At 44.2% G+C, this 57,671-nt stretch carries 53 protein-coding genes and 1 other annotated feature (1 of these 54 running past the window's edge); of the genes, 14 read left to right on the top strand and 39 right to left on the bottom strand.

The features are described from left to right. A protein-coding gene (locus IGK63_RS00265; protein ID WP_016611650.1) for an extracellular solute-binding protein crosses the window boundary here: on the bottom strand, positions 1-815 show its 5' end (the start). 856 nt of this gene lie to the left of the window's left edge; only the first 815 of its 1,671 coding nucleotides appear in the window; it begins with the start codon at positions 813-815; the stop codon falls past the left edge of the window. A gap of 205 nt (positions 816-1,020) precedes the next feature. Between IGK63_RS00265 and IGK63_RS00260 the strand changes: the two genes are divergently transcribed. Both IGK63_RS00260 and IGK63_RS00255 read left to right on the top strand, forming a co-directional pair. Then, positions 1,021-2,526, top strand: coding sequence for a response regulator transcription factor (locus tag IGK63_RS00260; RefSeq protein ID WP_016611651.1), 1,506 nt, complete (start codon positions 1,021-1,023; stop codon positions 2,524-2,526). Then, on the top strand, positions 2,520-4,235 hold the full coding sequence (locus IGK63_RS00255) for a sensor histidine kinase (protein ID WP_016611652.1): 1,716 nt from the start codon (positions 2,520-2,522) through the stop codon (positions 4,233-4,235). The genes IGK63_RS00260 and IGK63_RS00255 overlap by 7 nt, the downstream gene beginning before the upstream one ends. Positions 4,236-4,298: 63 nt before the next feature. On the opposite strand, the gene IGK63_RS00250 is transcribed toward IGK63_RS00255, so the two are convergent. Beyond that, the gene (locus IGK63_RS00250) at positions 4,299-5,000 is read right to left on the bottom strand and encodes a TetR/AcrR family transcriptional regulator (protein WP_016611653.1); all 702 of its coding nucleotides are present in this window, start codon (positions 4,998-5,000) and stop codon (positions 4,299-4,301) included. Positions 5,001-5,225: 225 nt separating this feature from the next. Between IGK63_RS00250 and IGK63_RS00245 the strand changes: the two genes are divergently transcribed. Genes IGK63_RS00245 through IGK63_RS00235 form a run of 3 tightly spaced genes read left to right on the top strand, consistent with a single transcriptional unit; the run spans position 5,226 to position 6,290 of the window. Beyond that, entirely contained in the window at positions 5,226-5,552 is a 327-nt protein-coding gene (locus IGK63_RS00245; RefSeq protein ID WP_005232883.1) for a PadR family transcriptional regulator, read from the top strand. Then, a complete protein-coding gene (locus tag IGK63_RS00240; RefSeq protein WP_005232884.1) occupies positions 5,539-6,129 on the top strand; it encodes a DUF1700 domain-containing protein in 591 nt (196 codons plus the stop codon). The genes IGK63_RS00245 and IGK63_RS00240 overlap by 14 nt, the downstream gene beginning before the upstream one ends. Beyond that, on the top strand, positions 6,126-6,290 hold the full coding sequence (locus tag IGK63_RS00235) for a hypothetical protein (RefSeq protein WP_005232885.1): 165 nt from the start codon (positions 6,126-6,128) through the stop codon (positions 6,288-6,290). The genes IGK63_RS00240 and IGK63_RS00235 overlap by 4 nt, the downstream gene beginning before the upstream one ends. Before the next feature lie 292 nt (positions 6,291-6,582). On the opposite strand, the gene IGK63_RS00230 is transcribed toward IGK63_RS00235, so the two are convergent. Then, positions 6,583-7,068: a hypothetical protein gene (locus tag IGK63_RS00230; protein ID WP_005226468.1), complete on the bottom strand. Its 486-nt coding sequence runs from the start codon at positions 7,066-7,068 to the stop codon at positions 6,583-6,585. A 259-nt stretch (positions 7,069-7,327) separates the two neighbouring features. Between IGK63_RS00230 and IGK63_RS00225 the strand changes: the two genes are divergently transcribed. Then, positions 7,328-8,701 carry an MFS transporter gene (locus IGK63_RS00225; RefSeq protein WP_016611654.1) on the top strand — a complete coding sequence of 458 codons (1,374 nt, stop codon included), beginning with the start codon at positions 7,328-7,330 and terminating at the stop codon, positions 8,699-8,701. A gap of 124 nt (positions 8,702-8,825) precedes the next feature. Here the strand turns inward: IGK63_RS00225 and treP are convergent, their stop codons facing one another. Further along, the gene (treP, locus tag IGK63_RS00220) at positions 8,826-10,805 is read right to left on the bottom strand and encodes a PTS system trehalose-specific EIIBC component (RefSeq protein ID WP_008376729.1); all 1,980 of its coding nucleotides are present in this window, start codon (positions 10,803-10,805) and stop codon (positions 8,826-8,828) included. Positions 10,806-11,141: 336 nt separating this feature from the next. Here treP and IGK63_RS00215 point away from each other — a divergent pair, with 336 nt between their 5' ends. Genes IGK63_RS00215 through treR form a run of 3 tightly spaced genes read left to right on the top strand, consistent with a single transcriptional unit; the run spans position 11,142 to position 15,205 of the window. After that, positions 11,142-13,769, top strand: coding sequence for a glycoside hydrolase family 65 protein (locus IGK63_RS00215; RefSeq protein WP_429972416.1), 2,628 nt, complete (start codon positions 11,142-11,144; stop codon positions 13,767-13,769). A gap of 14 nt (positions 13,770-13,783) precedes the next feature. Continuing rightward, positions 13,784-14,434 (top strand): beta-phosphoglucomutase, encoded by a 651-nt coding sequence (gene pgmB, locus IGK63_RS00210; RefSeq protein ID WP_005232889.1) that lies wholly within the window; start codon positions 13,784-13,786, stop codon positions 14,432-14,434. A gap of 54 nt (positions 14,435-14,488) precedes the next feature. Further along, entirely contained in the window at positions 14,489-15,205 is a 717-nt protein-coding gene (treR, locus tag IGK63_RS00205; RefSeq protein ID WP_005226457.1) for a trehalose operon repressor, read from the top strand. A gap of 302 nt (positions 15,206-15,507) precedes the next feature. On the opposite strand, the gene rny is transcribed toward treR, so the two are convergent. The 7 genes from rny to yfmF all read right to left on the bottom strand — a co-directional run bounded on the left by rny (position 15,508) and on the right by yfmF (position 24,477). Continuing rightward, entirely contained in the window at positions 15,508-17,082 is a 1,575-nt protein-coding gene (rny, locus tag IGK63_RS00200) for a ribonuclease Y (RefSeq protein ID WP_005232891.1), read from the bottom strand. Positions 17,083-17,324: 242 nt separating this feature from the next. Continuing rightward, positions 17,325-18,368, bottom strand: a complete 1,044-nt coding sequence (gene recA / locus IGK63_RS00195; protein WP_008376737.1) for a recombinase RecA — start codon at positions 18,366-18,368, stop codon at positions 17,325-17,327. A 102-nt stretch (positions 18,369-18,470) separates the two neighbouring features. After that, positions 18,471-19,709 carry a competence/damage-inducible protein A gene (locus IGK63_RS00190; RefSeq protein ID WP_016611658.1) on the bottom strand — a complete coding sequence of 413 codons (1,239 nt, stop codon included), beginning with the start codon at positions 19,707-19,709 and terminating at the stop codon, positions 18,471-18,473. A gap of 127 nt (positions 19,710-19,836) precedes the next feature. Next, a complete protein-coding gene (gene pgsA / locus IGK63_RS00185) occupies positions 19,837-20,418 on the bottom strand; it encodes a CDP-diacylglycerol--glycerol-3-phosphate 3-phosphatidyltransferase (RefSeq protein WP_005232894.1) in 582 nt (193 codons plus the stop codon). A 132-nt stretch (positions 20,419-20,550) separates the two neighbouring features. Beyond that, positions 20,551-21,453: a helix-turn-helix domain-containing protein gene (locus tag IGK63_RS00180; RefSeq protein WP_005232895.1), complete on the bottom strand. Its 903-nt coding sequence runs from the start codon at positions 21,451-21,453 to the stop codon at positions 20,551-20,553. 464 nt (positions 21,454-21,917) lie between these two features. Continuing rightward, the gene (gene yfmH, locus IGK63_RS00175) at positions 21,918-23,216 is read right to left on the bottom strand and encodes an EF-P 5-aminopentanol modification-associated protein YfmH (protein WP_005232896.1); all 1,299 of its coding nucleotides are present in this window, start codon (positions 23,214-23,216) and stop codon (positions 21,918-21,920) included. Next, positions 23,209-24,477 carry an EF-P 5-aminopentanol modification-associated protein YfmF gene (yfmF, locus tag IGK63_RS00170; RefSeq protein WP_005232897.1) on the bottom strand — a complete coding sequence of 423 codons (1,269 nt, stop codon included), beginning with the start codon at positions 24,475-24,477 and terminating at the stop codon, positions 23,209-23,211. Before yfmF ends, yfmH begins: the two co-directional genes overlap by 8 nt. 161 nt (positions 24,478-24,638) lie before the next feature. Here yfmF and mscL point away from each other — a divergent pair, with 161 nt between their 5' ends. Then, entirely contained in the window at positions 24,639-25,085 is a 447-nt protein-coding gene (mscL, locus tag IGK63_RS00165) for a large conductance mechanosensitive channel protein MscL (protein WP_005232898.1), read from the top strand. Positions 25,086-25,181: 96 nt separating this feature from the next. On the opposite strand, the gene IGK63_RS00160 is transcribed toward mscL, so the two are convergent. From IGK63_RS00160 to IGK63_RS00105, 12 genes are all read right to left on the bottom strand, one after another. Next, the gene (locus tag IGK63_RS00160) at positions 25,182-25,634 is read right to left on the bottom strand and encodes a GNAT family N-acetyltransferase (RefSeq protein ID WP_016611661.1); all 453 of its coding nucleotides are present in this window, start codon (positions 25,632-25,634) and stop codon (positions 25,182-25,184) included. 61 nt (positions 25,635-25,695) lie between these two features. Beyond that, positions 25,696-25,941 (bottom strand): Veg family protein, encoded by a 246-nt coding sequence (locus tag IGK63_RS00155; protein ID WP_005226417.1) that lies wholly within the window; start codon positions 25,939-25,941, stop codon positions 25,696-25,698. Between the two features lie 87 nt (positions 25,942-26,028). Continuing rightward, positions 26,029-26,592, bottom strand: a complete 564-nt coding sequence (locus IGK63_RS00150) for a sigma-70 family RNA polymerase sigma factor (protein ID WP_005232901.1) — start codon at positions 26,590-26,592, stop codon at positions 26,029-26,031. 95 nt (positions 26,593-26,687) lie between these two features. After that, positions 26,688-27,206, bottom strand: coding sequence for an NYN domain-containing protein (locus IGK63_RS00145; protein WP_005232902.1), 519 nt, complete (start codon positions 27,204-27,206; stop codon positions 26,688-26,690). Beyond that, entirely contained in the window at positions 27,203-28,042 is an 840-nt protein-coding gene (rlmB, locus tag IGK63_RS00140; RefSeq protein ID WP_016611666.1) for a 23S rRNA (guanosine(2251)-2'-O)-methyltransferase RlmB, read from the bottom strand. Before rlmB ends, IGK63_RS00145 begins: the two co-directional genes overlap by 4 nt. Continuing rightward, the gene (locus IGK63_RS00135) at positions 28,008-28,430 is read right to left on the bottom strand and encodes a Mini-ribonuclease 3 (protein WP_005232904.1); all 423 of its coding nucleotides are present in this window, start codon (positions 28,428-28,430) and stop codon (positions 28,008-28,010) included. The genes rlmB and IGK63_RS00135 overlap by 35 nt, the downstream gene beginning before the upstream one ends. After that, positions 28,427-29,839 carry a cysteine--tRNA ligase gene (gene cysS / locus IGK63_RS00130; protein ID WP_005232905.1) on the bottom strand — a complete coding sequence of 471 codons (1,413 nt, stop codon included), beginning with the start codon at positions 29,837-29,839 and terminating at the stop codon, positions 28,427-28,429. Before cysS ends, IGK63_RS00135 begins: the two co-directional genes overlap by 4 nt. Then, positions 29,832-30,368, bottom strand: coding sequence for a serine O-acetyltransferase EpsC (epsC, locus tag IGK63_RS00125; protein ID WP_034872105.1), 537 nt, complete (start codon positions 30,366-30,368; stop codon positions 29,832-29,834). The genes cysS and epsC overlap by 8 nt, the downstream gene beginning before the upstream one ends. Positions 30,369-30,433: 65 nt before the next feature. After that, positions 30,434-30,632, bottom strand: a binding site (T-box leader). Continuing rightward, a complete protein-coding gene (gltX, locus tag IGK63_RS00120; RefSeq protein WP_005226398.1) occupies positions 30,629-32,086 on the bottom strand; it encodes a glutamate--tRNA ligase in 1,458 nt (485 codons plus the stop codon). (Overlaps the previous feature by 4 nt.) Positions 32,087-32,255: 169 nt before the next feature. Further along, positions 32,256-33,395 carry a PIN/TRAM domain-containing protein gene (locus IGK63_RS00115; RefSeq protein ID WP_005232908.1) on the bottom strand — a complete coding sequence of 380 codons (1,140 nt, stop codon included), beginning with the start codon at positions 33,393-33,395 and terminating at the stop codon, positions 32,256-32,258. A 163-nt stretch (positions 33,396-33,558) separates the two neighbouring features. Then, entirely contained in the window at positions 33,559-34,929 is a 1,371-nt protein-coding gene (radA, locus tag IGK63_RS00110; protein ID WP_005226394.1) for a DNA repair protein RadA, read from the bottom strand. A gap of 44 nt (positions 34,930-34,973) precedes the next feature. Continuing rightward, on the bottom strand, positions 34,974-35,483 hold the full coding sequence (locus IGK63_RS00105; RefSeq protein ID WP_005232909.1) for a dUTP diphosphatase: 510 nt from the start codon (positions 35,481-35,483) through the stop codon (positions 34,974-34,976). Between the two features lie 188 nt (positions 35,484-35,671). Here IGK63_RS00105 and proB point away from each other — a divergent pair, with 188 nt between their 5' ends. Beyond that, positions 35,672-36,487, top strand: coding sequence for a glutamate 5-kinase (proB, locus tag IGK63_RS00100; RefSeq protein ID WP_034872095.1), 816 nt, complete (start codon positions 35,672-35,674; stop codon positions 36,485-36,487). Next, the gene (locus IGK63_RS00095) at positions 36,484-37,728 is read left to right on the top strand and encodes a glutamate-5-semialdehyde dehydrogenase (protein ID WP_016611670.1); all 1,245 of its coding nucleotides are present in this window, start codon (positions 36,484-36,486) and stop codon (positions 37,726-37,728) included. Before proB ends, IGK63_RS00095 begins: the two co-directional genes overlap by 4 nt. A gap of 106 nt (positions 37,729-37,834) precedes the next feature. Here IGK63_RS00095 and IGK63_RS00090 read toward each other — a convergent pair whose 3' ends face one another. Continuing rightward, positions 37,835-38,236 (bottom strand): DUF4809 family protein, encoded by a 402-nt coding sequence (locus tag IGK63_RS00090; protein WP_016611671.1) that lies wholly within the window; start codon positions 38,234-38,236, stop codon positions 37,835-37,837. A 151-nt stretch (positions 38,237-38,387) separates the two neighbouring features. Between IGK63_RS00090 and IGK63_RS00085 the strand changes: the two genes are divergently transcribed. Then, positions 38,388-38,591 (top strand): hypothetical protein, encoded by a 204-nt coding sequence (locus IGK63_RS00085; protein ID WP_008376766.1) that lies wholly within the window; start codon positions 38,388-38,390, stop codon positions 38,589-38,591. A 57-nt stretch (positions 38,592-38,648) separates the two neighbouring features. Here IGK63_RS00085 and IGK63_RS00080 read toward each other — a convergent pair whose 3' ends face one another. Next, the gene (locus tag IGK63_RS00080; protein WP_005232914.1) at positions 38,649-39,467 is read right to left on the bottom strand and encodes a ZIP family metal transporter; all 819 of its coding nucleotides are present in this window, start codon (positions 39,465-39,467) and stop codon (positions 38,649-38,651) included. A 208-nt stretch (positions 39,468-39,675) separates the two neighbouring features. On the opposite strand from IGK63_RS00080, the gene IGK63_RS00075 reads away from it, so the two are divergent. Continuing rightward, the gene (locus IGK63_RS00075; RefSeq protein ID WP_005226380.1) at positions 39,676-41,298 is read left to right on the top strand and encodes an ABC-F family ATP-binding cassette domain-containing protein; all 1,623 of its coding nucleotides are present in this window, start codon (positions 39,676-39,678) and stop codon (positions 41,296-41,298) included. A 99-nt stretch (positions 41,299-41,397) separates the two neighbouring features. Here the strand turns inward: IGK63_RS00075 and IGK63_RS00070 are convergent, their stop codons facing one another. The 14 genes from IGK63_RS00070 to dnaA form a co-directional block, all read right to left on the bottom strand. Beyond that, positions 41,398-42,273 carry a DegV family protein gene (locus tag IGK63_RS00070; RefSeq protein ID WP_016611673.1) on the bottom strand — a complete coding sequence of 292 codons (876 nt, stop codon included), beginning with the start codon at positions 42,271-42,273 and terminating at the stop codon, positions 41,398-41,400. Between the two features lie 140 nt (positions 42,274-42,413). Continuing rightward, positions 42,414-43,706: an adenylosuccinate synthase gene (locus tag IGK63_RS00065; protein ID WP_005232916.1), complete on the bottom strand. Its 1,293-nt coding sequence runs from the start codon at positions 43,704-43,706 to the stop codon at positions 42,414-42,416. 247 nt (positions 43,707-43,953) lie between these two features. Next, the gene (gene dnaB / locus IGK63_RS00060) at positions 43,954-45,324 is read right to left on the bottom strand and encodes a replicative DNA helicase (RefSeq protein WP_005226374.1); all 1,371 of its coding nucleotides are present in this window, start codon (positions 45,322-45,324) and stop codon (positions 43,954-43,956) included. Between the two features lie 108 nt (positions 45,325-45,432). Further along, entirely contained in the window at positions 45,433-45,885 is a 453-nt protein-coding gene (gene rplI / locus IGK63_RS00055; RefSeq protein ID WP_005226371.1) for a 50S ribosomal protein L9, read from the bottom strand. A gap of 15 nt (positions 45,886-45,900) precedes the next feature. After that, positions 45,901-47,349 (bottom strand): DHH family phosphoesterase, encoded by a 1,449-nt coding sequence (locus tag IGK63_RS00050; protein ID WP_016611674.1) that lies wholly within the window; start codon positions 47,347-47,349, stop codon positions 45,901-45,903. 239 nt (positions 47,350-47,588) lie between these two features. Beyond that, positions 47,589-47,825 (bottom strand): 30S ribosomal protein S18, encoded by a 237-nt coding sequence (gene rpsR, locus IGK63_RS00045; RefSeq protein ID WP_005226367.1) that lies wholly within the window; start codon positions 47,823-47,825, stop codon positions 47,589-47,591. 23 nt (positions 47,826-47,848) lie between these two features. After that, positions 47,849-48,373 carry a single-stranded DNA-binding protein gene (gene ssb / locus IGK63_RS00040; protein ID WP_005232920.1) on the bottom strand — a complete coding sequence of 175 codons (525 nt, stop codon included), beginning with the start codon at positions 48,371-48,373 and terminating at the stop codon, positions 47,849-47,851. A 43-nt stretch (positions 48,374-48,416) separates the two neighbouring features. Beyond that, positions 48,417-48,716: a 30S ribosomal protein S6 gene (gene rpsF, locus IGK63_RS00035; protein WP_005226363.1), complete on the bottom strand. Its 300-nt coding sequence runs from the start codon at positions 48,714-48,716 to the stop codon at positions 48,417-48,419. A 262-nt stretch (positions 48,717-48,978) separates the two neighbouring features. Continuing rightward, positions 48,979-51,504, bottom strand: coding sequence for a DNA gyrase subunit A (gyrA, locus tag IGK63_RS00030; RefSeq protein WP_008376777.1), 2,526 nt, complete (start codon positions 51,502-51,504; stop codon positions 48,979-48,981). Positions 51,505-51,527: 23 nt separating this feature from the next. Continuing rightward, the gene (gene gyrB, locus IGK63_RS00025) at positions 51,528-53,477 is read right to left on the bottom strand and encodes a DNA topoisomerase (ATP-hydrolyzing) subunit B (RefSeq protein ID WP_005232922.1); all 1,950 of its coding nucleotides are present in this window, start codon (positions 53,475-53,477) and stop codon (positions 51,528-51,530) included. A gap of 5 nt (positions 53,478-53,482) precedes the next feature. Further along, complete coding sequence (gene recF, locus IGK63_RS00020; RefSeq protein WP_005232923.1) at positions 53,483-54,595, bottom strand: DNA replication/repair protein RecF; 1,113 nt, start codon at positions 54,593-54,595, stop codon at positions 53,483-53,485. Beyond that, positions 54,582-54,821, bottom strand: coding sequence for a S4 domain-containing protein YaaA (gene yaaA / locus IGK63_RS00015; RefSeq protein WP_008376781.1), 240 nt, complete (start codon positions 54,819-54,821; stop codon positions 54,582-54,584). The genes recF and yaaA overlap by 14 nt, the downstream gene beginning before the upstream one ends. A 222-nt stretch (positions 54,822-55,043) precedes the next feature. Continuing rightward, positions 55,044-56,174 carry a DNA polymerase III subunit beta gene (gene dnaN / locus IGK63_RS00010; RefSeq protein WP_005226354.1) on the bottom strand — a complete coding sequence of 377 codons (1,131 nt, stop codon included), beginning with the start codon at positions 56,172-56,174 and terminating at the stop codon, positions 55,044-55,046. Positions 56,175-56,333: 159 nt separating this feature from the next. Next, a complete protein-coding gene (gene dnaA / locus IGK63_RS00005) occupies positions 56,334-57,671 on the bottom strand; it encodes a chromosomal replication initiator protein DnaA (RefSeq protein ID WP_005232925.1) in 1,338 nt (445 codons plus the stop codon).

Below are 57,671 nucleotides of genomic sequence, written 5' to 3'. Positions count from 1 at the left end.
AGTAGCGTTAGTGCTTCTTTCATTTCTGGCGTATTGGATCCATAAAACATCTGCCCATTCTCATCTTGGAGATACGATTTTGGGTAGGCTCCAAACGCATTCATGATGGCTGTTCCGGTATATGCCGTGCCGCCATGATTTGGCGAAGACAACCAGAAGGCCAATGGCAAACCAACTGCTTTTCCGGTATTGGCTAAATCATTTTCTTGAAAAGCAATCGCTGTTTCCTTCAACTCATCCAATGTAATTGAGCGATTGCCATCTTTATCCAGTTCAATACCTAGCTCATCTAGCCAGTCCTGGCGCAACCAGACAAGATTGGGCCCGAAGTCATCGCTAGTAGATGGGATCGCCATCAAGCGATCATCAAACGTGGCTGCTTCTAACTGAATCCCATCAAACGAATCATAGATGTCTTTTAGAAAATCGTCGGCATGCTCCTCAAATACTTCGGTTAAGTCTTCCACTAAATCATTGTTAACTAATTCTTCCAATTCATCTCTTGATCCGACGATCATCGTATCCGGTAGTTCCCCTGAAGCGATCGCTAGCGATACTTGACGATCATAGTCTTCCCCATGGGCTTCAAAGGCACTCTCCAGCTCGATGCCCAAGCGTTCTTGAATCAATCGAGTATATGCGTTATTGCTGTAAGAATCCCCCTCAGGCAGTTTCGAGTTCGGTGCGGTCTGGCGTCCGATCGTAATCACGGTATCCCCATTTTCATTGGTCTTTGCTTCTTCTGAACTGCATCCTGTCATAATAAGTGCTGAAGCAACTGCTGTTAACATTGCTGTCCCCCGCCTAAATTTCATTGTTTTCCTCCTCAAACTTTTTTGATATCCTTATTATACGCAATCGCTTCCACAGAAAATATAGCACTTTTTTCAGATTCATAGCACGATATCCAGAAAAATAAAACGTTTACAAATTCGCTCTGTTGCTTTTTTTGTTTATCGCTTACTATAGAAAGAAGAAGCGACTGCGTAATTTTCTCTATACGAAAGGACGGCGAAAACCATGTACCGACTGCTGCTTGCTGATGACAGCTACGATCAAAGAGAAGTGATCAAATACTTCTTGAGTCAGCATGAAAAAGAATGGCTGATCGAAGAAGCCAAAAATGGCCGCGAAGCCTGGCAACTTTTTCAGAAACAGCCCTTTGACTTGATAATTACCGACGTAAAGATGCCCTTTATGGATGGACATGCCCTAGTAGCGAGAATCAAAGAAGCAGTTCCTGAAATTCCTGTGATGTTTATCAGCGGCTTTGAAGATTTTCATTATGTAAAAAAAGCCATACAGTTACAAGCGGTTGACTACCTCTTAAAACCAATCGACCCTGATGATTTTTATGAACAAATAAATAAAATCATTCTTTTTATTGATCAACAAAAGCAGCGCGCTTACACAAAAACAATCGCACAAACCCATTACTTGAAAGAGATTTTGAGTAAACTTTTTTATGGCTATCCTTGGCATTCACTGCCGAAGGAAGAGCAATCGATTGCACAAGATTTTTTTAAGACTCATCCCTCTTTTTTTCTCGTTACTTGGCCGCTGGATTCTTGGAATGCGCCGGATTTTGTCCCATCGCTATCTGCTGCATTTCCTGAAATGTTCAGTTTGTTTTTAGCTCCAGCACAACTGCTCTTTTTTAACGAACCTTTGCCAAAAAGGGAAATCGAAGAGCGAAAAAACAACTTAACTACCTATTTTTCCAAACAGTTTCAGCAAAAAATAACACTTTTTGACAGCGGACCAGTTCCCCACCATTCAGGGGTGTATGGCACCTATCATGACTTACTGAGAACCAGTCAGCGGTCTTTTTATCAGCAAAACAAAGGGAAAATCTGCCAGCTGCTTCCGGGAGATCACTACATCGTCAAGAAAGCGCTTTTCGAAAAAACCGTTTCGTATGTGAATCAATACGAAAGTAAAAAAGCCCACGCGCTTGTGAAAACAGTTTTCGACTGCTTTGAAACAAATGGACGTGAGGAACCAACCAATGCCAAGTTTTATTTTGCGACCTTTTATCAAACAATCCTCGATCAGTGCACGATCACTTTTGATGCGGAGTGTGGCGCTAATCAGATTGGAAAAATACTGGAAGCGCCAAGTCTGCAACTAATTGCGGATATTTTTGATGCCCTCTTCCATTATATCCATGATGCATTGCTTCAAATCAACGGGAGCCAGTCAAATGACTATGTGCGCCAAGTAAAATCCTATATATTCGCTCATTTTCACCAAGAGTTGAGCTTGGATCGGTTAGCAAAGGAAGTCAATATCAATCCTAACTACCTAAGCGAATTATTCAGTACTTCTGAAGGCATGGGTATCACCAAATACATCAAGTCTTACCGTATCAAACAGGCTCAGAAGCGTTTAAAGAACTCGAACTGCAGCATTCGAACTATCTCCAAACAAGTTGGCTTTAATCATTATTCCTATTTTTGCAAAACGTTCCGAGAAATTGTCGGAATGACGCCGGATGCGTATAGAAAGAGAGGTCCCTCTTGTTAAGAAAAGTCCACGATTGTTTTAAAAATTTTCGTTTTCAAAAAAAGATCGCCCTTATTTCAATTCTTTCAAGCATTGTTCCTCTGATCGTTTTGACCTTTGTCGGGGTATCTATCATCCGAGCCTTTATCCAACAGCAGGAAAAAAGTGCTTACTCCGATAATCTCAAAAGTATCAGCTATCAGTTAGAAAGCAAGATCCACACCTATCGGGACAGCCTGCTCTTTTTAGCCAACAATACCGCCTTGACGCAAGAGCTTTCTAGTCAACGCTTCTCAAACTTTGATCAATACAATCTCTTTCAAAATACGATCGTGCCTTTGTTTCACAGTGTTCGTTTTCCGCAAGCAGATATTAAAGGCATCACGCTATACACCACGATCGATCTTTATGATCATGGGCAATACGTCAAAAAAATCACGGCTGATACAGCACTGCCTTTTCTAAAAGAAAAACCTTCGACCGAGATTCGAACGTATTTTGACAAAGAACGGGAGGAACTTTCTTTTTATACCAACCTTTTTTTAAAAGGCCATACCGCAGATTCCTTAAACTACATCGTTTTAACCATCGATCGAGCAGCATTGTTCACGAATCTGGATGCAGTCACTGAGGAGCCTTATGATTTGACCATTCAGTCAGAGACCGGGCAGACGCTTTACCGCATTGATTATTTGACGAAGCAGCAACGTACTCAAAAACAGTGGCTGGTTGGAAACGCAGTTATTGAAGAGGCACCTGTACTGCTGGATAATCATTGGCAAATCGTTTTTGTTAAAACCGCACAGTCATTTTTCAGCAGTTTACTGTATCTAGTTGGTGCGGCACTTATTATCTTTGGTTTTGTATTAATGATATTGGTTTTATCCAGCTGGTGGTTGGCTAAAACCGTGGTACAGCCGATCAACTCTTTGACCCAGCAAATGGCCTCTTTATCAATGGATCAATTCAAAATCGAGCACACATATTCTTCAAAAGATGAAGTCGGGCAGTTATACACCAATTTTCAAAAAATGCTAGATAAAATCGCTGAGCTGATCAATGAAGTATATGAAGCCGAATTGAAACAAAGAGAATACGAATTGCGGGCTCTGCAAGCCCAGATCAATCCGCATTTCTTTTATAATTCCTTAGCACTGATCAGCAATACTGCCACACTAAACGGCAATCACGAGATCCGTGAGATGGCTCAGCTGCTGTCTCGATTCTACCGTCTCAGCCTAAACCAAGGATCCAACCGGCTATCCGTCAGCAAAGAACTCGATCTGACGATCACCTATGCTAAAATCCAGCAAAAAATGCATCACCATTCCTTTGATTTAGTCCTCGAAATTGACTCAGATATCGATGAGTATCCGATGATCAATCTACTCTTGCAGCCGTTTGTCGAAAATGCCGTCTTTCATGGGCTTGATCATATTGAAGATGACCGCAGAGGGGTATTGACGATCCGCTGCCTCAAAGAAGGACAGTGGCTACGGTTTGAGATTCAAGACAATGGTCCCGGGATTGATCCTGAACAGCTAAAACAACTGGAGGAACCTTCTGATCAACATTATGGTATCAACAATGTACGCCAACGGCTAGCATTGTACTATGGCAAGCAAGCTTCCTTATCGATTCAATCAGTAAAAGGTGAAAACACCACAATTGTTCTACTCATACCGCAAGACTTACCTCCTCAAAAAAAACCGTCAGTGAAGAATGTTTAATCACTAACGGTTTTTTGGTGTCAAAATATTCAGATATTTATTTTAATGCTTGATTTCAAGTACCTATTCCTCTACAGCAAACGCACCAACCTCTAATAATCCTTGCCGACCCTGGTCTCGCGTCACGCCTTTTGCTTTCTTTAACATTCGTTCCCAATACTCCACGGTATCTTTTATAAAATCCTTGTTGCCGTCAGTACACCCTTCACGAATAAACAGCAATACCAAACCGCTAAAAAAAATCAAGGCTTCTTCATGGTATTTCCTCAGATCGTTTTCTTGCTCACATTGAAAAACAGCTGATTCAGCGATTGCTTCTTGAAAATATGCAAAAGAACACTCTTTTATGTAGGGACCACAACCAATATCATTTAAAAATAATGCAAAAAAGAGGGCTCGATTGCGACTGGCGAACACGTAATAGTCATGCCAAAAACAGTATAGAGGATCCAGTGTCATCACCGTCTCTTTTTTTGCTTCATGAATGTCATGGAAGACATCATCGACCATTGCCTGTTTATAATTTTGCATGTTTGAAAAATTCAAATAGATTGGTTGGGTCGATGTTCGTGCATATTTAGCAATGTCGCGGACAGTGATTGGCCGATAAAGATATTCCACCAGATATTTTTTTAAACAGTTGATCAAATATTTTTTCGTAATCGTTGCTTTTCTCATAATACCCCTTCCTTTCTTGAGGCGATCAGCTCTCGCTAACGCTCCTCTACTCTCACTTGCTTTCTTCCAGTGAAACACCACCAACACCCAATTTTCTTACTGAAAGTAATCTGCATACTTCTACTTTAACAAAAAAGAGAACGTTAACATATACTTTCTGCCGAATTTCTTAATTTTGTTTTATATTTTTGACCATTTTCCTGAAAAACTTCCCTGTTTTCCTCGGCTAAGTCTTAAGACTGATTTTTTTGATACTACTTGTGAAATGATACTATGTAATGTATAGTATGGATATGAACAGGAGGAGAGCCTTTGGATGCCCAATTAAAAAAAGGATTATTGGAAATTTGTGTTTTAGCCTATTTGCAGCACGGGGACTCTTATGGCTATGAATTAGTCAAAAATATTTCTCCTTTACTACCAATCTCAGAATCCACCCTCTACCCTATCTTGAAGCGCTTAGAAGCCAGCCGAGCGGTTGAGACTTACAACAAGAGTCATCAAGGACGGACCCGAAAATATTACCGCTTGACCAAACTTGGCAAACAGCGGATCGACGATTTTTTAACCAACGACTGGCCCCAATTGACATTGATCCAGCGATTTATTAAAGGAGGAACACTAGATGAACAGAGTTGATTTTATCAAGGCATTGGCTGCAGAATTATCTGAAAAAGTCAGACCTAGCGAGATTCATCAGCTGATCAACTATTATGACGAGATGATCGAAGATTTGATGGAAGAAGGATACACTGAAGAAGAAGCCGTGGCACGCCTTGGCTCCCCAAAAGAACTGATCCAAACAGTCACAGAAACAGAAGAGGTCGTGGTAGAGATTCCCCGCCGCTTTCATCCCTTTTTGCTCTTGATCTTAGTGCTAGGCTTTCCATTGTGGGGCAGCTTATTGTTAAGTGCCGCTTTGCTGATCCTAAGCTTTTTAATAATCATCTGGTGTGTGCCTTTCACCACTGGCATGATTGGTGTCACTACGTTTATCGGTGGGATTGCTAGCGTTGTCTTAAGTCCCATGCTGATGGCGGATGGTTTCTATCTCTTTTTAAGTCAGTTAGGCGTGGGGATTTTCTTATTTGGTTTAGGGCTTCTTTGTCTGATCGCCACTTATAGTATGAGCCGACCTTTTTCACGTCTTACCCACTCCCTTGTCGTTTGGCCAAAATCATTTGTTCAAAACTATCGAAAGAAGGCAGTCCTATGATCAAAATCAATAAGCGCTTTTTCGTTTTTCTCAGTCTGTTGTTTATTATTCTCGGACTGGTCATCACCTTTATCGGTTTTTCAATGTCAGGGTACTCACCTGATGCCTACCATATTGAGCATCGTCGTTGGTATCAACTGATTGGTTTCTACACAGACTAATCGGCAAAAACAATTATAAGTTGCTTTTTTCGTCAGAAAAACAAGTGATTTGCATTAATTTCATGTATTGATGAAAAAATTGAACTTTCCTTTTTGACCTCACCATATTACTATATAGGTACATCCTGTATCCTATTTCATAGGGTAACCAGAAAAACCCATACCATCCTATGGGTTTTTTTGTTGTTTATAAAAGCAAAAAAACGTGCCGCAAGTCCAGGTATCGCCAAGCCAGCTATTTTTAGCTAACCTTGGTAGAGCCTGTCTGCAGTACGTTTTTTCTAATGCTCGATTATTCCCCTAGTACTGGCTGTTCTTGCACAGTGCCAATAGGAAACAAGGCGCGAAACACCCGGCGAACGATGGGGCCTGCAATGAACAATTGCAACGGCAATGCGACAATCACATTTTTCCCAATGTTGCTTAGCCAATTGACGAACACCGAGTGATCAGGGTTTGGGTGCATCAACGCACCAAAGAGTGACATACAGATCACCATGCCGGCGATCATCAATGAAGAAATCAAACCGATTTTTTTCCAAGTAGCTGATTGATGGTCCAAAAATCGAAACGCCAAACCTTTTGCTGGACCCGAAACAATGAACCAATCCAAAATAAAGGCGACACAAAGGGCTAATGGCAATTCATTCCACGCCAATTGGAATGCCAATGCAGACACACCGACTTGGAACATGAGGTTGTAAACACTCATAAAATACACCATGAAAATACACATAAGTGTCGTATAGATCAAACTTTCTTTTTTGTTGATGGGCATGTAACAACTTCCTTTCTCTTTTTCGTACTCGACTATTCTAGCAGAAGAAAATTTTTCGTGTAAGTAAAAGTTTGAAAACTTTCAAAAAAGTTTTTTGCTATTTTTTTATCCACTTCTCTTGACACTTTCTTATGAAGTCAGTAGAATAGCGATAGATTAAATCGTACAGATAACAAGCGGGTTCGCTTGTCGAGAGAGAGGCGGTTTCTATGAGAATAGAAACGGTCTCTTTTTTTGCGAATTTTTTAGAGGTGAGAATATGGAAAACAACAAAAAACTCGTGGGGGCGATCCTCGCAACCGGATTGATGTCATTTGCAGGCGTGCTGATTGAAACAGCCATGAATGTAACGTTTCCGACATTGATCGATCAATTTACGCTTTCAACATCCGATGTCCAATGGGTGACGACCATCTACTTACTGGTCATCTCCATCATTGTCCCAATATCGACCTACCTTTTGAAACGCTTCTCATTGAGAACCTTGTTTCTAGCTGCCAACGCCTTCTTCCTTGTTGGCTTGGTGATCGACTTTTTATCGCCGACGTTTGCCATTTTGCTGATTGGCCGCTTTTTCCAAGGTGCCAGCACAGGGATCGCACTGCCTTTGATGTTCCACATCATTTTGACTTACTCCCCCTTTGAAAAGCGGGGAGCGGCGATCGGCTTAGGGAATTTGACCACTTCCATCGCTCCAGCGATCGGACCGACATATGGAGGATTATTGACCGCCCATTGGTCTTGGAATGCGATCTTTCTTTTCTTAATCCCAGTCTTACTGATCTCCCTAGTACTCGGCCTTTACTCGATCCCTAAAACGGCTGGGGCAAAAGACACTTCCCTGGATTTACTGAGTGTATTAGGAATCGTCTTGATGTTCAGCGGCTTCTTATTGTTCTTGAATCAAGTAGGCACCTTAGCGAGTCTACTGCCACTGCTTTTCGGTTTCATTGGTGCTGGCTTGTTTTATCAACGCTCAAACGGCCCGAACCCTTTGATTCGTTTGGCTGTTTTGAAAAACCGCAGCTTCAGTTTGTTTCTTTTCGGCTTTCTCGTTTGTCAGTTCCTTTTACTGGGCATTTCCTTTGTCTTGCCGAACTTTGTCCAACTCGTCTTGGGAAAAGATGCCTTTACTGCAGGATTAGTTATGCTGCCCGGGGCGGCCATCGGGGCGGTCCTTGCGCCGATCTCTGGTCGGTTGCTGGATAAAGTTGGACCGAAAAAACCGATCCTGTCTGGTTTGACTTTGATTGCCATTGGTTGGCTTGCCTTAGCCCTTGTTTTGCGTTCGCCTTTCATTTGGAGCCTAGTTGCCGGACATGTCTTTTACATGATCGGGATCGGCTTAGCCTACAGCAATATGATGACCACCGGCTTAAACAAGCTGACTCCTGCGTTGTACGCGGACGGTAATGCGATCTTTAATACGCTGCAGCAATTTTCTGGTGCAGTGGCGACGGCTGTGGTGGCGACCATTATCAATTTGGCACAAAATGCGACGACCGATTACACCCAAGGGACGGTCATCGGCTCTCAAATCGCCTTATTCTTTTTGTGGGCCCTGGTCTTACTGACTTTCCTATTAACGATCAACTACTTCCGCAAAAACACCGACAAAAAAGCTGTCAGCTAACTGCGGCTTTTCCAATTGAAAAACAACGAAAAAAAGCCGCCCTCCCTTGAGGACGGCCCATAAAAAAATCCGCTTCCGATTCCCCTTCTTAGTCAAAGGGCGCTCTCGGAAACGGATTATTTTTTTAGTTTAATTCAGCTGAACCAACCGCTGTTTTGGCTGTCACTGTGCCTGTAGTCGTCAATGAAAGCTGACGCACTTTTTCGGCATTCGTGATGACCGTCAAAACGTCTGTCTGTTTGCCAGCTGCGATAACGGCATCTAGATCCATCACTGCAAGCTTCGTTTCTGGTGTGACTGTATCACCTTCAGAAACAAGAACCTCAAATGGCGCACCTTTTAGTTCTACAGTATCCAAGCCCATGTGGACAAGAACTTCCGCGCCACCAGGCGTTAAAATCCCGATTGCATGTTTCGTTTCAAAAATGCTAGAGATCGTACCTGCAACAGGAGCATAAATCGTTCCGTTCGTTGGCTGAACAGCAAAGCCGTCACCCATCATTTTTTGAGAAAAGACAGGATCAGAAACTTCAGTGATGGCAACCACTTTCCCATCAGCTGGGGCATAAAGGGTTTCTTCTGAAACTTGTGTTGCTTCTGGGGCTGCAGTTGTCGGTGCAGCAGTCGTTGGTGCAACAGCCGCTGCTGCAGCTGTATCAGCAGCCAATTGCGGTTCTAATTTATTTAAGAAGGTAACTTTTCTAAAGACGATAGTGCAAACAAAAGTGATCGCAATCGTCACCGCCATTGAGATGAAGACCATTGGATAGTTTTCAATTTTAAATGATAAGAAGCCGGGCAGTCCCCCTACACCAATACCTAATGCACGGGTATTCGTTGCAGTGATCAGCATTCCACCGAAGGCAGAACCTACCATTGCTGCGACAAATGGGTAAACATATTTCAAATTGATCCCGAACATCGCTGGTTCAGTAACCCCCATGTAAGCAGAAATCGTTGCTGGAACAGAGACTTGTTCTTCTTTTTTATTGCCACGGTGAAGGAACCAAATCGCCAATACTGCCGTACCTTGCGCAATATTTGACAGCATGATCATTGGCCAAAGGTTTGTTGTCCCAAAATCCGCTACTAATTGAGAGTCGATCGCTAGCGTTGTATGATGCAATCCGGTAATAACCAAAGGCGCATACAAGCCACCGAAAATGAAACCAAATAACCAGTTTAATGGTGAGGTCAAGCCAGCATTTACGACCCAAGAAATGCCTGATCCGATTTGCCAACCGATTGGACCTAATACCATGTGAGCTGCTAAAATAGTTGGCAGCAATGAGAACAATGGAACGAAGATCATTGAAACCGCTTCTGGAATCCATTTCCGGAAGAATCTTTCAAGATAAACCAATAAGAAACCTGCCAGCATTGCTGGGATCACTTGTGCTTGATACCCAATTTTATCAATAGTGAAGAACCCGAAGTCCCACGTATAATTTTGGGCGATTTCTGCAGCAGAAGTTGAACTTACTGAATAAGCATTTAATAATTGCGGTGAAACCAATGTAATCCCTAAAACAATCCCTAATATTTGCGTGGTTCCCATCTTACGTGTAATACTCCAGGTAATCCCTACTGGTAGAAAGTGAAAGATCGCTTCACAGGGCAGCCATAAAAAGCCGTTGACACCGTTCCAAAAAGTAGAAGCTTGCGTAATGGTTTGTCCACCTAGAGCTTCTAACGGTACACCTTCTAAGAAATTTCTCAGCCCTAGCATCAAACCACCGACAATAATCGCTGGTAATAACGGGGTAAAGATCTCAGCTAACGTAGCAATCGCTCGTTGCACGATATTTTGATTGTTTTTTGCAATCGCTTTGCTTTGTTCTTTAGAAACACCTTCTATTCCTGATACATCGGTAAAATCATTGTAAAACGTTGAGACATCATTGCCGATAATGACTTGGAATTGTCCCGCATTCGTAAACATCCCTTTGACACTTGGAATTTCTTCAATTGCCTTTTCGTTTGCTTTTGTCTGATCGTTCAAAACAAAACGCATCCGTGTCGCGCAATGTGTTACTGCGGCGATATTTTCTTTGCCGCCAACATATTCCAGCAGCTTCTCAGCATCATCACGATACTTTCCCATAATTAATAAACCCCTTTCATATCCACTTGTATATATATGTTTTAATTACGCACTAATCATAACTTGATAGTTTTGATATTGCAAGCGTTTCAAACCAATTTTTTTCACTTTTTCTACAAACAATACAAGTGAATAGAAAAGGTACCGTATTAAAACCTTAATAAATAAACGTTTTTTAAAATATTTGATTAATATAAAATAATATTGCCAATGACTTTATTTACTGTTTATTTAACAAAAAAGAATAAAAAAACAGGTGAGATAAATTGAAATAGCTTACAAATTACGTTATAATCATCTTGCATGTATAGACAAGTTTAAAGGAGGACAACTATTGTGAATACGATTATATTGTCTAAGGAAGAATGGCTGTTAACGGATCAAACCGGTACGACCTATCCGTTTTCTGGGACAGACAGTGAACGAGTTGCTGCACTGACCGCGCAGCTGCAGAAAATGGAAGGTGGCGGGATCGTCTCTGAATCGCTGGTGTTTACGAATGAAGAAGGGACTTTTTCACTGGACCAATGGTTGACAGAAAAATTGAATCGTCCCTTTGTTTGCACCACGAAAGAACAGTATGAAGAAAAAAGTGCTGAAATTCCTTGGAACCTCGAATACTATGGCTACACCCCTGGTAAAGATGAATACTCGGTGGAGTCACTTTTAACCGTCGGCAACGGCTATCTAGGGCTGCGAGGCACGACGCCTGAGATGACCATTTGTGAAGCGAACTATCCAGGGCTGTATTTAGCAAGTCTTTACAATACGGTGGAATCTGATGTTTCTGGTCATACCATCAGCAATGAAGACTTCGTCAATGCACCGAATCTGCAAAAAATGTACGTGAAGATCGATGATGAAGTGATCGACATTGCCAACAATCAGCTTCTTTCCTTTAAACGGACATTAGATCTGAAGACCGGCTTGTTCCAATCAGTGGCAGAAATTGAAACAAAAAAACAAAAGAGTCTGCGAATCGAAACGAAGAAAATCGCCAATATGCAAGACGTTCACCAATATAGCTTGGTCTATCAGTTTACCCCGCTGAACTTTTCCGGCACCGTTACTTTCGTCAGTGAAGCCGACGGATCGGTCTATAACTATAACGTCGCTCGTTACCGTAGCTTAACCAACCAGCATTTGACCGTGAAAGAGACAGCAGCTGAACAAAACAAAGCGCATTTAGTGGTCACCACTAACCAATCACAGATTACCGTTGTCCAATCCTCTGAACTGTTTTCACAGGACCTGCCATTGGCTGAGCTGCACGCTGAAACAAACGACCAGCTCGTCCGTCAGCAAGTAGCCCTTGAGGTGACGGAGGGACAAACTTATCGGGTCGAAAAATCAGTCACTGCTACCGCTTATCGGCAAGAGGATCCGCAACCGGCATTTACGTTTTCTTCCTTAGCATTACCTGATTTTGCGACGATGTATACCGCCTCAAAACAAGCCTGGGCTGAATTATGGGCGAAAGCGGCCATCGAAGTCACTGGTGACTTGATGTCGCAAAAAATGCTGAATCTGCATACGTATCATCTGCTGGTCTCCGCAGCACCGAATGCTTATCAGGAGTCCTTAGATGCCAGTATCACTGCCCGTGGCCTACATGGTGAAGCCTATCGCGGTCATATTTTCTGGGATGAACTGTTTATCTTACCCTTTTACATTCTACATTTTCCTGACACCGCCAAAGAAATTTTGCTGTATCGCTACCGCCGCTTAGCTGCTGCCAAAAAAGATGCCCAAAAAGCCGGTTACCAAGGCGCCATGTTCCCATGGCAATCAGGCTTGGATGGCAGTGAGCAATCCCAAGAACTGCATTTGAACCCTATCAGCGGCGAATGGAAAGAAGACCACAGTCGCTTGCAGCGCCACGTCTCCTTAGCGATCGCTTATAACATTTGGCAATATTGGCACAACACACAAGACCGTCCCTTTATGGAACAATATGGATTAGAATTGATGTTAGAAGTCGCCCATTTCTGGCAAAGTGCTGCCACCTGGGATGATACTGCTCAACGTTACTTTATCGATAAAGTCATGGGACCAGATGAATTTCATGAAAGCTACCCAAATAGTGAACAAGGCGGCTTGAAAAACAACGCCTATACCAATATGATGGTAGTATGGTTGTTTGAAGAGATCGAGAACCTCCAACAACAACTATCAGCAGAGAGCTTCCAAGCAGTATTGGAGAAAACGGCTTTAACCCCAGCGGATATTGCTGCTATGGCAGATATTCGTACCAAATTAGGCTTAGAGATCGATCACGAAGGCATCATCGCACAGTTTGAAGGGTACTTCCAGTTGGAAGATCTGGATTGGGCCCATTATAAAGAGAAATATGGCAACATTTATCGGATGGATCGCATCCTAAACGCTGAAGGCAAGAGTGCTGACAGCTACAAAGTCGCGAAACAAGCCGATAGTTTGATGATTTTCTATAATTTCTCAAAAGAGCAAGTCAATCAAATTTTGGCGGATCTTTCTTACCAACTGCCAACAGACTATATTGAAAAAAATCTCCATTATTATTTGGCTCGCACCTCCCACGGCTCGACTTTGTCGCGGATCGTTCACGCTCAGTTAGCGGCAATGGTGGAGGATCAGGAATTGGCTTGGTCGTTATACCAAGAAGCCCTCTCTTCTGATTATCGTGATATCCAAGGCGGGACCACGGCAGAAGGCATTCACGCCGGTGTCATGGCCGCTACGTTGTTTATTCCGTTAACCACTTTTGCTGGGATTGATATTCGAGAAGAGCAACTGCAGATCACACCAAACTTGCCAAAAGCTTGGGACAGCTTAGCCTTTCAGCTAGAAGTTCGCGGCACCCGCTTTGCATTGAATGTTACACATGAAACATTGACGATCACCGCTGATCAGCCAGTCACGATCTTAGTGAATGGGCAGCAAGTTTCTCTAGAAGCAAAGAAAGAAGCAACGATTACTTACTAAAAGGAGTGTTACACATGAAAAAAGGATTTGTTTTTGATTTAGACGGCGTTATCACGGATACAGCTAAATACCACTACATCGCATGGAAAGAATTAGCTGCGGAGATTGGGATCGAGATCGATTTGAAATTCAATGAGCAGTTAAAAGGCATTAGCCGCATGGATTCTTTAGAGCGAATCTTAACACTAGGCAACAAAAATGATGCCTACACAGAAGTCGAAAAAGAAGCCTTAGCGACAAAGAAAAATACCCACTATGTACAATTATTACAAAGCTTGACTCCTGATGATCTATTGCCGGGGGTAAAGACGTTCCTTGATGAAGCCAAAGCAAAAAATATTCCTTGTGCCATCGCTTCGGCATCCAAGAATGCGCCGTTTATTTTGGACAAACTAGGTGTCATGCAAGACTTTGATACGATCGTTGACCCAGCAACCTTGAAAAAAGGCAAACCAGATCCAGAAATCTTTATCCAAGCAGCGCTGGCACTAGGCATTGAACCGGCAGAAGCAGTTGGCTTTGAAGATGCTCAAGCAGGGATCGACGGCATCAAAGCTGCTGGTATGTACGCGGTAGGCGTTTATTCAGGAGAAGAACTACACGGTGCAGATGTGATCGTTGAAAAATTGACGGATCTAAACATTGACGAACTTTTGGCGAAATAGTCGATTGCATTTCCAAATTGGCCTCGCTATAATAGCCAAAGAGGGGGCAATCCGATGAACAAGTTCAAAGAGATATTTTTAGATTTAGAACAAAAAATTCTAGCAAACGAATACCCTCCGCATTCTTTGCTGCCTAGCGAAAACCAATTGATCAAAACTTATGGTGTCTCCCGCGAGACTGTCCGTAAGGCATTGAATTTATTGCGGGATGCTGGTTATATCCAAAAGAAACAAGGGAAAGGTTCGATCGTTTTAGACTTGAATCGCTTTGATTTCCCGATTTCTGGCTTGACGAGTTTTCGTGAGCTGCAAGATACCCAACGCATTCCTAGTGAAACAAAGGTTGTCGAGATCCGTAAGATCGCCGTTTCGCCAAAGCTGCACGAGACCACTGGTTGGCCTGTCGCTTCTGAGGCATGGAAACTGATCCGTCAGCGGAGAATCGATGGAGAAGTGGTGATTTTGGATAAAGATTACCTTGATGCTTCTATCATCGAAGAGTTGCCAGAAAACCGAGCGAAAGTATCGATTTTTGATTACTTTGAAAATGATCTTGGCCTTGAGATCGCTTATGCACAAAAAGAAATCACTGTTGACCCCGTCAACAAAGAATTGCGGGATCTAATGGATCTGCGTCCTGAAGATCAGCATGTCGTTACGGTTCGCAGCCTCGTGTATCTAGAAGACACGCGCTGTTTTGAATACACCGAATCGATCCACCGACTGGATAAATTCCGCTTTGTGGACTTTGCCCGTCGACGCAAGATTTGATGGACGTATAGACGTGAAAAAGACAAAACAGACCTAGACTTCACCGAGAAGTCTGGGTCTGTTTTATCTTTCAATCCCCCCCTCTCGAGATGATGCTGGATCGATCCTTCCTCTTTTCGCCTCTGTCGCTAACGATTCATCCTTTTGCTTTCCCGGCGTTTGGCTGCCGACGAACAAAAAAGGCTCAATCATTTATGGGACTGATGAAAAGCACAGTTGATTTTGAACAACTCAGTCGTCCTTATTAACAGTCAGCCACACAAAAAAAGCAGTACCCTCTGAGAGGATACTGCTTTTGCTTGCTATTTGGCGTAATCCGTTGCGCGGGTCTCGCGAATAACGGTTACTTTGATATGACCTGGGTAATCCAAATCGTCTTCGATCTTCTTGCGGATGTCGCGAACCAATCGTACAGCATCCAAATCAGAAATCTCTTCTGGTTTGACCATTACACGGACTTCACGTCCGGCTTGGACGGCAAAACTGGAATCGACACCTTTGAAGCCGTTGGCGATATTTTCTAGGTTTTGCAAGCGGCGAATATAATTTTCCAATGATTCGCTGCGGGCACCTGGACGGGCTGCTGACAAGGCATCTGCGGCTGCAACTAAAACAGAGATAACCGATGTTGCTTCAACATCTCCATGGTGAGAAGCGATCGCATTGATCACCACACCATTTTCTTTGTATTTGGCAGCTAACTCAGCCCCGATCTCAACGTGAGAGCCTTCGATTTCATGGTCAAGGGCTTTCCCGATATCATGCAAGAGTCCGGCACGTTTGGCTAACTGGATATCTTCACCTAATTCTGCGGCAAGAACACCGGTTAGTTTTGCGACTTCGATCGAGTGGTTCAAGACGTTTTGTCCGTAGCTGGTACGGAAACGCAAACGACCTAAAATCTTGATCAAGTCTGGATGAAGGGTGTGAGCACCGACTTCAAAGGCTGCTTGTTCCCCATATTCACGAATATGCTCATCCATTTCTTTCCGAGATTTTTCGACCATTTCTTCAATTCGAGCTGGATGGATCCGGCCGTCTTGAATCAGTTTTTCAAGGGTCATACGAGCAATTTCACGGCGAATCGGATCAAATCCTGATAAGACGACTGCTTCTGGCGTGTCATCGATGATCAAATCGATCCCTGTCAATGTTTCAAGGGTCCGAATGTTCCGACCTTCTCTTCCGATGATTCGACCTTTCATCTCATCATTTGGTAATGATACGACCGATACCGTGGTTTCAGACACTTGGTCTGCGGCACAACGTTGGATTGCTAGGGACAAGAGATTTTTTGCTTTTCGATCTGCTTCTTCCTTCGCACGCTGTTCAGATTCTTTGACCATGATCGTTAATTCATGGTTCAATTCCTCTTCCGTTGATTTCATGATCAACTCTTTTGCTTCATCTCTAGACAGCGCGGCGATGCGCTCTAATTCTTTCTGTTGTCCATCGATTAAGTTTTCTACTTCTTTTTCTCGCTCGTCAATTAATTGTTGTTTCTCACTAAGTCTGCCTTCTTTATCTTCAAGTGAGCGTTCTCGTTTTTCCAAAGAATCGTCCTTACGATCAAGTACTTGTTCTCTTTGGAGTAAACGATTTTCTTGTGATTTTAAATCAAGTTTGCTTTCTTTCAACTCACTTTCAATCTCTGACCGATACTTCTGATTTTCTTCCTTAGCTTCTAACAATGCTTCTTTTTTAAGAGTTTCTGCTTCTTTCTTAGCGCTTTCGATAATTCCAGCTGCAGAATTTTGGGCGCCGTTGATTTCTTTCTCATGACGAGATTTCGTCACATAAACTCCTAATCCAAGACCGACAATTAAACCGATGATAGCGAGGAGAATGTAAAGTAGTTCCAATGAATCCACCTCCATACTATCTTTTTAAATATTTTGTAATTTTGATTAACAAAGGATAACAAAATTATCAATTCGCTACTTCTTATGTGGAAATCCACATACGTTTATTCTAATGTTTGAACACAAGAGTGTCAACTTTAAATAATAAAGTAAACTTTCGCAACCCTTCCTTTTTACGGATGTTTTTTCAACAATAGATGAATCTAGCAAAAAGCCACAAAAAAGCCAAACAACCTCGTTGTTTGGCTTTTCAAGACTTATTCGTCTAATGGTAATTCTTCTTGCGCTTCCTCGAGGGTTACGGTCTCTCCTGTTCCAATCCCGTAAGCATCGCGGACGCGAGCAGAAACTTCTAGCATCATTTCTTGGTGTTCACGCATATAGTTTTTGGCGTTTTCACGACCTTGACCGATGCGATCCCCTTTATAGGCATACCACGCACCGCTTTTATCAACGATGTCTTGTTCCACGGCCATATCCAATAATTCACCTTCTTGTGAAATACCTAGACCATACATCATGTCGACTTCCGCTACTTTAAATGGTGGCGCTACTTTGTTTTTGACTACTTTGATCTTCGTGCGGTTCCCGATGATATCTGTACCGGATTTCAATTGCTCAGCACGACGTACTTCCAAACGGATGGTTGAATAGAATTTCAACGCACGTCCACCAGGTGTCGTTTCTGGATTCCCAAACATGATCCCAACTTTTTCGCGAATTTGGTTGATAAAGATCGCGATCGTTTTCGTTTTGTTGATGGAACCAGAAAGTTTCCGTAATGCTTGTGACATCAAACGAGCTTGCAAACCAACGTGGGTATCACCCATTTCACCATCGATCTCCGCTCGTGGGACTAAAGCTGCTACCGAGTCAATAACTACGATATCAACCGCACCACTTGAAACTAAGGCGTCAGCGATCTCTAATCCTTGTTCCCCTGTATCTGGTTGTGATAACAAAAGATCATCGATATTTACACCTAATTTTTGCGCATACTGCGGATCTAACGCATGTTCGGCATCGATAAATGCTGCTGTTCCGCCATTTTTTTGGACTTCCGCAATGGCATGTAAAGCAACTGTCGTTTTACCAGAACTCTCTGGGCCGTAAACTTCTACGATCCGTCCTCGTGGGTAACCACCTACACCTAATGCAACATCCAAGGCCAATGAACCACTTGGGATCGTTGAAATTTGTTGATCAACTTTTTCGCCAAGCTTCATGATGGCACCTTTACCATAGTTCTTTTCAATCTTCTTTAGTGCAGCATCTAAGGCTGCTTTACGATCATCTGCCAAACGGATAATCCTCCTTATATTCATCACTTTCGTGTGTCGTTCATAAGATAATAATAGTCCTTCTAAAGGGAAATTGCAAGAAAAAACGAACAAACATTCGCATTAATTTAATAATTCCTTACGTATTTGATTTAAGCCTGCCATGACAGCACTATGCCGAATATAGGCGCGGTCGCGGTTGAAGTGATACAGCTGGCTTGAGACGCCTTTGTCAGAAGCTAAGGCGATCCAAACAGTGCCTTTGGGCTGGCCTTCTAGTTCGTCTGGACCAGCAACACCGGTGAAGGCCACCGCATAATCGGTCTCTGCTTGTTTGCGGGCATAGACGGCCATTGCTTCCGCACACTCCTGACTAACAGTCCCATAGCTTTCTAAAAGCGCTGAATCGATGCCTAAGAGCTTGCTTTTTGTTCCAGCAGAATATGTCACGAACCCACCGGAAAACACCTCAGAGACGCCAGGAATCCCTCCTAGGGTCGCTTGAAACAAACCAGCGGTCAAACTTTCCGCTGCGGTGACGGTTTTCTTTTTCTCGATTAGTAGATCGACGACTGTTTCTGCCAGCGAATTTTGTTCCCCATATCCATAGAAATACGCACCGACCCGTGCTTGGACGGTTTCTTCTAATGCATCCAATTGTTCGATTCCTTGCGCCTCATCTGCGGTTTTGACCGTCAGACGCAATGTGACCTCATTGGGTTTGGCATAAGGGGCGATGGTGGGATTGACTTGGTTCTCGATCAAATCGGCCAATTCTGTGACCAACGCCGATTCCCCGATCCCGTAATAGCGCAAAACGCGAGAAAGCAAGACTTCTTCTTGGGGAAACTGCTCTAACAGAAGTGGTTTTGCGTGGGTAAGAAACATCGCCTGCAGTTCACTTGGCGGTCCTGGCAGCAGCAAATAACTGGTAGCGGCTGTCTGATAAAAAATCCCGATCGCTAGTCCATTGGGATTTGGCAAAGACACACCGTCTTTGAAGACTAAGGTCTGCCGCAAATTGTTTTCCGTCATCCTCCGTTGACTGTTTTCAAAGAAGGCTTTCAATTGGTGATAACCTGGTTCATCTCGCACTAATTCCTGTCCCACATGGCGCGCAGTGACTTGTTTCGTCAAGTCATCGTCGGTGGGCCCTAAGCCGCCGCACAGCACGATCAAGTCGCTGCGTTTGTCGGCGATCGTCAGCAATTCCTCTAAGCGATTGGGGTTGTCCCCGACAACACTATGATAAAAAACATCGATCCCTAGACTTGCCAGTTCTTCTGACAAGAAGGTCGCGTTCGTATTCACCACCTGTCCTAAAAGTAATTCGGTCCCGACTGCAATAATTTCTGCTTTCATTCTTTTACTCCTTCATTTATCAGATACGTAAAAGTCTTTCATATTGACAAAAAAAGTCCAGAAAACTTCTGAACTTTCGTGACTTGTATCCTTGTTTTTATCGCTTCTTTATCTAGATCTAGAAATTTTACATAGAATCTTTAAAAACATTCGTATTTTTTATGAAATAATCGACCCCGGAATAGATCGTAAAGATCAAGCATAGATACAACATGATTTGATCGACAGGTAAACCGATCATTGAAAAGGGAATGTTGTTCAAGAACAAGAAAATGATCGCAACCATTTGTGTCGCGGTTTTGATTTTCCCCGGCCACGCAGCAGCCATGACTTCGCCACTTTGTTCCACTAACAACAAGCGTAAACCTGTCACTGCCAACTCACGGCAAACGATGATCGAAACTACCCAGCCTGGGGCTTTGTCTAATTCGACCAGCATGATAAAAGCCGTCATGACGAGCATTTTATCTGCTAACGGGTCAGCAAACTTCCCGAAGTTGGTAACAAGGCCTCTGGAACGAGCGATCTTGCCATCTAGCCAGTCCGTAATGCTGGCTGCCGCAAAAAGGATCGCTGCAATAAGGTGCGTGTTTTCTAATTGTGTCGTACCAACGGTCATCGTGCCAAGATCGATCGGCAAAACCAAGACCAAAATAAAGATGGGGATCATAATGATCCGTAATACAGTTAATTGATTGGGTAAATTCACGAAATAGACTCCTCTCTGCCGACTATTGTACGAAATAACGGCAAATCATGCCACTACTTCTGCTTTTCACCAGTCGGGTGCAACAGATAACTTTTTAGCTAATGATACCTCAATAAGGCGCATTTGTCAGATTTATGCCGCATCGTCTTGGTATTCAATCACGAGACGGACCGTCTTTTGTAACAATTCAAATTGCGGATCAGAAAAGTCCACTTCCTGTCCATTGGCCTTGATGGAGATATTTTGGCTTGCTCCCAGGGTCAAAGTTGCATTCGTGGCGCCTTCTGGCAGCGTCATCGATTGCGTTTCCCCCGCTTGTAGAGTGTATTGGTACACATAAGCGTTGTCAACTTGTACACCGACCCAACAAGAAGCATCTAGCCCAGTAAATGCCAATTCAATAGGGTTTTCCGCATCTTTCATCGTGATCGTGATCGACGATTGCGTCGAATCACTGGCAGTCATCGTCATTTTCGCTTCGCTGGATTCCGTCGTACTTGATGACTCCGTCGCTTCACTCGAAGTACTGGTTTCTTCCGTACTTGTCGTGGTGGAAGCTGTAGACGCCGAATTTTCTACCACGAGAGAAGAACTCCCTTGGATCATCGGTGTTGTATTACGGTCTTGCCAAGCCATGTAGCCCACGATACTCACGATCGTAATGGCCACCAGGCCTAATAGAATCATCGGCAAATAGCGGACGACAAATGAGCCGCTTTTTTCTTCTACGTGCTGTGCTTTTCGTGAGCCGCTGACGGTTTCAGGCTGCGGTCTTTTTGGTAAGGGAGCGTCTAACGTATCTTTGCCATCAAAAACGGCCACCAATTTGTCGCCGTCTTCTCCAACCGCTGCTGCATATTGGCGAATAAACGCGCGGACATAAAAAGTGCCTGGCAATTGATCAAAACGCTCCGCTTCAATTGCTTCTAAATAGCGTTTTTGGATCTTTGTCATTTGTTGTAATTCAATCAATGAAATGTTCTTATCTAAACGGGCTTGCCGTAATTTTGCTCCAATCGTTGTTTCGTTGGCCACTCGATCATCTACTCCAGTCTTTTATTCATCTTTAAAAAAAGCCCTAAAATCGCTTCGCTGCTTGTCGTAAGGTCAGCAAAGCTGCTCTATCATTTTAAAACAGGGGTTCCCTGTATCAGTCAATAAAAAAAACTCCGTCACGCCGATTTCCATCTGGGCGCGCCGTCTACTAAATATAACATTTTTTCCGTGATTTTTTGCAAAAAAACAAAAAAAGATTTTGCTTCAATAATTAAAGAATACCATAAAAGAAAAAGTCTGAGGATAGCCTAACCACAACTCGCAAACAAATTTTAATACTTTTCGCCAAATTGGCATCAAAATGCAAGAAAAAACCACCCTTTGACGCAAAAAGAAAACACTGAATGATCTAGGAGGTGGGCAGCCCTTGAGCTGTTGGGCCTTCCTCCTTGAATCATTCAGTGTCGCTTAAATGACAGCTGTTTGACAAAACCAGCCTTCGCTTAGGCTTTTTCCGTTGGATACATGTAAAAACGGCTAAACGCTTTAGGATCGATAAAGGAACGAGCCGCTTGCTGAACATCTTCTAAAGTGATCGATTGGATCACCTCCGGTAGATCAAAGAGCGTCGTTTCACCGAATAAGCTTTGGGTAAACTGGTTTGCAATAAACTCCAATGAGTTCAGTGATTGGAAATATTTCCCTAGCATTTTCTTCTTCAATAACGTCAAGTTTTCTTCATTAATCTCTGGGTCGTGCTGGAAATTCATTAAGATCGCTTCGATCTCTGCCAACATTTCTTTTGGCTCTTCAGAATCCCCCGAGAAATCGGCAAAGTAAAAGCCGCGATCCAAGTTCACTTCAAATCCAAACGTGTCATCGATGATGCCTTGATCATACAGACGCAAATAATTGGCGGAAGTATTGCCCAAAACCAATTGGCAGAAAAGGTTCAACGCATTTTTGAAGCGTAAGAGCTCTCTTCCTGATTCCGGCAGTTTGTTCAAGTCCCCTTTGATCCCTAACACGCCTTTAGCACGTGTCACTGGCATGGTAAGGCTTGATTCTGCTTGAATATCGGCAAAGGTTTCTTCAGGAAACTGGCGAATGATCGCTTGCGTTTCTGGAAAGGTCTTGGCCGCTTGATTGGTCCGAATCCACGCCATCGTTTCTTCCGGATCGATGTTGCCTACCACAAAAAGTGTCATGTTGCTTGGGTGATAGAAGGTATTGTAGCAAAGATACAAGTCTTCTGCGGTGATCTGCGCAATGCTTTCCACCGTACCAGCGATATCGATATGCAGGGGGTGCTTCGGATACAAATTTTTGATGATGCCGAAAAACTGCTGCCAGTTCGGATCGTCATCATACATTTGGATTTCTTGGCCAATGATCCCTTTTTCTTTTTCGACGGTTTCTTCTGTGAAATACGGGGCTTGAACGAAATCGATCAACGTTTCAAGGTTCAGCTTGATTTGATCGGTTGCCGAAAAAAGGTAGCTGGTTTTCGTGAAACTGGTAAAGGCATTGGCAGAAGCCCCCTGCTGACCAAAGGTTTGAAAGACATCGCCGTCTTCTTTTTCAAACAGTTTGTGCTCTAGAAAATGGGCAATGCCATCTGGAACTTGATGCAATGCTTCGGGTGAAAACCCGAAATGATTGTCGACAGAGCCATAGTTCGTACTGAAAAGTCCGTAAGTTTTATGGAAATCGGCTTTTGGCAGCAAATAAACTTTCAAGCCGTTTGGCAATACTTCTTCATAAAGGGTCTCATTGATTTGCTGATAGACTTTTTTATTCATGGGTCGTCTCCTTATCCAGGAAGAATACAGCTTGCAAGGACACGTTTTTGGCCAATGCTTGGACATCTGCTACGGTCACTTGAGCCAATTTCTGCATAAATTCATCTTCCGTCATTTTCGTATTCGGTACCCACTGATTCAGATAGGCTGTTTCGATCAGTGCTTGTGGGTTATCCAACGAAAGCAAGTACTGGTTTTTCAACATCGCTTTTGTTTGTGCCAGTTCTTCCGCTGTGACTTCGCCACGCTGCAAGCTTTGCAGCTGTTGTTCGATCAATTTGAAGACCTTGTCGCGGTTTTTGCCGTCGATTCCTGTTTGGACCGACAAGTACCCGCGAAACGTATCGATACTGCTGGAAGCATAATAAGCCAAACTTTCTTTCTCTCGGACATTCATAAACAGTTTTGAATGAGGGAATCCGCCAAACAACCCGTTGAAGACCATAAAGGCGATCCGCTCGGCTTGGTCATAATACACGCCAGTATGATAGCCTAAGTTCAATTTGGCTTGAATGATTGGTTCCCGCAAGATTTTCTCGCGAATGATATTTTCCGCCGCTTGCTGATAAAAGACCGGTATTGCTTGGTCTGGCCGATCGGTAAAGGCCATGTTCTGGAAAATCTCCGCGACTTCTGCTTCAACCACATCGCCGATCACAAAAAGATCGATTTGGTCATTGTCCATCATTGAGCGATAGGTTTGGTAAAGCTCTTTTGCGGTCACAGCTTCTAAGTCTTGGGGACGGCCAAAGCTCGGATACTTCTGATTCTGATCGTTTTCGAAATACAACTCTTGCAGCCCTAAAGAAGCCAATGCTTGCTTATCTTCTGCCACGCTGTTCATATAGGCGATCAAGTTGTGCTTTTCGATGGTAAAGTTCTTTTCCTCAAATTGCTCCTCGTGGGCATTCGGATGGAACAAAACTTCTGCTAAAAAAGCGGCTGCTTGCGGCAAGACTGCTTCATCTGACACATACTTCCCGTTGACAAAGGACATCGCTGCATTGATTTGATGCAGATTGCCCCGTTTGTTGACATTCATTCCGAAGCTGGCACCGTAAAGCTCCGCCAGTTGACTGCTAAATGCGGTCTGCGTCGGATAAGCCAAACTAGTCGTTTCTAATAAACTAGTCAATAAAGTCCGTTTGGCGGTCATTTCGGCCTGCAATGGTGCAGTGAACCGAACGAAAAAACGGATCGTTTTATACTTTTTGGTCGGCAGCACCGTTAACCGAACACCTTTTTTTAATTCAATAGACATGTGACACCCCTTCTAGAAGCAAAATTATCTCTTCAATTATAGCATAGCTGACAAACTTTCTCCTTGGCTCATTGATCAAACCTGCTGCAGCGAGCGTTTTTTTTTATAAATCTTGCATTTTTCGCTATACTGTCAGTAAGATTTAGAAGGGAGGATACAGGATGATTAAAGAATTTAAAGAATTTATTTTACGAGGAAACGTCATTGACTTGGCGATCGGGGTCGTAATCGGGAGTGCCTTCACCGCAATCGTCACTAGTTTAGTTGAAGGATTGCTGACACCATTGGTTTCATGGATCTTATCACTCTTCGGTAACGCCGATGCCTTTTCTGGCTTGGTCTTTGAACCCGCCAAAAATGTAGTCTTTGATTTTGGCCGCGTCATCACTGCCATTATTACGTTCTTGATTACCGCATTTGTCTTGTTCTTGATTGTCAAAGCAGTGAACAAATTACGCAATCTGAAACAACAACCTGAGGAAGACGAAGTACCAGAAATCACTGCAGAGGATTATTTAGAAGAGATTCGTGATCTTTTAAAAGCGCAAACGCCTACTGCCAACACCGTTGATCCACGTCCAACATCATTGGACGATACGATCAGATAAGAAACCGGCTCTTTGTCATTAAGGACAAAAGAAGCAATTCGGATTCATCCGATCCATCAATCATAGCGCTAAAAGAAGCAAGCACGGCGAACCTCTCTAGAGAGTCGCTGTGCTTGCTTCTTTTTTCATCCCGACATGCAGGATCCCGTCTTCATAAAAAGGCGGTGTAATGGTTTTAAAGCCATACTGGCCGTAGAATTTTTCTAAGTGGGCTTGTGCTTCGATCTCAATAGGCAAAGCCGGATAACACTGCTCAATGCGATGCAAAACTTCTTTGATCAGACGATGGCCTTCTTTTTGCCCCCGGTATGCCGGTGCCACAATGACCCGACCAAAATGCACCGTTTGTTCCTGCTGGAAAATACGGGCATACGAAACGACCTGCCCGTCCTCATCAAGGGCCCATAAATGTTTGGCCTGTGCATCGATCGCATCGATCTCCTGATACGCACACGCTTGTTCCACCACAAAAACTGCCGTGCGCAAACGGGCAAGTTGATAAAACTCCACCCCAGTCATTTCCCCTAACTCTTTTAGAAAAAACGCCATCCCATCACTCCTTATCTTGTTGAACCAAAAAAGAGTCAACAAAGTGTCAACTCTTCTTGTTTCAAACAGCTTCCGATAAAAATTCAATCTCAACAGTTCTGGTTAAAATATCTGAATAACTATAAGAAACCCGCTCGAATGAATTCTCGTTTGGATCCAAATCTACAACAAAAACTGAAGGATAAGTTTCTGTCAAAACGCCGCGACGTTCAGTTTGACGCTTACGTCCAGTCTGAGCAACTAGCATAATCTCACTACCGATACGGCCTTCTAAATCTTTCTTGATTGTAGCTAAAGTTGTTGGCATCGCATTCACCTCGAGCATCATTATACCACGAAATGCAGAAAATTTCAAGTTTACCATAAAATAATTCTACTTTCAATAAGATTTTTGTTAAACGTCTTTGATAAGCGCTATCAATTTTGTCCTACCGCGACTGAAAGCGCTTTTTATTTTTTCGTAAGACAGCTTTTCTTGCGCGGCAATCTGATCAAGTTCTAATCCTTTTAAATAATTCATTATAACCATTCTTTCTAAAGACGATAAACTTTTCGGATACTCTACCAACGATTCATTAACAAACAAATAGGTCTCTGCAGTTTCCGCACAGCGATTATGATCGGTCAAAAACCGATTGCCTTCCTGTGAAAGCTTTTCTTCCAGCGAGCAGGCATCGACTTGGGCTTTGCGTTTTTGGGCATGCTGCGCCCGCAACAAGCTGCAGATACGGTTTTCAAAGGATCGCTTAAACAAGATACCCAGCGTCGTTCCTTTGTCCTGATCGTAAGTCTTTAGACACTTATTAAAAACGATCCGGCCTTCTTGCAGCCAATCATCTAAGTCATAATCCCGCAGATAATATTTTTTATGCAAAATCTCAACGATCGGTCGATATTTTCTGAACAACTCTTCAAATCTATCAGAAGGGTGTGATACTTGTCCTTCTTCCCTGCGCATCGATATCACTCCTTTTGTTTTTGCTTCATTTGCTACAAAAGGAGCGTATCATAAATGGCTGGGACATCTTCTAATTTACCAGACCAACTTTGTCCCTAACTAAGGTCGCGCAATTTCTTTTCAAGTTCAGCTAATTGTTCCGGTGACCAAGGGGAATTGCGCCGGAAATTTTCAAACCGCAAATCGGTTTGATGCTCGTGGATGTCTTTTTCCGTTTTTTCCACGCTTTTGTACAATTCCCGTGCCGAAGTTCGTAAGGCACCTTGAGAGAAGATCACCCACTGTTCGGCTAAATCGCTGGTAGCGACGGTGACTTGCGTCAATCGATTGTTTAATTCACCAGCGATTCGTTCAATGTAGCTATCGGCGGTCTCTCCTTCTTCGGTAAAAATAACTTCCAGCTGATATTTGGTGTAACTTTGTGTCACACCAGGCACCAGTTGGGCATCAAAAACAACGATGATTCTCAAGCCTTCATATTTTGCATAATTCGATAGCCGGTTCAGCAAAGCTTCTCTCGCATCTTCTAAACGGTCCTGATTTTTCAAAAGAACCAGCTCCGGCCAAGCGCCAATCATATTGTAGCCATCCACGATCAGCAAAGGGGTTTTCATTGGGATGCCCCATTTCGGCTAGTAAAGGCCTGATACATCAACAAGCCTGCCGCCACACTGGCGTTCAAGCTCTGCACGTGCCCGGTCATTGGGATCGTCAGCATTTGATCCACTTCTTTTTTCAAACCTTCCCCCATGCCGCGACCTTCGTTACCGATGATCAAACCGACCGCCCCTTGGGCATTCCATGTACGGTAATCACTGCCACTCATATCAGTACCGAAGATCCAAAAACCAGCTTTTTTCAGCTGCTGGACTGCTTGGGTCAAGTTGGTCACTCGAGCCACAGGGATATGTTCCACTGCGCCGGTCGATGTTTTCACCACGATCGGCGTGATCCCCACCGCACGGTGTTTCGGAATGATGATCCCGTCTACGCCGCTGGCATCAGCGGTTCGCATGATGGAGCCGAAATTATGGGGATCTTCTAGATTATCTAAAATCAGATACAGCGGCTGTTCTTTCGTTTGGGCCAACAATTCATCCAAGGTCAAATACTGGTAAGGGGTGATCGCCAAGATCATGCCTTGATGGACCCCTTGGTCACTCATCGTATCCAGCTTTTGTTTTGGCACCCATTTGACAGGAACTGCCTGTTCCCGTGCCATTTCTTTCAGACGATCGATCTTTTCTCCCCTTGCCTCTTCAGAAAGAAACAGCTTGTTGCCTCGCCCTTCTTTCAAGGCTTCAGCAACCGCATGATAGCCAAAGACAAAATTATCTTCGATGGCTTCTCCCTCGGCTTCTTTGCGGCGATCCGGTCTATTTTCTTTTCTGGCTTCTGATTGGCCAGCTGTTTTTTTATTTGGACGCTTTTTTTGCGGTTTTTCTCGCATCTTCTTCTCCTACTTTCTTTATACACCAGTCTACCAGCTCGTCTAAGCGTTCTTTTTGCTGCGTGAGGTGCAAATACCCGATCAGCGATTCAAAGCCAGTAGCGATGCGATACGTCGTGACATCGGCATTTTTGGCACCCGTATGACTTTTACTATTACGGCCGCGGCGATAAAAATCATGTTCTTCTTCGGTCAGGATCTCTTCATCCAACATCTTTTGGATCAACGCCGCTTGGGCTTTGGCAGATACATAGTGGGTCGCCATATGGTGCAGTTGGTTTGGTCGGGTTTGGCCTTGGGCGACTAAATAATCGCGAATATAGACTTCATAGACCGCATCCCCCACATAGGCCAATGCCAAACCATTCAATTGTTTATAATCTCTCATACTTCTCGTCTCCATCGGGTTCCTTGCGGGGTATCTTCTAAGATGATCCCTTGTTCTTTCAACTCATCACGGATTTGGTCGCTGCGGGCAAAATCTTTGGCTTTGCGGGCGGCGATTCGTTCATTAATCAGCTGTTCGATTTCTTCATCTAGCAATTCTTCTGATACAAAATAAATCCCGAAAATCGTCAGCCATTCGCTGAACTTGGCTAATCCAGCGGTTAATAAAGCCAAGTCTGTTTCTGGGTCTTCGCTAGCTAAGTTCAGCCACTTCGCCAATTCATAGACCACTGTGATCCCATTAGCCGCGTTGAAATCATCGTCCATTTCTTTGATGAAACGTTCTTCAAATTCTTCCAGAACCGGTGCATTGACTTCCTCATCGCTGGCTTGATAGTGACTGCTATTCAAGCGGAATTTGGCATTTTCATAGGTCGTACGCAATTTTTGCAGATTGGTTTGTGCTTCATGCAAGGTAGTCTCGCTGTATTTGATTGGTCGGCGGTACTGAGTCGTTGCCAAAAAGAAACGCAGCACCTGTGGATCAACTTTTTTGACCATCTCATGCACCGTGACGAAGTTGCCCAGCGACTTACTCATTTTTTCTTCGTCTTCACCGATCGTCACATAGCCATTATGCATCCAATAGTTGGCAAAGGTCTTGCCGGTTTTTGCCTCGCTTTGGGCGATCTCATTTTCATGATGAGGGAAGGTCAAGTCTTGTCCGCCTCCATGAATATCGATGGTCTCGCCTAGGTGTTTGGTCGCCATCACTGAGCATTCGATATGCCAGCCGGGACGGCCGGCTCCCCAAGGAGATTCCCAAGCGATCTCATCGCCTTTTGCCGCTTTCCACAAAGCAAAATCCAACGGATCTTCCTTGATTTTTTGTTCTTCACCGGTTCGCTGGCTTGCGCCGACTTCCAGCTCGTCGATGGATTGGTCGCTTAATTGCCCATAGTGAGCAAATTTACGGGTACGGTAATAAACATCGCCATTGACTGGATAGGCATAGCCTTTTTCTACAAGAGCAGCAATAAAGGCAATGATGTCTTCAATATGATCCATCACACGAGGATTCATCGTAGCAGGTTTGACATTCAGCGCTGCAGTATCTTCATTGAAGGCGTTGATAAAACGCTCTGCCACTTCTGGGGCCGTCGTACCTAATTCTTTTGCTGCACGAATGATTTTATCATCGACATCAGTAAAATTCATCAAATAGTCCACTGTATAGCCGCGGTATTCGAAATAACGACGTACGGTATCAAATGAAACAGTACTGCGGCCATTCCCGATATGAATATAGTTATAGACGGTGGGTCCGCAAACATACATTTTTACTTTCTTTTCTTCCAATGGCTGAAACACTTCTTTTTCTCGTGTCAGCGTATTATAGATTTTAATCATCGTGGGTAACCTTCTTTCCTTTGATTCGAACGATCTTTGCCGGGATGCCGACAGCAGTTGCTTCTGCGGGGATATCCTTCAAAACCACTGCATTGGCGCCGATCTTTGCATATTCACCGATCGTGACAGGACCTAAGATCTGCGCATGGGCTGAGAGAAACGCACCTGTTTTAACCGTGGGATGACGCTTGCCCCGCTCTTTGCCGGTTCCCCCCAGGGTGACTCCGTGAAACAAGACGACATCATCTTCAATGATCGCCGTTTCCCCAATCACGACCCCCATCCCATGATCGATAAAGACCCCTTGGCCGATCTGGGCACCAGGATGAATCTCGATCCCGGTCAAGAAACGCCAAAACTGGGCCGTCAGTTTTGCCAAAAAATACCAGCGATGCTGAAACAAAAAGTGCGCCCAACGATGCCAAAATAAGGCATGGAATCCCGGATACGTGATGATGATCTCCAACGTTGATCGCACCGACGGATCGTGTTTTTTTGTTGCCGCAATTGCTTTTTTGAACCAAGTCATCTTCTCACCTGCTTTATCCAAACTTCTTGATACGAAAAAAGCGTCTTTCAAATAAGTTTCCTTATTCAAAAGACGCTTTTTTGCGTGGTCCCACTTTTGTTCGCAGTTCGGCACTGCCTTCAAGCGGGTAACGTCCGCTGCTTCGTCTTTGACTTGCGCCAAAGCCACTCCTAGGTGCATTTCCTAGCCTTTTTTGACCACTCTCACCTTCCGTGGCCTCTCTGAAAAAAATCGGCTAGTACTTCGTCTATTCGCTGTGTTTATAACACGTTATTCAAATGATCAAGGGCTTTTTCTTTCCCTAATAATTCAACGGTATCCGGTAGTTCTGGTCCATGGGTTTGGCCTGAGACCGCCACTCGGATCGGCATGAATAAATTCTTGCCTTTGATGCCTGTTTCTTTTTGGATCTCCTTGATAGCTGCTTTGACTGCTGCAGCTTCAACGACTGGCATCGCCTGTAATTTTTCTTTAAAGGCTGTCAAAACCGTCGGTACGGTTTCTCCTGCTAAGACTTCTTTGGCTGCATCATCTAATTCAGGGTGTTCTTCGAAGAACAATTCCGAAAGGTCGACGATTTGTGCCGCAAAACTCATTTGCGGTTGATACAAGGAAACGATTTTTTTCAACCAAGCAGCTTTTTCTTCGGTCAATGTTTCTTCGATGCGACCGGCTTTTGCCAAGTAAGGGACGCACATTGCCGTCAATTCATCCAGATCCATTTGTTTCATGTACTGGTTATTGACCCATTCCAACTTCTTGGCATCGAAGGCAGCTGGTGATTTGCTCAACCGTTCAGGATCAAAGATTTTGATCAATTCTTCTTGAGAGAAGATTTCTTCTTCCCCTACTGGTGACCAGCCTAAAAGTGCAATGAAGTTGAACATAGCATCTGGCAGATAACCCAACTCACGGTATTGCTCGATGAATTGGAGAATCGATTCGTCCCGTTTGCTTAATTTTTTCCCGGTTTCGCTATTGATGATCAACGTCATATGCCCGAATTCTGGTGCTTGCCAGCCAAATGCTTCATAGATCATCAACTGTTTTGGTGTGTTGGCGATGTGGTCATCTCCACGCAGCACATGGGTGATTTTCATATGATGGTCATCGACTGCTACTGCAAAGTTGTAAGTCGGCATACCGTCACGTTTTTGGATGACAAAATCGCCACCGACATTATCTGATTCAAAAACGATCTCGCCTTTGACCATGTCGTGGAATTTGTATTCAGTATTGCGAGAGACACGGAAACGAATCACTGGTTTCAAGCCTTGTGCTTCTTTTTCGGCTTGCTCTTCTGGTGTTAAGTTGGCACATTTCCCTGCATAATGGGGCATTTCGCCACGAGCTCTTTGGCCTTCACGTTCGGCTTCCAGTTCTTCTTCCGTACAATAACACTTATACGCACGATTGCTTGCAAGCAATTGATCGATCAGTGGTTGGTAGATATCGCCGCGTTCTGATTGACGATACGGACCGTATTCTCCTGGATTTTCAGGTGATTCGTCCCAATCCATTCCTAACCATTGCAAGTTTTCAAGCTGGCTTTTTTCACCATCTTCAATGTTTCTTTTTTGATCGGTGTCTTCGATTCGGATAATAAATTCACCGTCATTGTGACGAGCAAACAAATAATTGAATAAAGCCGTCCGAGCATTCCCGATGTGTAAATGTCCTGTTGGACTTGGCGCGTAACGTACACGTACTTTTGTCATTGTTTTCCTCTTCCTTCATCTGATTTCCAAGCCAGCCAAGCTGCTTGGGGCTTATTGTTCAGTTTAGTGGGAAAGACCCGCGTAAAAAACAGAACCCTCAAGTTGAATTGTACAATCAATAACCCAATTAGTAAAGGCAGCTGGCATATTTTACGCCAGCTGCCTAGGATTATTTCTCTGATTTCGATCCTTCTTTGTTGTCGATGCCGCGACCAGAATGGGCTGGTTTGGCAAAAATCATCCGCCCAGCTGCCGTTTGCAAGGCGCTGGTGACGATCACTTCGATGTGTTCATTCATGTAATGCTGGCCATCTTCCACCACGACCATCGTCCCGTCATCTAGATAAGCGACCCCTTGCTGCCGCTCCGTGCCAGCTTTCACTACTAAGACGTGCATGCTTTCTCCTGGAATCACCACTGGTTTGACCGCATTGGCCAACGCATTGATATTCAAGACCGGCACATTTTGAAATTCAGAAACTTTGTTTAAGTTGTAGTCATTAGTCACAACGACACCATCCAGCAATTTCGCTAACTTGATCAGCTTGCTGTCGACTTCGGAAATGTCTTCAAAATCGCCTTCGTACATCTCAACTGCGATGCCTTCTTCTTTTTGCAAAGCATTCAAAATATCCAAGCCGCGACGGCCCCGGACCCGTTTCAAACTATCGCCAGAATCTGCGATGTATTGCAATTCATACAAAACGAAATTCGGGATCAGCAGGACGCCTTCCAAAAAGCCGGTTTTGGCAATATCATAGATCCGGCCATCAATGATCACGCTGGTATCCAAAATTTTGTATTTGTGGAAATGGTCCGCGATTTTTCTTTCTAGCATCTGCTGTTCATCTTGCTCTTGAGGCTCTGCCTTTTTGTTTTTCGGGGCAAAGACTTTTTTCCATTCATCGATCCGTGTCGTCCCGATCTGAAAACCGAGATACCCTAACAGGACCATCACTAAGATTGGGGCGATCCCGTTGATAAAAGGAATATCCCAATTGTAAAAAGGAATCGACACGATCACACCGATCATCAGACCGATGATCGAACCAATTGCGCCAAACAAGAGATAGGTTAAGCTCAATTCACTTAGTTTTTCTTCAATTTTGCGAATACCGGCTGCAATATATTTCGCTAATAGTAAAGATAATAAAAAGAAAATAAGGGCTCCAAGCAAACTATTAGTGATGTTATTATTCAGCCATTCATTTTGGGTTTGCCCAATGGCTTGCCATGCGATGGGCATCAGTGAGATCCCTAGACTTGCTCCGGCAAGTACCATTAGTGCGGTAATGACTCGTTTCTGCATACATGTTCCTCCATACTCCAGTAGGTTTCTTTTGTTCAAAAATCCGTGCTGCCAAACTGACTCCTTCCACCAGTCAGCGGCTGTCGGTTGGTTCAATGAATGAACCAGCAGCGTCAGGGCAAGAGGAAGGGAGATTGCCCCTTTCTCTTGCAGTGACTCCACTTTAACGGAAGACTTTCCGTAAGGTTTCGGCTAAGGTAGACACGCCTTCGACTTCGATGCCTTTTGGCGGCTGCCAACCAGTCAGATTGTTTTTAGGCAAATAAACTTTTGTAAAGCCCAGTTTCTGCACCTCTTTGACCCGTTGTTCGATCGCATTGACTCGGCGAATCTCACCCGTCAAGCCAATTTCACCGATAAAACACTCCGTCGGGCTGGTGCCTTTTTCTTTATAGCTGGAGGCGATACTAACAGCGATTGCTAGATCGATCGCGGGTTCATTTAATTTGACCCCGCCGGCTGCTTTTAAGTAGGCATCTTGATTTTGCAGCAGCAAACCTGCCCGTTTTTCTAAAACCGCCATGATCAGCGAGACCCGGTTGAAGTCTAGCCCCGTCGTCGTGCGTTTGGCATTGCCGAACATCGTTGGCGTGACCAGTGCTTGGATCTCCACCAAGATTGGCCGACTGCCTTCCATTGCCACTACGATCGCCGATCCGGTTGCGCCTTCTAAGCGTTCTTCCAAAAAGACTTGTGACGGATTGGCGACTTCTTTCAACCCGCCTTCTTCCATTTCAAAAATCCCGATCTCATTGGTGGACCCAAAGCGGTTTTTGACGGCCCGCAAAATCCGAAAGCTGTGGTGCTTTTCGCCTTCGAAATACAAGACGGTATCCACCATGTGCTCCAGCATCCGCGGTCCTGCGATCGAGCCTTCCTTCGTCACGTGGCCAACGATAAAGATGGCGATGCCATTGGTTTTAGCGATTTTCAGCAATTCTGCGGTCGTTTCTCTCACTTGGCTGACACTGCCTGCCACACTGGTGATATCCGGTTGGGTCATGGTTTGGATCGAATCGATGATCACATAATCTGGGCGGATGTTTTCGATCGCTTTACTGATCTCTGACATGTCCGTTTCCCCATAGAGATAAAATTCCGTGTCGATGGCGCCTAAGCGCTGCGCCCGCATTTTGATCTGCTCGGCACTTTCTTCTCCTGACACATACAAGACCGTTCCGCCGATCGCTGCTAATTGCTGGGAAACTTGCAAGAGCAGCGTCGATTTTCCGATCCCGGGATCCCCACCGATCAAAATTAAGGAACCTGGGACCACGCCGCCGCCTAAGACGCGATTCAACTCAGCGAGTTTCGTTTGGACCCGCGGTTCTTTTTTCGGTACGACATCGGCAATTTTCGTCGGCTGCATCTTTTGCCCCGTCAATGTCGTACGTACACGACGATCAGCGGTTTCTTGGATCACTTCTTCTACCATTGAATTCCAGCTGCCGCAATTGGGGCATTTTCCTAAATATTTAGGGGAACTATACCCGCAATTTTGACAGACAAATTGACTTTTTGCTTTTTTTGCCATTGATCTCCTCCACTACTTCTATCAAACAGACCCCCAGGCAGGATTTACTGATTCGAGGAGCCAAAGCCGCCGGTTCGGCTGGCAGTGGTTGTATCTTGATCAGCTTTTAAGAACGGCAAGAAAATTCCTTGGCCGATCCGCTCGCCTTTTTTAATGACGACATCTGTGGGGCCGAAATTAGTAAACTGGAACATAATATGCCCTTCATTATCTGGATTGTCATAGTAATCGCTGTCGATGACGCCGACACCATTCGTCAAGACTAAGAAACGTTTCAAAGGATTGCTGGAACGATTTGTCAGCTGCAAATACTCGTCTTCCCCCATATAGGCTTTGATCCCAGTGGGAATCAAGGTTGGCTTCAACTGTTTTGCGGTCTCTTTCGCAAAAAGCGCTTTGACCCCATCGATCACGCCCGCTTTCCAAATGCTTGGCACCACGATTTCTTCCGCGGCTTCAAAGTCATAACCAGCCGCATGATGGGTGGCACGTTGAGGCAAGGTGATGCTTTTTTCTTTATATGATGTAATAATTTCAAATCCTCGTAATTTCATGGGTTCCTCCAATAATAAAACATATAGCTATTTTAGCATAGGAAGAACTATTTTCTTCATGGAAAACACAATTATCGAAAAGTCTTTACAATTTCTTCGTTTAAAATAGCTCAAAAAGAAAAAAGAGCATGACGAAACGCCCGTTTGCGAGTACAATAGAAAAAATATCAAAAAATAGGCGGTGGCATATGCGCGCAGATCTTTCAAACAAAAACCGAATCGTTGTAAAAATCGGCACCAGCTCGTTGATTTATCCCAATGGTGCCATCAATCTAGCTGGCATCGATGAATTAGCCTTTGTCTTAGCAGCTTTGCAAAACCAAGGCAAAGAAATCATCTTAGTTTCTTCCGGGGCGATCGGTGTTGGCATGAACAAGTTAAATTTGAAAGAACGACCCGTGGAGATTCCACAGCAGCAAGCCGTGGCCGCCGTTGGCCAATCGGAACTGATGACGATCTACAACCAGCGTTTTCAAAGCTATAGCCAGCAGACTGCACAAATTCTGCTGACCAGAGACATCATCGAATTTCCCCAAAGCCGTCAAAACGTTAGCAACACCTTAGAGCAACTACTTACGATGGGGATCATCCCGATCATTAATGAAAACGACACGGTGGCAGTAGATGAATTGGACCATCTCACCAAATTTGGCGACAATGACCAGTTGTCAGCGATCGTCGCTCAGTTGACGAAAGCCGAGCTTTTGATCATGCTTTCTGATATCGATGGCTTTTATTCCGCCAATCCGCTGAATGATCCTGATGCCGTTTTGTATTCCGAGATCAATGAAATCACCCCGGAACTTTTAGAACAAGCTACGGGAAAAGGCAGTCCTTATGGAACCGGCGGTATGACCAGTAAACTAAAAGCCGCCCAACGCATCTTAGACGTGAACAGTCACATGCTGCTCGCTAACGGCAAGCAGCCGAAAATTATTTTTGACTTGCTCGCAGGGGAACCTGTCGGCACCCACTTTTATCAACGAACGGAGGATGAGCAATGAGCAACTTGCAAACGATCGGTCAACAAGCTCAAGCAAGCGCCCAGACATTAAGCTTACTGAGTGCCAGTGAAAAAAATCACCTACTGGTAGCGATGGCCGATGCTTTAGAAAAAGCTACTGAGACGATTTTAGCTGCTAATCAACAAGACCTAGCTGCCGCAAAAGCCAAAGGAACCAGCCAAACGATGCTGGATCGACTGTTGCTGACAGAACAACGGATCACAGAGATGGCTAACGGCATCCGAGAAGTCGCCCAATTGCCCGATCCAATCGGTGCCGTGGATAAAATGTGGCGCAATGCTGACGATCTTTTGATTGGTCAACAGCGGGTGCCTTTAGGGGTCATCGGCATCATCTACGAAGCTCGTCCTAATGTCACCACTGACGCCGCTAGTCTGTGTTTCAAATCAGGAAATGCCGTGATTTTGCGTGGTGGAAAAGAAGCCTTCCACTCCAATCAAGTCCTCGTGACTATTTTACAAGAGGCATTAGCTGCCAATGGACACTCCCGCCATGCGATCCAGTTTATCGAAGACACGAGCCACGAAACAGCGGCTGAACTAATGCGTCTGACGGATTACTTGGATGTTTTGATCCCCCGTGGGGGCGCCGGCTTGATTCGTCGCGTCAAAGAGACCGCCACAGTACCAGTGATCGAAACCGGCACCGGCAACAATCATATCTACATCGATCAAGCCGCCCAGCTGCCGATGGCACTGGCGATCGTCACGAATGCAAAAACGCAACGCCCTTCTGTCTGCAATGCCATCGAAACGATCCTCGTCCATGAAGCAGTGGCAGCGGAATTTTTGCCAATGGTAGAACAGCAATTTGCCAATCAAGTCGAATTGCGAGGAGATGAAAAAGCATTGGCGTTTTTAAACAATGCACAGCTTGCCACTGAAGAGGACTGGGCAACCGAGTTTTTAGACTATATCTTAGGCATCAAAGTGGTGGCTTCGCTAGAAGAAGCCATTGCCCACATCAATCGCTACAATACGAAGCACTCCGAAGCGATCATCACTGATGATTATTTCGCTTCCCAACGCTTCTTGAAAGAAGTTGATGCGGCGGCGGTTTACGTCAATGCCTCGACCCGTTTCACGGATGGCTTTATGTTTGGCTTTGGTGCCGAGATCGGCATCTCGACGCAAAAACTACATGCCCGTGGGCCAATGGGGTTAGAAGCACTGACTTCCACCAAATACATTATTTATGGCGAAGGACAGATCCGTAATTAACGATATGCAAAAACAGCCCCCTGCTGTAGTGTCCCCCAAAAAGTTCGATCAAAAGCGAACTTTTGGAGGTCGGTACACCCGTGCAAGGGGTTGTTTTTGCGTCTTCTTATGCTTGTGCAGCCCGCAAAACGAAGGAAAGCGGGTCGATGCCAAACAATTCTGTCAGCACCCGATTGGTTGTGGCAAAAACGTCTGCTTCACAACTCTTTTTCGGACAAGCAATCGTCTGTCCTTTGCTGGAAAACGTATCCTGGCGGCTGCCTTCTACAAAAATCACTTCTTGTGTTCCTTTGCGATAGATCAGCCCTTCGTCTTCTTCCAATAATAAGCGAGTTTGCCACTGATTGATTTGAGCTATGGGCATCACCAAGGAAGCAACATCCAAGTTTTCTAGCGAAAAACAACGACCATCTGGCAGCTGCAGCATGAAGGTATTGAGTTCATAAGGCAAACAGGCATTGCACCCTCCTTCTGTGATGACTTGGCTCGTGAGGATTTCTACGTTCATTCGTTTCGTCTCCTTTCATGAATGCTTCATGTTTAGTTTATCACAAAACCTATGGCCCACGGCGGAGCAATTATTCCGCCTTAAGTTGGATGTTTTTCTTCTTCCTTCTTGCTATGCTAAGGATAAGAAAAAAAGTCTAGGAGGAGTCGCTATGAATACAGAAAGTTTATTAGGAAGAATCGTTACTGTCGTGGCAGTTTTAATCGCAGCATCTCTTGTTTTATCTGTCGTATTAGGCATTGTTGGTGGGTTGATCGGATTGATCTTCCGTTTCGGGATTCCTTTACTGCTGGCCGTTTTGATCGTTCGCTGGTTAACCTCGATTCGCCAAAAACCAAGAAAATATTATCGTTAATTGCAGGAAAACCAAAACCACCTGACTTTCCAAGAGTCAGGTGGTTTTTTCTATCCATCAGCCTAATGCGACATCTAGAACCATCATTAAGATAAAGCCTAACATGACGCCAAAGACCGCAAAATGGCGGCGACTCGTCAAGGTTTGCTGCGCTTCTGGAATCAATTCTTCCACCACCACATAAATCATAGCACCCGCTGCAAAAGCCAACGCATACGGCAAGACAGCGGACATACTCGTTACCAACAAAGCCCCGATCACACCCGCGATCGGTTCAACGATCCCAGATGCTTGCCCATACATAAAGGCTTTGGTTCGGCTTAACCCTTCTTGGCGCAAGGGGATCGAAACGGCTGCGCCTTCTGGAAAATTCTGGATCCCGATCCCGATCGCTACCGAAAGTGCTGCTAAGATCGCAGCTCGCGGATCATCAGCACTAGCCGCCGCCCCAAACGCTACCCCTACCGCCAAGCCTTCCGGGATATTATGTAGTGTGATGGAAAAAACCAGCAAGATCGTTCGCTTCAAATGACTAGGCAATCCTTCTGTTTCATGATTCGGACCAAAATGCATATGTGGGAGTGTCTTATCTGCTGCATAAAGAAACAAACCGCCCAAACCAAACCCGATACTGACCACCAGCCACGGAATGTCGCCATTTTCTTCGGCTCGTGCGATCGCAGGATCTAATAACGACCAGAAACTAGCGGCGATCATCACTCCAGAGGCAAACCCCAGCATTGTATTCAGGACATTTTTATTGATTTCTTTGAAGAAAAAGACTAGCGCTGCCCCAAGCGCCGTCATACCATACGTAAAGATCGTCCCCGCCAGCGCTTGCTGCCATGGCGACAATCCAACCAACCAATCCACCATTCGTCTGCTCCTTTGTCTGACTATTCTACCAATACTCTAGCATAGGAAGCCGTCAGGTTCTACTAGGAAGGCAGCAGCAGCCAAAATTTTTCTTTCACCAGCCCTAAGCCTTTCCCGATGAAATCCTCGGCTTTACTTGAAAGTTTCAACATTCATCGCTATAATGCTAGGAGACTCCATGTCAATTTATATAAAGTGAGGAAAAGAATTGATTACAGTAAGTGATGTAAGTTTGCATTTTTCAGACCGCAAACTGTTTGATGATGTTAATATTAAGTTTACGCCTGGTAATTGTTATGGTTTGATTGGTGCAAATGGTGCTGGTAAATCAACTTTTTTAAAAATTTTATCTGGTGAGATCCAACCTTCGACCGGGAACGTTTCTTTAGGTCCTGATGAACGGATGGCTGTCTTGAAACAGAACCACTATGATTACGAAGAGTTTCCAGTGATCGAAACGGTCATCATGGGCCATAAACGTCTCTACGAAGTGATGAAAGAAAAAGACGCGATCTACATGAAGGAAGACTTTTCTGATGAAGATGGGATTCGTGCCGCCGAACTAGAAGGCGAATTTGCGGAACTTGATGGTTGGGAAGCAGAGCCAGAAGCAGCCGTTCTTTTGCAAGGCCTGAACATTCCCGATGAATTGCATCATGTCTTGATGAAAGATCTAACTGCTGGTCAACGGGTAAAAGTCTTGCTCGCACAAGCCCTTTTCGGTAAGCCAGACGTCTTGCTCCTAGATGAGCCTACCAACGGATTGGATATCCAATCTATCAACTGGTTAGAAGAATTTCTAATCAACTTTGACAACACTGTCATCGTTGTTTCCCATGACCGCCACTTCTTAAATAAAGTTTGTACCCATATGGCCGATCTAGACTTCGGCAAAATCAAATTGTTTGTCGGCAACTATGATTTCTGGTTGGAATCAAGCCAATTAGCGGCGAAATTACAATCACAATCAAATGCCAAAAAAGAAGAGCAGATCAAAGAACTGCAAGACTTTATCGCACGCTTTAGTGCCAATGCATCAAAATCCAAACAAGCAACGTCTCGGAAAAAAATGTTGGATAAAATCACCCTTGATGATATTCAACCTTCGTCCCGCCGTTATCCATTTGTTGGTTTTAAACCAGAACGTGAAATCGGGAATGACTTGCTGCAAGTCGACAATGTCAGTGTGACGATCGACGGCAAAAAGATTTTAGACAATATCTCTTTCACCTTGAATAAAGACGACAAAGTCGCTTTTGTTGCCAATAGCGATATCACCACCACGACGCTATTCAAAGTCATCATGGGGGAAATCACTCCTGATACAGGTAGTGTTCGTTGGGGCGTCACCACGCAGCATGCCTACTTGCCAAAAGATACGACCAGCGAATTCGATACGGATACCCCGATCGTTGATTGGCTGCGTCAATACGCAAGCAAAGAAGAAGACGACAATACCTTCTTGCGCAGCTTCCTAGGTCGCATGTTATTCTCTGGTGATGAAGTATTAAAACCCGTCAACGTTCTTTCCGGGGGCGAAAAAGTTCGCTGCATGTTGTCGAAAATGATGCTTTCAAAAGCCAACGTATTGGTGTTGGATGATCCAACCAATCACTTGGACTTAGAATCGATCACCGCATTAAACGATGGTTTGATGGCCTTCACCGGCTCATTGTTGTTTGCTTCTCATGACCACCAATTTATTCAAACCCTTGCGAACCGTATCATTGCGGTCTCTAGCAAAGGCGTGGTGGATCGTGCCGAAACGACCTACGATGAATTCTTAGAAAACAAAGATGTCCAAAAACGCGTAGCAGAAATGAATCAATAAGCTGCTTCTACAAAAAAGAACGCTCCAGTTGCCTGCCACCAAGGCTGCAACTGGAGCGTTCTTTTTATTTTGTCTAATACTTCGGGCATGTTGGGCAGGTTACGCTTGTTCTAAACGGGCTTTGCCGAATGAAAACAGCGCCAAGCAGCCGTAGCCGGTATGACTGGAGATCGTTGGACCTAATGGATAATGATGAATAATAATGTCAGGAACTTTTTCGGTCAAACGCTTGATGACTTTCTCCGCTGCTTCGGCATCGCCAGCATTGGCAAAATAAACCGTATTGGTTTTTGATTCGTGAAGATTGGCGATGGTTTGATCCACGATTTTTTGGATCGCTTTGTTGCGTCCCCGCACTCGATCAACACTGCGTAATTTTCCCGCGGTATCTACGGTAATGATTGGTTTCACATTCAACAATCCACCGATCGCTGCGGCTGTTTTAGAGATTCTGCCGCCGCGTTCCAATTGTTTTAAATCATCGACGGTGACCCATGAATCTAAACGCAGTTTATTTTCTTCTACCCATTGGCTGACTTCCAGCAACGAACGCCCTTGGGCTTTTTGTTGGGCTGCTTCAGCAACTAAGAAGCCTTCGCCTAAACTAGCAGAGCGCGTATCGATCAAGGTGATCGCGACTTCTTTGTATTCTTCTTTTAGTAAGGCTACGGCTTGGACGGCACTTTGGAATGAGCCGCTCATTCCTGAAGAAAAACCTAAATAAAGGACCGGTGTGCCCGCTTCGACATATGGCCGAAAATATTCCATATAACGTCCGACATTGATTTGAGAAGTCGTCGGTTGCGCATGCTCTTTTAGTTTTCCTAAAAACCATTCCGTATCAAATTCTTTGCCCATATCATCGATATATTCTTTGCCATCTAATTCAATCAGCATTGGAATATAGGCGACATCTAGCTCCGCTAATCTTGCTGCTGGTAAATCACAGCAGGAATCTGTCATGATTTGAAACATGGTTTCACCCCTCTCGTTACCCCCTATTATAGCAAAAAAAGAACAAGACAGAAGAAATTCTCATCAAAAGCAGCCAAACTTATCGTTGACCGCTTCTGACACAGAAGTTCTTTGTCTTGTTCTGATGCTTTCGCGTCAGGTTAAATTTGCGCCCAAACACTTTCTAAGATGTTGGTTTGGCTGCGGTCTGGCCCTACCGAGAAGGTCGAAATGCGGACACCGACTAATTCAGAGATGCGGTGAACGTAATTGCGTGCATTTTCTGGCAGATCTGCCAATGTTTTGCAGCCAGTAATGTCTTCAGACCAACCAGGAAGTTCTTCGTAGACTGGTTTGCAGCGGTTCAACTCTTTCAAGCTTGCTGGGTAATGATAGATCAATTCGCCGTCTAGTTCATAAGCGGTACAGATTTTCACGGTTTCTAGGCCGCTCAAGACATCGATCGAGTTAAGGGATAGGTTCGTGATCCCTGAGACCCGTTTTGAATGGCGCATCACGACGGTATCAAACCAGCCCACACGACGAGGTCGTCCTGTCGTTGTCCCGTATTCACGACCGATCTTACGAATTTGTTCACCTGTTTCATCAAACAGTTCCGTTGGGAATGGACCATCTCCTACCCGAGAGGTGTAGGCTTTGCAGACACCAACGACTTTGTTGATTTTTGAAGGGCCCACACCACTACCGATGGTGACACCTCCAGCAACGGGGTTGGATGACGTTACGAAAGGATAGGTTCCTTGGTCGATATCCAGCATCACGCCTTGTGCCCCTTCAAATAAAACTCGTTTGCCTTCATCTAAGGCATCGTTAAGGATCACCGAAGTATCCGTCACATATTTTTTGATTTGTTGGCCATATTCGTAATACTCTTCAAAAATATCTTCAAAGGCGATTGGCTCTGCATCAAACATTTTCACGAATTGACGATTTTTTTCTTCTAAGTTGATACGCAGACGTTCTTCAAAAATTTCTTTGTCTAAAAGATCAGCGATCCGAATGCCGACTCTGGCTGCTTTATCCATATAGGCTGGTCCGATCCCTTTGATTGTCGTACCGATCTTGTTGTCACCTTTGGCATCTTCTTGCAGCTGATCCAAATGGATATGGTAAGGTAAAATAACATGTGCACGATCAGAGATCTTCAAGTTTTCTGTTATTATATTGTTTTCTTTCAAGTATGCTAATTCTTTAACTAATGATTTCGGGTTCACAACGACCCCGTTTCCAATGACACTGATTTTATCTGCATAAAAGATCCCTGAAGGAATCAAATGCAGTTTATAGGTCACACCGTCAAATTTAATCGTATGGCCGGCATTGTCTCCACCTTGATAACGTGCAATGACTTCCGCGTTTTCACTCAAAAAGTCCGTAATCTTTCCTTTACCTTCATCGCCCCATTGTGTACCTACTACTACTACAGATGACATATAATGACCTCTTTCTTTAATTAGTGCATTCCTTAAGTATTGTAACAAGATTCGCAAGCTCTTTCAATCTAAAATCGAATAATCGTTTTAAATTCTCATTTTTCAGGGGTAAAAAACGAACTATTTTCTTTGGAATAATTATTTATACACGTAAAAACGAATAAAGTCGACACATAAAAAAAGCCCTACTACCATCAGCGCAATGCAGACGGCAGCAGGAGCCATTGTTTTTCAAATAATTGGTGTCTTACCCGAACTCTTCTCGTGGCGAGACCGAGGAGAATTTATTGTATTCTTTGATGAATAGAAGTTCGACCGTCCCCCGGGCACCACTCCGGTTTTTTTCAATAATGACTTCGATCACATTGTTGTTTTGTTGTTCTTCTGGTTCATCGTCATCGTCGCCTTCACTGCGGTAGTAGTCATCCCGATACAAGAAAGCAACGATATCGGCATCCTGCTCGATCGACCCTGATTCCCGGATATCACTTAAAACAGGACGTTTGTCTTGTCGCTGTTCCACACCCCGAGAAAGCTGAGACAGTGCAATCACCGGCACTTTCAATTCCTTCGCCAGTTTCTTTAATTGGCGAGAGATCTCAGAGACTTCTTGTTGGCGGTTTTCGCGACCCGTTCCTTCAATCAGCTGCAAATAGTCGATCAAAATCAAGCCGAGATTGCCTTTTTCTTGCGCCAGTTTCCGACAACGCGCCCGGATCTCAGAGATCTTGATCCCGGGGGTATCATCGATATAGATATTGGCGTTAGAAAGACTGCCCATGGCAACGATCAAATTCCGCCATTCTTCTTCTGAGAGCTGCCCCGTCCGCAAGTGACTAGCCTCAATCGAGCCTTCCGCACAAAGCATCCGGTTGACCAATGATTCAGCCCCCATTTCCAGACTAAAGATCGCTACGGAACGATCGGTTTTCGTTCCGACATTTTGCGCGATATTCAAGGCAAACGCGGTTTTCCCTACCGCGGGGCGGGCAGCGAGAATAATCAGCTCTTCTTTTTGCAGCCCCGCCGTCATTTTGTCTAAAGCCGCATAACCCGTAGGTAATCCGGTGATTTCTTCGTTGTTTTGCGCCAACTGATCGATCGTTTCGATCGTCCGATTCAAGACTTCCGCTATCGATTGGAAGCCATTGCTGTTGCGCTTTTCGGATACTTCTAAAATACTTTTTTCTGCTTGATCAATGATCGATTGTACATCTTCATCTTGTTCAAAGCCTTTGGTTACGATACGGCTCGCTGTTTGGATTAGATTGCGCAGCGTGGCTTTGTCGTCAACGATCTTCGCATAATAAGCAATACTTGCTGCTGATGGTGAAGCTTGACTCAGTTCAGTCAGATACGTCAGACCGCCAACATCTTCAAGACTGTTGCTTTTTTCAATTTCTGCTTTCAACGTAATCAAGTCGATCGATTCACTACGGTCGTTCAACTGGATCATTGCTTGAAAAATTATTTGATGGCTGCGGCGATAAAAATCTTCTGGGGCGATTACTTCCATTGCATCGATGATCGCATCGGCATCTAAAAAGACTGCCCCTAGGACCGCTTGTTCCGCTTCAATATCTTGTGGGGGAACTTGATTTTGCCAAACTTCATTCATGCCATTCGCTCCTTCGTCCATTCATTCTACAAGATTCCCATCCAAAGTACAAGATTGCTTGGACGTTTGCCGAAAAAAACCCCAACATGTGACTGTTGGGAGTAATGCTTATTCTTGAATGGTATGAACATTGATCGTTGCTGTTACTTGTGGGTGCAATTTTACAGGTACTTGCGTAAACCCTAATGCACGAATCGGCTGATCCAATTCGATTTTGCGTTTGTCGATCTTAATTTTGTATTGCTTGTTCAAGGCATCGGCAATTTGTTTTGATGGGATCGAACCGAACAAGCGGCCATCTTCCCCTGCTTTGGCATTGATCTTCACGACGGTTTCTTCTTTTTCAAGAAGTGCTTTTAACTCTTTCGCTTCTGCTAAGACTTCCGCATCTTGTTTTTCTTTGGCTTTTTGTTTGCCTTTTAATTCTGCCATGCTTTCATTGTTGGCAGGTTTGGCTAAGTTGTTTTTGATCAGGAAGTTTTGTGCGTAGCCATTAGGGACTTCCTTGATATCGCCTTTTTTGCCTTTGCCTTTGACATCTTGTAAGAAAATAACTTTCATCTTGGTCACTCCTTGTTATTGTTCATTTTTCGTTAATTCCGCTCGCAACTGGTTTTCTACATCGCCAATGCTGCTGTTTTTTATTTGCGTGGCTGCGTTGGTAAAATGTCCGCCGCCGCCTAATGCCTCCATCAAGGTTTGTACATTGACTTTTCCGGTACTTCTAGCACTAATACCGATCAAATCTCCTGGCTGTTTCGTAATGACAAACGCGGCATGGATCCCATTGATCGATAGCAGAGTATCGGCCGCTTTTGCAACGGTGACACTATCGTACACCCGATCTTCATCCGCTGCAGCAATCACGATATCTTCTCGGAAATGCTGGCTGCGAGAAACCAGTTCACTGATCATCAAATAGGAATCTAAATCCGTACTCAACATGTATTGAACCAATGACGTATCTGCGCCTTGATTTTTCAAATAGCCAGCAATATCAAAGGTCCGACCAGTGGTTCGCACCGTGAAGTTCTTCGTATCCACGTAGATTCCCGCTAATAAAGAAGTCGTAATAAATTTAGGGACTTGCGATCTGCGAGAAGCGCGATACTGGATCAATTCTGCTACCAGTTCCGATGCTGAAGACGCGGAAGATTCAATATACGTCAATAATGGCTTATCGGGAAACTCATCCCCGCGACGATGGTGATCGATCACTGCGATTTTGTCAAATTCATCATAGACCGCTTGCGAGATCGACATCGACGGCTTATGGTAATCTACCATCACTAAGACACTTTCTTCATTTGATAAATTGACTGCTTCTTCCCCACTGATCACAAATCGTTCCAGCTCGGGGTATTTTTTCAATTCTTCCAATGCCCGCTGAATGTCGGCGGTGATCTCTTTCGGATTTAAAATGATGTAGCATTCTTTGTCGCTCATCATCGCCATGTAAGCCACCCCAAAAGCCGAACCTAAAGCATCCATGTCCGGGTAACGATGACCCATGATAAAGATCCGCTGGTTTTCAGCAAAAATCTTTCTCAACGCCGTACTCATGGCACGAGAACGAACACGCGTTCTCTTCGGCGTACCATCCGTATTACCGCCAAAGAATTGCGGTTTTGCTTCTTCTTTGGCTTCTTTTAAAACGACTTGATCGCCGCCACGAACTAACGCAATGTCGAGATTGTTTTGTGCCACTTCACCAATCTCTTCAAAAGACTCTTCCCCATAGGAGATTCCCATACTGATCGTTAATGCCAGATCATTTTTTTCCGCAACTTGCCGTACTCTAGTCAAAAATTGGAATTTTTCTTCCTTCATCCGCTCAATATCTGAATACTTCGCGACGAAAAGAAACCGCTCGGAATTGATTCGTTTGTAAAAAACATGATTCTCACTTGCCCAATCAGAAATCAGTGTCGTGATCAGCGAGTTCAAATAAGAAACTTGTTTGTCGTCTTTTTTCTCAATCAAATCATCGTAATTATCAATTGAAATCAACCCAATTGCTGCCATCTTTTTTACCCCTCAATGTATCATCCCATTTTTTTGAAGCTTTGTTCCTTATTTTACCACAAAACAATCAAATAGGCGATTGATGCAAAAAGTTCCACGTGAAACTTTTTTGATGAGATAATCATGGGAAAATTTCTGTCACTCGTTATTTTATCTGTATATAAAATAACAAGTATTTCTTCAGTAGATAAAAAAATTGACAAGCTTCAAAAGAAACTTGTCAATGAAAATCATTCGATTTATTCTTCGCCTACGAATGGAAGTAATCCCATAATACGCGCACGTTTGATTGCAATGGTAAGTTTGCGTTGGTTTTTCGCACCAGTACCAGTTACACGACGTGGTAAAATTTTACCGCGTTCTGAAATGAAACGTTTTAGTAATTCAATATCTTTATAATCGATATGTTCAATATGGTTTGCAGCAATGTAGTCTACTTTACGACGTTTGCGTCCGCCTCTTCTTTGTTGTGCCATCCTATTTCCCTCCTATCAATTTCTTAGAATGGTAAATCATCGTCTGAAATGTCGATTGATGAGTTTCCGAATGGATCGGAGTTGTCTCGATCAAAATTAGGCATTCCTGATGGTTGAGAGGATTGAGTTTGATTTGAGTTATTGTTACCAAATCCAGAAGAACTATTTGAGTTATACGTATTGCTGCTGCCAGATCCGCTATCAGTTGTGCGTCTTTGCTCGGAAGCATTTCGCGATTCTAATAATTGGAAGTTGTCAGCAACGACTTCTGTTACATAAACACGTTGGCCTTGTTGGTTGTCGTATGAACGGGTTTGAATACGTCCAGTAACCCCTAATAAAGTTCCTTTGCGTGCATAGTTTGCTAATGTTTCCGCTGGTTTTCTCCAAATAACACAGTTGATGAAATCAGCTTCGCGCTCTCCACTTTGGTTGGTAAAATTGCGATTTACCGCCAAGGTAAAGGTTGCGACACCAGTGCCATTAGAAGTGTAACGTAAATCAGGATCTTTGGTTAGTCTTCCTACTAGTACAACATTATTAATCAAAGTTCATCATCTCCTCATCGCTTTTGTTTCATGTGAAACAATATTATGCTTCTTCTTTGACAATCATGTGACGGATAATGTCATCATTGATTTTCGCAAGACGGTCAAACTCGTTGATTGCACTTGCAGTTGTTGAAGAAGAAACTTTAACGATGTGATAGATACCCTCACGGAATCCATCCATTTCATACGCTAGACGGCGTTTTTGCCAATCTTTTGATTCGATAACTTCAGCGCCGTTATCAGTTAAGATTGAGTCAAAACGAGCGATCAATGCGGCTTTTGCTTCTTCATCAATGTTTGGACGAATGATATATAAGATCTCATATTTCGTGTTTTCCATTGATTTTTCACCTCCCTGTGGACTTTGGCCCCTAGTTTTCTAGGAGCAGAGAGAGTGGTCTAATTAGACTACTCACAAATAATTATTATACACTTTTTTCGTCCCTACTGCAAGCTATTTTTTGCGTCCCTGCATCTACCCATCACCGCAAACAATCGCTTACACTGATAAATACGTCAGCTGCTGCCGATTTTTTGAAAAAGAGTAAAAAGACAGCAAGCTGCAGGTTCGCAGGTTGCTGTCTTCCTAGAAAATGTATTGCTTATTCTTGTGTATCCGTGGTGTCTTCCGTTGTTTCTTCCACAACTGGCACGTCTTGTCCCGCTGTTTCTTCGGCAGTCGTTAGTTCTTCTTCGACTTCCGGTTCAACCGTTGCCATCGTCACTACTTTGGCATTGTTTTCCATCTTCATCAAACGAACCCCTAAGGTTGCCCGACCAGTTTGGGAAACAGTCGCTACATTGAAACGAATCAAGACGCCTTTATTGGTGATCACCATGATGTCTTCCTCACCGCTGACCGTCGTCAAGCCGGCTAATGGACCGTTTTTCGCCGTAATATTGGCTGTTTTGATCCCTTTTCCGCCACGACCTTTGATTGGGTATTCAGAGCCTTTGGTGCGTTTGCCATAGCCGTTCTCAGTGATGACCAAGACTTCACTGTCTTCTGTGATCACAGCGGCACCTACGACGTAGTCTCCATCTCTTAGACGAATACCTCGCACACCAGCAGCTGTTCGGCCCATATCCCGAACAAGGGCTTCTTTGAAAGTCACAGAGTAGCCATCGTGGGTGCCGATGATCACGACATCTTCGCCATGGGTTTCGATCACGTTAACCAACTCATCATTTTCCCGAAGACCGATCGCAATCAGACCATTGGCACGGATATTTGAAAAGGCCGTCACTGAGGTCCGTTTGACCACACCTAGACGCGTCGTGAAGAACAAGTAGCGTCCTTCTTGAGGCCCACCAGAAGCCGAAATGATCGCTTCGATCCGTTCGCTAGAATCGATCCCTAGCAGATTGATCACAGGGATACCTTTGGCTGCCCGACCATACTCAGGAATTTCATAGCCTTTGGCTTTGTAAACTTTCCCTTTATTGGTGAAGAACAGTAATGTGTCGTGAGTCGAACAAGAAATCAACGTCTTCACGAAGTCTTCATCGTGGATCCCCATTCCTTGAACGCCACGTCCGCCGCGACGTTGTGCACGGAATTCAGACTTAGCTACTCGTTTGATGTATCCATTGTTCGTCAAAGTAATGACGATTTCTTCTTCTTCGATCAAGTCTTCATCTTCAAGACTTAAGACTTCCCCAACCAATAATTCAGTCCGGCGATCATCGCCAAAGCGTTGGCCTAATTCTTGCAACTCCGTTTGGATGATCTCTAGGACTCGTTGTGGATTTGCTAAAATGTCTGTCAAATCAGCGATAAATTCTAACAAACCTTGGTACTCGTTTTCGATCTTGTCGCGTTCCAAACCGGTCAAGCGACGCAAACGCATATCTAAAATTGCTTGCGCTTGGCGATCGGACAATTTGAAGCGCTCCATCATGCTATTTTTTGCTTCATCATCAGAATTTGATGCCCGGATCAAAGCAATGATCTCATCGATATGATCCAATGCGATCCGTAACCCTTCTAAGATGTGGGCACGGGCTTCTGCTTTGTTTTTATCAAACTGTGTCCGACGAGTTACCACTTCTTGTTGATGCTCGATGTAATTTTCTAAAATTCGTTTCAAACTCAAAATCTTCGGCACGCCTTTTTCAATGGCTAACATATTAAAGCCAAAAGAAGATTGCAGTGCAGTCATTTTGTAGAGATTGTTTAAGATCACCGACGCACTGACGTCGCGACGAACGTCGATAACGATCCGCATGCCTTCACGAGACGATTCATCCCGCAGATCGGTGATTCCTTCGATCCGTTTGTCACGGTGCAGCTCAGAGATCCGCTCGATCAACTTCGCTTTATTGACCATATACGGCAATTCAGTCACTAAGATCCGTTCTTTACCGTTGGGCATTTCAGTCACTTCGACTTTTCCGCGAACAGTGATCGAACCTTTCCCTGTTTCATAGGCACGGCGAATACCGGATTTTCCCATGACGATCCCGCCGGTTGGGAAATCTGGTCCCGGCAGGACTTCCATCAATTCACTTGTCGTGACTTCTGGATTTTCCATCAATAGATCGATGGCTGCAATAACTTCATTCAAGTTATGAGGCGGGATATTGGTCGCCATCCCAACAGCGATCCCCGTCGTCCCGTTGACCAAAAGGTTCGGGAAGCGTGCTGGTAATACCGCTGGTTCTCGTTCTGTATCATCATAATTGCTTTGGAAATCAACAGTATCTTTGTTGATGTCCCGCAGCATCTCCATCGCCAGTTTGCTCATGCGGGCTTCGGTATACCGCATCGCAGCGGCACCGTCACCATCGACTGAGCCAAAGTTTCCGTGGCCATCGACTAACATGTAGCGATAGCTGAAGGGCTGTGCCATCCGCACCATTGATTCATAGATCGCACTGTCACCATGGGGATGGTATTTCCCCATGACATCGCCGACGATCCGGGCTGATTTTTTATGGGGCTTGTCTGGTGTGACCCCTAATTCATTCATTCCATATAAAATTCGGCGGTGAACCGGCTTTAAGCCATCCCGCACATCTGGTAAAGCCCTAGCAACAATTACACTCATTGCATAATCGATAAAGGACTCGCGCATTTCACTGGTCAGATTGACGTCATGAATATTTTGTTTTGCTTCTTCACTCAAGCTGTTTCCTCCTCTACGATTGGCTAGATGTCAAGATTTTTCACGTAGTGCGCGTTTTCTTCGATAAAGGCCCGTCTTGGTTCGACGCGATCCCCCATCAGCATTTCAAAAATTTGATCGGCTTCAATGGCATCATCTACGCTGACCCGCAGCATCATCCGATTGTCAGGATCCATCGTGGTTTCCCATAACTGGTGGTCATCCATTTCCCCTAGACCTTTGTATCGTTGAACTGTTGGTTTTGGTGTCGCAGGTAGTGATTCAATCGTATTTTTCAAATCTTGTTCGGCATTCTTGCCGGGTTGGATATAATGGATATTTTTCCCTTGTTTGACACCGTACAATGGCGGTTGTGCGATATAGACATAACCGGCTTCAACGATGGGACGCATATAACGATAGAACAGCGTCAAGAGTAGGGTCCGGATATGGGCACCATCGACATCGGCATCGGTCATGATGACTAGCTTGTGGTAACGGGCTTTTGCTACATCAAAATCAGCACCAAACCCGGTACCCATTGCCGTAAACAATGAACGGATCTCTTCGTTTGCTAAGATTTTGTCCATGCTGGCTTTTTCGACATTTAAAATCTTCCCACGGATCGGTAAGATCGCTTGGAATTCCCGACTGCGGCCTTGTTTTGCTGAACCGCCGGCAGAATCTCCTTCGACGATAAACAATTCGCATTTTTCTGGATCATTACTGGAACAGTCGGCTAATTTCCCAGGTAAGTTACTGATTTCTAACGCACCTTTTCGGCGAGTCATTTCCCGGGCACGTTTGGCTGCTTGACGGGCTTTTGATGCCAAAAGTCCTTTTTCCACGACTTGACGACCCACATTCGGGTTTTCCATCAAGAATTTCGTGAAATGTTCGGAAAAGAGACGATCGGTGACTGTCCGCACTTCGGAATTTCCTAATTTGGTTTTCGTTTGTCCCTCAAACTGAGGATCTGGATGCTTGATGGAGATAACCGCCGTCAAGCCTTCCCGAACATCTTCTCCGGTCAGGTTTTCGTCGTTTTCTTTCATCAATTTTGACTTGCGGGCGTAATCATTGATCACCCGGGTCAAGGCAGTCTTAAACCCGAATTCATGGGTTCCGCCTTCATAGGTATGGATGTTGTTGGCAAAACTTAGCAGGTTGCTATGGTAGCTATCGGTATATTGCATGGAGACTTCAACCGTGATTCCTTGTTGTTCTCCTTCTAAATAGATCGGATCTGGGAAAATCACTGTTTTACTCGCATTCAAATGCTCCACATAGCTCTTGATCCCGCCGTCGTAATGATATTCTTTCAAAACGGGTTTTTCTTCCCGTTTGTCTTCGATCGAGATTTTTAAACCACGGTTCAAGAAGGCTAATTCCCGAACCCGCGTCGCTAATTTATCAAAATTGAATTCCGTTGTTTCCGTAAAGATCTCTGGATCTGGAACAAAGTGGACGGTCGTTCCGTGGCGGTCGGTTTCATCGATCACTTTTAAGTCATCAACGACTGCTCCACGATGGTATTCTTGATAATACACTTTGCCTTCTTTATAGACTTTTACGTCTAAAGTCGTGGACAACGCATTAACGACGGAGGAACCTACCCCATGAAGTCCGCCGGAAACCTTGTAGCCGCCGCCGCCAAATTTCCCGCCGGCATGCAGGATCGTAAAGACGGTTTCTACCGCTGGACGGCCTGTCTTGGCTTGGATATCAACGGGGATCCCCCGACCGTCATCGACGACCGTAATACTATTATCTGGTTCAATGATCACTTGAATACTTGAGGCAAAGCCTGCTAGTGCTTCGTCGATCGAGTTATCGACGATTTCCCATACTAAGTGGTGCAAACCTTCTGAACTGGTAGAACCAATGTACATCCCAGGTCGTTTGCGGACGGCTTCTAGTCCTTCCAGCACTTGGATCTGACTGGCATCATAGGCTTTCGCACGTTCAACTAAGCTTTTTTCTTCTTCTGTCATTCAGTCTATTCTCCTTTAATATGTCCTTGCTCTACATAAAAAATCTCTGCTTCCACAGACATTTTGTCTTTTACATGTTCTAATGTCGTTGTTGTCAGAAAGGTCTGAACTTTTCCTTCAATGGTTTCCAATAAATGCAGTTGTCGGGAATCATCCAGCTCACTCATGACATCATCTAATAAAAGGACGGGATATTCCCCTGTTTCTTCTTTCATCAAATCAATTTCTGCCAATTTGACACTTAGGGCCGTTGTTCGCTGCTGTCCTTGCGAACCAAAGGTCTGAACATTTTTCTCATTGATCAAAAAATCCAGATCGTCTCGATGGGGGCCTGCCAACGTGACTTGCCGAAATCGTTCACGGTCTTTGACTTGTGCCAAGGCTTTGACAAATTGCTGTTGGATCTCCTCCAGCGAGGTCGCCTCACCGGGCACATTTGATAAATAGTCGATCTGCAAGGTTTCTTTTCCTTGGCTGATCTTTTGGTGCAGCTGATTTGCCCAATACGCCAAGCGCTGAACAAACCGTTGTCTGGCTAAAATGATTTTACTGCCGAAAGCCACCAGCTGTTCCGTCAAAACATCTAAATAGATCTCATCGGTCTGTTTTTTTTCATTCAGCTGTTTTAAGTATTGATTGCGCTGTTTCAAAACGGATTGGTATTGAACGAGATCATAGAGATAAATTGGATCGATCTGCCCAATTTCCATATCGAGAAATTTGCGGCGGACTTGGGGACTTCCTTTTACAAGGGAGAGGTCTTCTGGAGCAAATAAAATGACATTCAGCTGCCCTATGTAACTACTGAGCTTTTTTTGCTCAATGTGGTTTACTTTCGTTTTTCGTCCTTTTTTTGACAAAAACAGTTCTAACGGGATCGTTGAGCGTCCCCGACTGACACTGCCAGAGATCCGCGCACCTTCCGTGTCCCAACGGATAAGTTCTTGCTCGCTGGAGGTGCGGTGGCTTTTGGTCATCGCCAATACATAGATACTTTCTAAAATATTGGTTTTTCCTTGCGCATTTTCGCCTAAAAAAATGACCAGACCTTTCTCAAAAGTCAGTGTCAGCGAATCATAGTTCCGATAATTGCTTAAATGCAACTCATTCAGCCGCATCTGCGTCTTCCTTCTTCACCATAAAAAAAGTACCTTCATCAGGTAGCTCAACACGCATTCCCGCATACAATTTGCGCCCTCGTCGATTTTCCGGCTCGCCGTCGACAAAAACGGTGTGCTCTGCAAGGTACCATTTCGCTTGGCCGCCGCTGCTGATCACACTGACTTCTTTGAGCATTTGTCCAAGTGTCATATATTCCGTTTCTAACGGTATTTGCATTTTCATAATTCCCCTCAATTCTATCAAAGAGCGTTTAGCTCTATTATACTCTTTTTTTGCCAAGAAAACAAATTCATCGGCATATTTTTCATTCTCAGAAGACTTACTGCTTTTAGACAAAAAAGAAGCCAAAATAGAAAAAAGGGCTTAAAAACGATTTTAAGCCCTTTTAACTCATTTATTCATTTTCAGATGATTGTTTCAACTTTTTTCAAAAGACATGAAAAACTAGTTGGTGCGCACCGGTGTGATCAGCTGGATAAAGCTGCCTTTGCTCTCTGTTGGCTCCAACGTAAAGGGACGGATCGCTGAGATAAAGCGGATCACGATGCTGGTGTCACCAAATGCTCGTAGTGCAGCTTTCATATAATCAGGATTGAAAGAGATCTCTAATGGGTCGCCGGTCACTTTTTCAAAAGAAAGGTCTTCTTCCACTTTCCCGATTTCTGGTGAGTTTCCATATAAGACAACAGCTTCCTCGGAGATCGCCAAACGAACGATGTTGTTACGGCCTTCATGGGAAAGCAATGACGCCCGTTCGATAGCCTGTAACAATTCTGGCACAGAAAATTCAATTTCAGTATTGAAGCTTGAAGGGATCAGACGGTTGGTATCTGGGTAAGTTCCTTCCAATAAACGAGAATAGAATTTCATAGTTTTCGTTTGGAACAATACTTGGTTATCCATAATGCTGATTTGGATCGCTTCTTCTTCATCTGTTAAGGAACGAGAAAGTTCCGTTAGGCTTTTGCCGGGAATCACGATATTGAAGGCTGTTTCCCCGCTTTCCAAGGGAATCACCCGTTGACTCAAACGGTGTGAGTCCGTCGCAACAGCTAATAATTTTTGATTTTCTAAGACAAAGTGGACCCCAGTTAAGATTGGACGGCTTTCGTGTTGCGAAACCGCAAAGACCGTTTCACTAACAACCTTATTCAACACGTGCGCTGGAATCTCGATCGAATCTTGACTTTCGACAACTGGTAAATGTGGATAACTATCGGCATCCAAGCCGTTGACGGTAAAGTTAGCTTTTCCAGAAGTGATCGCTACTTGATTATTGTCTAAAACTTCTAACGTTAAGGTACTTTCAGGCAAACGACGAACGATTTCGCTGAAGAAACGTGCTTGTAAAACGATTGCTCCTGTTTTTTCGATTTGCATTTGCGCTTTTTCGTTTTCCACACTTAAAAAAGTTTCAATGGAAATATCGGCATTGCTCCCAGTCATGGTCAATCCTTTTTCTGAAAGGGACAATTTTACTCCGGTTAAGATCGGGATGGTGGTTTTGGTTGAAATCGCCCGTTGGACAGTTTGTAATTCTTGCATGAACTCTGTTCGGTTTAAAGTTAGCTTCATAGCGATACTCCTTTAATTTATAGTTATTAAATAAAAGTAATAGTAGTAATAGGCTTGTTAGTAATGTGGATAACTCGAGAAAAGAGTGATTAGACTAACGAAAATGCCTGTGAATAACTTGTGGACAACTTTTTTGGTTCTTCTTTTCTTATCCACAGATCAGCTGAAGAGAATTTGTTTGATTTCAGCGATCTCATTTTTGATCGTGGGATCTGTTTCGACTAAATGCTGAATTTTTTCATGGGCATGAATGACCGTGGTATGGTCTTTGCCACCAAATTCGCCACCGATTTTTGGTAAAGAACTATCGGTCAATTCTCGAGAGAGATACATCGCGATCTGCCGTGGGACAACGATGCCTTTGACCCGTTTTTTCCCTTTTAGATCATTGACATGAATGTGATAGTATTTTGCGACTTCTTCTTGGATCTGCAAAATCGAAACTTGGGTCGAGCCATGGCTTGATTTCAAGGCTTTGATGGCTTCAGCTGCCAAGCTCGTTGTAATGTCTGAGTTTTGCATCGTAGCAAAAGCTTGCACCCGCACGAGTGCTCCTTCAAGTTCCCGGATATTTGAATCGATCTGTCCAGCGATATAACTTAGCGTATCGTCGGGGATCTCCAAGCGTTCGGCTTCGGCTTTTTTCCGCAAAATCGCAGTCCGCGTCTCTAGATCCGGCGGGGTGATATCAACGGACAAGCCCCAAGCAAAACGGGAAACCAAACGTTCTGGTAAAGTCGGGATCTCATTTGGCAAACGATCACTTGTGAGGACGATCTGTTTATTATTGCGATACAGTTCTTCGAAGGTATTAAAGAATTCTTCTTGGGTTCCTTCTTTATTGACTAAGAATTGAATATCATCCACCAGCAAAAGATCAACATTGCGGTATTCGTTTCGAAAATCTTCCATTTTGTTCTTTTGAATAGAAGTAATGAAATCATTGGTGAAATTTTCACTACTAACATACTTGATTTTGGCATTGGGACGTTTCAGCAACATTTGATGACCGATCGCATGCATCAAGTGGGTTTTCCCTAAACCAACGCCACCATAGAAGAACAGCGGATTATAAATAGACCCAGGATCTTCTGCAACAACTAAAGCAGCAGCGTGGGCCATCTGATTGCCTTTCCCGATGACAAAGGTATCAAATGTGTATTTTTCATTTAAGATCGATTTCGGCGGCCGCTCGTTTTCTTTTGCAGCTGTTTGAATAGTAGAAGGGGCTGTTTTTAAAGCTTCTGCTTCTTCGACAGTCACAAAACTAGGAATCAATTCTTCACCAGTTTTCATAAATCCCATTTCAACAATTTTGGCAGCTAGATTTTTTTCCCAATAAGATTTATGAAGATCGCTGGGTACTTCGATCAGCAGCTGATTTTTTTCAAACGACAAGACATTGGCAGTCTCGATCCAAGCACTATAACTGGCCGGATTCAGCTCTTCTTTAAAGGAACGTTGAAGATCTTGCCAAATAGAATCAGCAGATGGCAT

This window comes from Enterococcus sp. AZ040 (assembly GCF_050499185.1).
Lineage (GTDB): Bacteria > Bacillota > Bacilli > Lactobacillales > Enterococcaceae > Enterococcus_D > Enterococcus_D entomosocium.
The sequence above is the reverse complement of the archived record's forward strand: the minus strand, read 5'-3'. Positions and strand labels throughout refer to the sequence as shown.

Excerpts from the sequence above, each read along its gene's own strand:
- IGK63_RS00260 (WP_016611651.1), top strand. The coding sequence starts at position 1,021 with ATGTACCGACTGCTGCTTGCTGATGACAGCTACGATCAAAGAGAAGTG.
- IGK63_RS00240 (WP_005232884.1), top strand. The coding sequence starts at position 5,539 with ATGAACAGAGTTGATTTTATCAAGGCATTGGCTGCAGAATTATCTGAA.
- IGK63_RS00235 (WP_005232885.1), top strand. The coding sequence starts at position 6,126 with ATGATCAAAATCAATAAGCGCTTTTTCGTTTTTCTCAGTCTGTTGTTT.
- IGK63_RS00230 (WP_005226468.1), bottom strand. The coding sequence starts at position 7,068 with ATGCCCATCAACAAAAAAGAAAGTTTGATCTATACGACACTTATGTGT.
- IGK63_RS00225 (WP_016611654.1), top strand. The coding sequence starts at position 7,328 with ATGGAAAACAACAAAAAACTCGTGGGGGCGATCCTCGCAACCGGATTG.
- treP (WP_008376729.1), bottom strand. The coding sequence starts at position 10,805 with ATGGGAAAGTATCGTGATGATGCTGAGAAGCTGCTGGAATATGTTGGC.
- pgmB (WP_005232889.1), top strand. The coding sequence starts at position 13,784 with ATGAAAAAAGGATTTGTTTTTGATTTAGACGGCGTTATCACGGATACA.
- treR (WP_005226457.1), top strand. The coding sequence starts at position 14,489 with ATGAACAAGTTCAAAGAGATATTTTTAGATTTAGAACAAAAAATTCTA.
- rny (WP_005232891.1), bottom strand. The coding sequence starts at position 17,082 with ATGGAGGTGGATTCATTGGAACTACTTTACATTCTCCTCGCTATCATC.
- IGK63_RS00190 (WP_016611658.1), bottom strand. The coding sequence starts at position 19,709 with ATGAAAGCAGAAATTATTGCAGTCGGGACCGAATTACTTTTAGGACAG.
- yfmH (WP_005232896.1), bottom strand. The coding sequence starts at position 23,216 with ATGAATAAAAAAGTCTATCAGCAAATCAATGAGACCCTTTATGAAGAA.
- yfmF (WP_005232897.1), bottom strand. The coding sequence starts at position 24,477 with ATGTCTATTGAATTAAAAAAAGGTGTTCGGTTAACGGTGCTGCCGACC.
- mscL (WP_005232898.1), top strand. The coding sequence starts at position 24,639 with ATGATTAAAGAATTTAAAGAATTTATTTTACGAGGAAACGTCATTGAC.
- IGK63_RS00160 (WP_016611661.1), bottom strand. The coding sequence starts at position 25,634 with ATGGCGTTTTTTCTAAAAGAGTTAGGGGAAATGACTGGGGTGGAGTTT.
- IGK63_RS00155 (WP_005226417.1), bottom strand. The coding sequence starts at position 25,941 with ATGCCAACAACTTTAGCTACAATCAAGAAAGATTTAGAAGGCCGTATC.
- IGK63_RS00150 (WP_005232901.1), bottom strand. The coding sequence starts at position 26,592 with ATGCGCAGGGAAGAAGGACAAGTATCACACCCTTCTGATAGATTTGAA.
- IGK63_RS00145 (WP_005232902.1), bottom strand. The coding sequence starts at position 27,206 with ATGAAAACCCCTTTGCTGATCGTGGATGGCTACAATATGATTGGCGCT.
- rlmB (WP_016611666.1), bottom strand. The coding sequence starts at position 28,042 with ATGCGAGAAAAACCGCAAAAAAAGCGTCCAAATAAAAAAACAGCTGGC.
- IGK63_RS00135 (WP_005232904.1), bottom strand. The coding sequence starts at position 28,430 with ATGAGAGATTATAAACAATTGAATGGTTTGGCATTGGCCTATGTGGGG.
- cysS (WP_005232905.1), bottom strand. The coding sequence starts at position 29,839 with ATGATTAAAATCTATAATACGCTGACACGAGAAAAAGAAGTGTTTCAG.
- epsC (WP_034872105.1), bottom strand. The coding sequence starts at position 30,368 with ATGACTTGGTTCAAAAAAGCAATTGCGGCAACAAAAAAACACGATCCG.
- gltX (WP_005226398.1), bottom strand. The coding sequence starts at position 32,086 with ATGACAAAAGTACGTGTACGTTACGCGCCAAGTCCAACAGGACATTTA.
- IGK63_RS00115 (WP_005232908.1), bottom strand. The coding sequence starts at position 33,395 with ATGCAGAAACGAGTCATTACCGCACTAATGGTACTTGCCGGAGCAAGT.
- radA (WP_005226394.1), bottom strand. The coding sequence starts at position 34,929 with ATGGCAAAAAAAGCAAAAAGTCAATTTGTCTGTCAAAATTGCGGGTAT.
- IGK63_RS00105 (WP_005232909.1), bottom strand. The coding sequence starts at position 35,483 with ATGAAATTACGAGGATTTGAAATTATTACATCATATAAAGAAAAAAGC.
- proB (WP_034872095.1), top strand. The coding sequence starts at position 35,672 with ATGCGCGCAGATCTTTCAAACAAAAACCGAATCGTTGTAAAAATCGGC.
- IGK63_RS00095 (WP_016611670.1), top strand. The coding sequence starts at position 36,484 with ATGAGCAACTTGCAAACGATCGGTCAACAAGCTCAAGCAAGCGCCCAG.
- IGK63_RS00090 (WP_016611671.1), bottom strand. The coding sequence starts at position 38,236 with ATGAACGTAGAAATCCTCACGAGCCAAGTCATCACAGAAGGAGGGTGC.
- IGK63_RS00085 (WP_008376766.1), top strand. The coding sequence starts at position 38,388 with ATGAATACAGAAAGTTTATTAGGAAGAATCGTTACTGTCGTGGCAGTT.
- IGK63_RS00080 (WP_005232914.1), bottom strand. The coding sequence starts at position 39,467 with ATGGTGGATTGGTTGGTTGGATTGTCGCCATGGCAGCAAGCGCTGGCG.
- IGK63_RS00070 (WP_016611673.1), bottom strand. The coding sequence starts at position 42,273 with ATGTTTCAAATCATGACAGATTCCTGCTGTGATTTACCAGCAGCAAGA.
- IGK63_RS00065 (WP_005232916.1), bottom strand. The coding sequence starts at position 43,706 with ATGTCATCTGTAGTAGTAGTAGGTACACAATGGGGCGATGAAGGTAAA.
- dnaB (WP_005226374.1), bottom strand. The coding sequence starts at position 45,324 with ATGAATGAAGTTTGGCAAAATCAAGTTCCCCCACAAGATATTGAAGCG.
- rplI (WP_005226371.1), bottom strand. The coding sequence starts at position 45,885 with ATGAAAGTTATTTTCTTACAAGATGTCAAAGGCAAAGGCAAAAAAGGC.
- IGK63_RS00050 (WP_016611674.1), bottom strand. The coding sequence starts at position 47,349 with ATGGCAGCAATTGGGTTGATTTCAATTGATAATTACGATGATTTGATT.
- rpsR (WP_005226367.1), bottom strand. The coding sequence starts at position 47,825 with ATGGCACAACAAAGAAGAGGCGGACGCAAACGTCGTAAAGTAGACTAC.
- rpsF (WP_005226363.1), bottom strand. The coding sequence starts at position 48,716 with ATGGAAAACACGAAATATGAGATCTTATATATCATTCGTCCAAACATT.
- gyrB (WP_005232922.1), bottom strand. The coding sequence starts at position 53,477 with ATGACAGAAGAAGAAAAAAGCTTAGTTGAACGTGCGAAAGCCTATGAT.
- recF (WP_005232923.1), bottom strand. The coding sequence starts at position 54,595 with ATGCGGCTGAATGAGTTGCATTTAAGCAATTATCGGAACTATGATTCG.
- yaaA (WP_008376781.1), bottom strand. The coding sequence starts at position 54,821 with ATGAAAATGCAAATACCGTTAGAAACGGAATATATGACACTTGGACAA.
- dnaN (WP_005226354.1), bottom strand. The coding sequence starts at position 56,174 with ATGAAGCTAACTTTAAACCGAACAGAGTTCATGCAAGAATTACAAACT.
- dnaA (WP_005232925.1), bottom strand. The coding sequence starts at position 57,671 with ATGCCATCTGCTGATTCTATTTGGCAAGATCTTCAACGTTCCTTTAAA.